General features: G+C 66.4%; 56 protein-coding genes and 3 pseudogenes (2 of these 59 cut by a window edge). 36 read left to right on the top strand and 23 right to left on the bottom strand.

Annotated features, from left to right (window positions below; translation table 11 throughout):
* Positions 1-1809, top strand: partial view of a thioredoxin domain-containing protein gene (locus MAAFP003_RS21790; protein WP_096289790.1) — the 3' portion only. Its footprint begins 216 nt before the window's first position; only the last 1809 of its 2025 coding nucleotides appear in the window; its start codon lies beyond the left edge, outside the window; the stop codon is at positions 1807-1809.
* A 4-nt stretch (positions 1810-1813) separates the two neighbouring features.
* Here MAAFP003_RS21790 and trhA read toward each other — a convergent pair whose 3' ends face one another.
* Entirely contained in the window at positions 1814-2551 is a 738-nt protein-coding gene (gene trhA / locus MAAFP003_RS21785; RefSeq protein WP_096289789.1) for a PAQR family membrane homeostasis protein TrhA, read from the bottom strand.
* Between the two features lie 108 nt (positions 2552-2659).
* Here trhA and MAAFP003_RS21780 point away from each other — a divergent pair, with 108 nt between their 5' ends.
* From MAAFP003_RS21780 to MAAFP003_RS21765, 4 genes are all read left to right on the top strand, one after another.
* Entirely contained in the window at positions 2660-3448 is a 789-nt protein-coding gene (locus MAAFP003_RS21780; protein ID WP_096289788.1) for a (2Z,6E)-farnesyl diphosphate synthase, read from the top strand.
* A gap of 39 nt (positions 3449-3487) precedes the next feature.
* Complete coding sequence (locus MAAFP003_RS21775; RefSeq protein ID WP_096289787.1) at positions 3488-4858, top strand: hypothetical protein; 1371 nt, start codon at positions 3488-3490, stop codon at positions 4856-4858.
* A gap of 165 nt (positions 4859-5023) precedes the next feature.
* Positions 5024-6112, top strand: coding sequence for a methyltransferase (locus MAAFP003_RS21770; RefSeq protein WP_096289786.1), 1089 nt, complete (start codon positions 5024-5026; stop codon positions 6110-6112).
* Between the two features lie 155 nt (positions 6113-6267).
* Complete coding sequence (locus MAAFP003_RS21765) at positions 6268-6660, top strand: hypothetical protein (RefSeq protein ID WP_096289785.1); 393 nt, start codon at positions 6268-6270, stop codon at positions 6658-6660.
* A 26-nt stretch (positions 6661-6686) separates the two neighbouring features.
* Here the strand turns inward: MAAFP003_RS21765 and coaA are convergent, their stop codons facing one another.
* Positions 6687-7625: a type I pantothenate kinase gene (coaA, locus tag MAAFP003_RS21760; RefSeq protein WP_036471193.1), complete on the bottom strand. Its 939-nt coding sequence runs from the start codon at positions 7623-7625 to the stop codon at positions 6687-6689.
* A gap of 129 nt (positions 7626-7754) precedes the next feature.
* Between coaA and MAAFP003_RS21755 the strand changes: the two genes are divergently transcribed.
* Entirely contained in the window at positions 7755-9224 is a 1470-nt protein-coding gene (locus tag MAAFP003_RS21755; protein WP_096289784.1) for a glycine hydroxymethyltransferase, read from the top strand.
* Positions 9225-9295: 71 nt separating this feature from the next.
* A complete protein-coding gene (locus MAAFP003_RS21750) occupies positions 9296-10123 on the top strand; it encodes an acyl-ACP desaturase (RefSeq protein WP_096291330.1) in 828 nt (275 codons plus the stop codon).
* A gap of 39 nt (positions 10124-10162) precedes the next feature.
* Here the strand turns inward: MAAFP003_RS21750 and MAAFP003_RS29270 are convergent, their stop codons facing one another.
* The gene (locus MAAFP003_RS29270) at positions 10163-10321 is read right to left on the bottom strand and encodes a hypothetical protein (protein WP_165796467.1); all 159 of its coding nucleotides are present in this window, start codon (positions 10319-10321) and stop codon (positions 10163-10165) included.
* Positions 10322-10366: 45 nt separating this feature from the next.
* Between MAAFP003_RS29270 and MAAFP003_RS21745 the strand changes: the two genes are divergently transcribed.
* The 3 genes from MAAFP003_RS21745 to MAAFP003_RS21735 all read left to right on the top strand — a co-directional run bounded on the left by MAAFP003_RS21745 (position 10367) and on the right by MAAFP003_RS21735 (position 14203).
* A complete protein-coding gene (locus tag MAAFP003_RS21745) occupies positions 10367-11668 on the top strand; it encodes an RNA 5'-3' helicase PhoH2 (protein ID WP_096289783.1) in 1302 nt (433 codons plus the stop codon).
* Positions 11669-11761: 93 nt separating this feature from the next.
* Complete coding sequence (locus MAAFP003_RS21740; RefSeq protein WP_096289782.1) at positions 11762-12637, top strand: polysaccharide deacetylase family protein; 876 nt, start codon at positions 11762-11764, stop codon at positions 12635-12637.
* A 114-nt stretch (positions 12638-12751) separates the two neighbouring features.
* Complete coding sequence (locus MAAFP003_RS21735; RefSeq protein WP_096291329.1) at positions 12752-14203, top strand: adenylate/guanylate cyclase domain-containing protein; 1452 nt, start codon at positions 12752-12754, stop codon at positions 14201-14203.
* 7 nt (positions 14204-14210) lie between these two features.
* On the opposite strand, the gene MAAFP003_RS21730 is transcribed toward MAAFP003_RS21735, so the two are convergent.
* Genes MAAFP003_RS21730 through glpX form a run of 3 tightly spaced genes read right to left on the bottom strand, consistent with a single transcriptional unit; the run spans position 14211 to position 17802 of the window.
* Positions 14211-15257 carry a hypothetical protein gene (locus tag MAAFP003_RS21730; protein WP_096289781.1) on the bottom strand — a complete coding sequence of 349 codons (1047 nt, stop codon included), beginning with the start codon at positions 15255-15257 and terminating at the stop codon, positions 14211-14213.
* Positions 15258-15275: 18 nt separating this feature from the next.
* On the bottom strand, positions 15276-16679 hold the full coding sequence (locus MAAFP003_RS21725) for a class II fumarate hydratase (RefSeq protein ID WP_096289780.1): 1404 nt from the start codon (positions 16677-16679) through the stop codon (positions 15276-15278).
* Positions 16680-16716: 37 nt separating this feature from the next.
* Positions 16717-17802 (bottom strand): class II fructose-bisphosphatase, encoded by a 1086-nt coding sequence (glpX, locus tag MAAFP003_RS21720; RefSeq protein ID WP_103175421.1) that lies wholly within the window; start codon positions 17800-17802, stop codon positions 16717-16719.
* Positions 17803-17882: 80 nt separating this feature from the next.
* Between glpX and MAAFP003_RS21715 the strand changes: the two genes are divergently transcribed.
* Both MAAFP003_RS21715 and MAAFP003_RS21710 read left to right on the top strand, forming a co-directional pair.
* On the top strand, positions 17883-18563 hold the full coding sequence (locus MAAFP003_RS21715; protein ID WP_423790932.1) for a DUF4245 domain-containing protein: 681 nt from the start codon (positions 17883-17885) through the stop codon (positions 18561-18563).
* A gap of 11 nt (positions 18564-18574) precedes the next feature.
* On the top strand, positions 18575-19372 hold the full coding sequence (locus MAAFP003_RS21710) for a dienelactone hydrolase family protein (RefSeq protein ID WP_096289779.1): 798 nt from the start codon (positions 18575-18577) through the stop codon (positions 19370-19372).
* Here the strand turns inward: MAAFP003_RS21710 and MAAFP003_RS21705 are convergent.
* The 6 genes and pseudogenes from MAAFP003_RS21705 to MAAFP003_RS21680 all read right to left on the bottom strand — a co-directional run.
* Positions 19349-20504: pseudogene (locus MAAFP003_RS21705) on the bottom strand (AI-2E family transporter); the annotation flags it as partial. The gene MAAFP003_RS21710 and the pseudogene MAAFP003_RS21705 sit on opposite strands and share 24 nt — an antisense overlap.
* Before the next feature lie 383 nt (positions 20505-20887).
* Positions 20888-21280 (bottom strand): annotated as a pseudogene (locus MAAFP003_RS21700) (DUF222 domain-containing protein); the annotation flags it as partial.
* Positions 21281-21430: 150 nt separating this feature from the next.
* Entirely contained in the window at positions 21431-22537 is a 1107-nt protein-coding gene (locus tag MAAFP003_RS21695; protein WP_096289777.1) for a 3-beta-hydroxysteroid dehydrogenase, read from the bottom strand.
* A 61-nt stretch (positions 22538-22598) separates the two neighbouring features.
* A complete protein-coding gene (locus MAAFP003_RS21690; RefSeq protein ID WP_096289776.1) occupies positions 22599-22859 on the bottom strand; it encodes an exodeoxyribonuclease VII small subunit in 261 nt (86 codons plus the stop codon).
* On the bottom strand, positions 22849-24108 hold the full coding sequence (gene xseA / locus MAAFP003_RS21685) for an exodeoxyribonuclease VII large subunit (RefSeq protein WP_096289775.1): 1260 nt from the start codon (positions 24106-24108) through the stop codon (positions 22849-22851). Before xseA ends, MAAFP003_RS21690 begins: the two co-directional genes overlap by 11 nt.
* A complete protein-coding gene (locus MAAFP003_RS21680; RefSeq protein WP_096289774.1) occupies positions 24105-24713 on the bottom strand; it encodes a lipid droplet-associated protein in 609 nt (202 codons plus the stop codon). Before MAAFP003_RS21680 ends, xseA begins: the two co-directional genes overlap by 4 nt.
* Positions 24714-24802: 89 nt before the next feature.
* Here MAAFP003_RS21680 and MAAFP003_RS21675 point away from each other — a divergent pair, with 89 nt between their 5' ends.
* A complete protein-coding gene (locus MAAFP003_RS21675; RefSeq protein ID WP_096289773.1) occupies positions 24803-25801 on the top strand; it encodes a 4-hydroxy-3-methylbut-2-enyl diphosphate reductase in 999 nt (332 codons plus the stop codon).
* 23 nt (positions 25802-25824) lie between these two features.
* Here the strand turns inward: MAAFP003_RS21675 and MAAFP003_RS21670 are convergent, their stop codons facing one another.
* Positions 25825-27012 carry a DUF6542 domain-containing protein gene (locus tag MAAFP003_RS21670; protein ID WP_096289772.1) on the bottom strand — a complete coding sequence of 396 codons (1188 nt, stop codon included), beginning with the start codon at positions 27010-27012 and terminating at the stop codon, positions 25825-25827.
* 227 nt (positions 27013-27239) lie between these two features.
* On the opposite strand from MAAFP003_RS21670, the gene ychF reads away from it, so the two are divergent.
* The 4 genes from ychF (at position 27240) to MAAFP003_RS21650 (ending at position 30269) form a co-directional block, all read left to right on the top strand.
* Entirely contained in the window at positions 27240-28313 is a 1074-nt protein-coding gene (gene ychF, locus MAAFP003_RS21665) for a redox-regulated ATPase YchF (protein WP_096289771.1), read from the top strand.
* A gap of 134 nt (positions 28314-28447) precedes the next feature.
* Positions 28448-28813: a nuclear transport factor 2 family protein gene (locus tag MAAFP003_RS21660; protein ID WP_096289770.1), complete on the top strand. Its 366-nt coding sequence runs from the start codon at positions 28448-28450 to the stop codon at positions 28811-28813.
* Between the two features lie 53 nt (positions 28814-28866).
* Positions 28867-29691, top strand: coding sequence for a MerR family transcriptional regulator (locus MAAFP003_RS21655; RefSeq protein ID WP_096289769.1), 825 nt, complete (start codon positions 28867-28869; stop codon positions 29689-29691).
* Between the two features lie 179 nt (positions 29692-29870).
* On the top strand, positions 29871-30269 hold the full coding sequence (locus MAAFP003_RS21650) for a VOC family protein (RefSeq protein WP_096289768.1): 399 nt from the start codon (positions 29871-29873) through the stop codon (positions 30267-30269).
* A gap of 38 nt (positions 30270-30307) precedes the next feature.
* On the opposite strand, the gene arr is transcribed toward MAAFP003_RS21650, so the two are convergent.
* A complete protein-coding gene (arr, locus tag MAAFP003_RS21645) occupies positions 30308-30718 on the bottom strand; it encodes an NAD(+)--rifampin ADP-ribosyltransferase (protein WP_096289767.1) in 411 nt (136 codons plus the stop codon).
* 133 nt (positions 30719-30851) lie between these two features.
* Between arr and MAAFP003_RS30150 the strand changes: the two are divergent.
* From MAAFP003_RS30150 to MAAFP003_RS30145, 6 genes and pseudogenes are all read left to right on the top strand, one after another.
* Positions 30852-31142: pseudogene (locus tag MAAFP003_RS30150) on the top strand (hypothetical protein); the annotation flags it as partial.
* A 108-nt stretch (positions 31143-31250) separates the two neighbouring features.
* The gene (locus tag MAAFP003_RS29260; protein WP_165796466.1) at positions 31251-31397 is read left to right on the top strand and encodes a hypothetical protein; all 147 of its coding nucleotides are present in this window, start codon (positions 31251-31253) and stop codon (positions 31395-31397) included.
* 93 nt (positions 31398-31490) lie between these two features.
* Positions 31491-31853, top strand: a complete 363-nt coding sequence (locus MAAFP003_RS21635; RefSeq protein ID WP_096289765.1) for an Mtp family mycobacterial-type pilin — start codon at positions 31491-31493, stop codon at positions 31851-31853.
* Positions 31854-31874: 21 nt separating this feature from the next.
* Positions 31875-32426, top strand: a complete 552-nt coding sequence (locus tag MAAFP003_RS21630) for a VOC family protein (protein ID WP_096291327.1) — start codon at positions 31875-31877, stop codon at positions 32424-32426.
* A 13-nt stretch (positions 32427-32439) separates the two neighbouring features.
* Complete coding sequence (locus tag MAAFP003_RS21625) at positions 32440-32958, top strand: nitroreductase/quinone reductase family protein (RefSeq protein WP_096289764.1); 519 nt, start codon at positions 32440-32442, stop codon at positions 32956-32958.
* A gap of 536 nt (positions 32959-33494) precedes the next feature.
* Positions 33495-33803, top strand: coding sequence for a hypothetical protein (locus MAAFP003_RS30145; protein ID WP_423790931.1), 309 nt, complete (start codon positions 33495-33497; stop codon positions 33801-33803).
* A gap of 358 nt (positions 33804-34161) precedes the next feature.
* On the opposite strand, the gene MAAFP003_RS21615 is transcribed toward MAAFP003_RS30145, so the two are convergent.
* Positions 34162-34842 carry a guanylate cyclase gene (locus tag MAAFP003_RS21615; RefSeq protein WP_096289762.1) on the bottom strand — a complete coding sequence of 227 codons (681 nt, stop codon included), beginning with the start codon at positions 34840-34842 and terminating at the stop codon, positions 34162-34164.
* A 160-nt stretch (positions 34843-35002) separates the two neighbouring features.
* Here MAAFP003_RS21615 and MAAFP003_RS21610 point away from each other — a divergent pair, with 160 nt between their 5' ends.
* A complete protein-coding gene (locus tag MAAFP003_RS21610) occupies positions 35003-35188 on the top strand; it encodes a hypothetical protein (RefSeq protein WP_096289761.1) in 186 nt (61 codons plus the stop codon).
* Here MAAFP003_RS21610 and MAAFP003_RS21605 read toward each other — a convergent pair.
* Positions 35155-35973, bottom strand: a complete 819-nt coding sequence (locus tag MAAFP003_RS21605) for an adenylate/guanylate cyclase domain-containing protein (protein ID WP_096289760.1) — start codon at positions 35971-35973, stop codon at positions 35155-35157. The two genes, MAAFP003_RS21610 and MAAFP003_RS21605, sit on opposite strands and share 34 nt — an antisense overlap.
* A gap of 124 nt (positions 35974-36097) precedes the next feature.
* Between MAAFP003_RS21605 and MAAFP003_RS21600 the strand changes: the two genes are divergently transcribed.
* Together MAAFP003_RS21600 and gnd are read left to right on the top strand one after the other, a co-directional pair.
* On the top strand, positions 36098-37507 hold the full coding sequence (locus tag MAAFP003_RS21600) for a glucose-6-phosphate dehydrogenase (RefSeq protein WP_096289759.1): 1410 nt from the start codon (positions 36098-36100) through the stop codon (positions 37505-37507).
* 11 nt (positions 37508-37518) lie between these two features.
* Entirely contained in the window at positions 37519-38547 is a 1029-nt protein-coding gene (gene gnd, locus MAAFP003_RS21595) for a phosphogluconate dehydrogenase (NAD(+)-dependent, decarboxylating) (RefSeq protein ID WP_096289758.1), read from the top strand.
* Positions 38548-38571: 24 nt separating this feature from the next.
* Here the strand turns inward: gnd and MAAFP003_RS21590 are convergent, their stop codons facing one another.
* Entirely contained in the window at positions 38572-39441 is an 870-nt protein-coding gene (locus MAAFP003_RS21590) for an alpha/beta fold hydrolase (RefSeq protein ID WP_096289757.1), read from the bottom strand.
* A gap of 99 nt (positions 39442-39540) precedes the next feature.
* Between MAAFP003_RS21590 and MAAFP003_RS21585 the strand changes: the two genes are divergently transcribed.
* From MAAFP003_RS21585 to MAAFP003_RS21565, 5 genes are all read left to right on the top strand, one after another.
* Positions 39541-40044, top strand: coding sequence for a VOC family protein (locus tag MAAFP003_RS21585; protein WP_096289756.1), 504 nt, complete (start codon positions 39541-39543; stop codon positions 40042-40044).
* A 170-nt stretch (positions 40045-40214) separates the two neighbouring features.
* On the top strand, positions 40215-40649 hold the full coding sequence (locus tag MAAFP003_RS21580; RefSeq protein ID WP_096291326.1) for an Hsp20/alpha crystallin family protein: 435 nt from the start codon (positions 40215-40217) through the stop codon (positions 40647-40649).
* Between the two features lie 90 nt (positions 40650-40739).
* Positions 40740-41534, top strand: coding sequence for a sigma 54 modulation/S30EA ribosomal C-terminal domain-containing protein (locus MAAFP003_RS21575; RefSeq protein ID WP_096289755.1), 795 nt, complete (start codon positions 40740-40742; stop codon positions 41532-41534).
* Between the two features lie 176 nt (positions 41535-41710).
* Entirely contained in the window at positions 41711-42613 is a 903-nt protein-coding gene (locus tag MAAFP003_RS21570) for an alpha/beta fold hydrolase (RefSeq protein ID WP_096289754.1), read from the top strand.
* A 4-nt stretch (positions 42614-42617) separates the two neighbouring features.
* Entirely contained in the window at positions 42618-43871 is a 1254-nt protein-coding gene (locus MAAFP003_RS21565; RefSeq protein ID WP_096289753.1) for a WS/DGAT/MGAT family O-acyltransferase, read from the top strand.
* 3 nt (positions 43872-43874) lie between these two features.
* Here the strand turns inward: MAAFP003_RS21565 and MAAFP003_RS21560 are convergent, their stop codons facing one another.
* Both MAAFP003_RS21560 and MAAFP003_RS21555 read right to left on the bottom strand, forming a co-directional pair.
* Entirely contained in the window at positions 43875-44480 is a 606-nt protein-coding gene (locus MAAFP003_RS21560; RefSeq protein WP_096289752.1) for a MarR family transcriptional regulator, read from the bottom strand.
* The gene (locus tag MAAFP003_RS21555) at positions 44477-46087 is read right to left on the bottom strand and encodes a pyruvate, phosphate dikinase (RefSeq protein ID WP_096291325.1); all 1611 of its coding nucleotides are present in this window, start codon (positions 46085-46087) and stop codon (positions 44477-44479) included. Before MAAFP003_RS21555 ends, MAAFP003_RS21560 begins: the two co-directional genes overlap by 4 nt.
* Positions 46088-46257: 170 nt before the next feature.
* On the opposite strand from MAAFP003_RS21555, the gene MAAFP003_RS21550 reads away from it, so the two are divergent.
* Entirely contained in the window at positions 46258-46770 is a 513-nt protein-coding gene (locus MAAFP003_RS21550; protein WP_096289751.1) for a DoxX family protein, read from the top strand.
* On the opposite strand, the gene MAAFP003_RS21545 is transcribed toward MAAFP003_RS21550, so the two are convergent.
* The 3 genes from MAAFP003_RS21545 to MAAFP003_RS21535 all read right to left on the bottom strand — a co-directional run bounded on the left by MAAFP003_RS21545 (position 46767) and on the right by MAAFP003_RS21535 (position 50766).
* Positions 46767-47744 carry a GGDEF domain-containing protein gene (locus MAAFP003_RS21545; protein ID WP_096291324.1) on the bottom strand — a complete coding sequence of 326 codons (978 nt, stop codon included), beginning with the start codon at positions 47742-47744 and terminating at the stop codon, positions 46767-46769. The two genes, MAAFP003_RS21550 and MAAFP003_RS21545, sit on opposite strands and share 4 nt — an antisense overlap.
* Before the next feature lie 160 nt (positions 47745-47904).
* On the bottom strand, positions 47905-49269 hold the full coding sequence (locus MAAFP003_RS21540) for a flavin monoamine oxidase family protein (protein ID WP_096289750.1): 1365 nt from the start codon (positions 49267-49269) through the stop codon (positions 47905-47907).
* An 81-nt stretch (positions 49270-49350) separates the two neighbouring features.
* Positions 49351-50766 (bottom strand): short-chain fatty acyl-CoA regulator family protein, encoded by a 1416-nt coding sequence (locus MAAFP003_RS21535; protein ID WP_096289749.1) that lies wholly within the window; start codon positions 50764-50766, stop codon positions 49351-49353.
* 119 nt (positions 50767-50885) lie between these two features.
* Between MAAFP003_RS21535 and prpD the strand changes: the two genes are divergently transcribed.
* From prpD to MAAFP003_RS21520, 3 genes are read left to right on the top strand one after another with little or no spacing between them, the layout of a single operon-like run.
* Positions 50886-52391, top strand: a complete 1506-nt coding sequence (gene prpD / locus MAAFP003_RS21530; protein ID WP_207768589.1) for a 2-methylcitrate dehydratase PrpD — start codon at positions 50886-50888, stop codon at positions 52389-52391.
* Entirely contained in the window at positions 52388-53296 is a 909-nt protein-coding gene (gene prpB / locus MAAFP003_RS21525; RefSeq protein ID WP_096289747.1) for a methylisocitrate lyase, read from the top strand. Before prpD ends, prpB begins: the two co-directional genes overlap by 4 nt.
* Entirely contained in the window at positions 53293-54420 is a 1128-nt protein-coding gene (locus tag MAAFP003_RS21520) for a bifunctional 2-methylcitrate synthase/citrate synthase (protein WP_096289746.1), read from the top strand. Before prpB ends, MAAFP003_RS21520 begins: the two co-directional genes overlap by 4 nt.
* A 4-nt stretch (positions 54421-54424) precedes the next feature.
* On the opposite strand, the gene MAAFP003_RS21515 is transcribed toward MAAFP003_RS21520, so the two are convergent.
* A complete protein-coding gene (locus MAAFP003_RS21515; RefSeq protein ID WP_096291323.1) occupies positions 54425-54646 on the bottom strand; it encodes a hypothetical protein in 222 nt (73 codons plus the stop codon).
* Between the two features lie 115 nt (positions 54647-54761).
* Between MAAFP003_RS21515 and MAAFP003_RS21510 the strand changes: the two genes are divergently transcribed.
* Positions 54762-55482 carry the start of a DUF3556 domain-containing protein gene (locus MAAFP003_RS21510; RefSeq protein WP_096289745.1) on the top strand. It continues 1067 nt past the right edge of the window, so 721 of the gene's 1788 nt are visible here — the first part of the coding sequence; its start codon is at positions 54762-54764; its stop codon lies beyond the right edge, outside the window.

Here is a 55482-nt window from a genome sequence, read left to right as displayed (position 1 = left end):
GTGGCGGCGGCGATGAACGCGGACTTCGTCTGCGTCAAGGTCGACCGCGAGGAACGCCCGGACATCGATGCGGTCTACATGAACGCGACCGTCGCGCTCACCGGGCACGGCGGTTGGCCGATGACGTGTTTTTTGACCCCGGACGGGCGGCCCTTCTTCTGCGGCACCTACTACCCGAAAGACGGTTTTCTGCAACTTCTTTCGGCTGTCACCGAAACCTGGCGGCAACGCCGCGGCGAGGTCGAGGAGGCATCCGACCACATCGCCGGTGAGTTGCGCAAGGTGTCCGGGGCCCTGGTGGGGCTGCCCTCTGCAGGCCCGGACGTCGACCCGGCACTGTGTGATCACGCGGTCGCGGCGGTGCTGGGCGAGCAGGACACGGCGCACGGCGGGTTCGGGGGCGCGCCGAAGTTCCCGCCGTCGGCGGTTCTGGAGGCACTGCTGCGCAATTACGAGCGCACCGGGTCGTCGTCGGCGCTGGAGGCCGTCGAACGCACCGGCAATGCGATGGCGCGCGGCGGCATCTACGACCAATTGGCCGGGGGATTTGCCCGCTACAGCGTCGACAACGCTTGGGTAGTACCGCATTTCGAGAAGATGTTGTACGACAACGCGCTGCTGTTGCGCGCCTACGCGCACTGGGCCCGGCGCACCGGCGATCCGTTGGCCCGCCGGGTCACCGCGCAGACCGCGCGATTCATGCTCGACGAATTGGCCGACGGCGACATGTTCGCCTCGTCGCTGGACGCCGACGCCGACGGCCTCGAGGGATCCACCTACGTCTGGACGCCGCAGCAGTTGACCGAGGTGCTCGGTCCCGACGACGGCCCTTGGGCCGCTGAGGTTTTCGCGGTCACCGAGTCCGGGACTTTCGAACACGGCACGTCGGTGCTGCAGTTGCCCGGCGATCCCAACGATCCGCAGCGCGCCGAACGTGTGCGGGCCGCGCTGCTGGCCGCCCGGCACACCCGAGCCCAACCCGGTCGCGATGACAAGGTCGTGACGTCGTGGAATGGCCTGGCGATCACCGCGCTGGCCGAGGCCAGCGTGGCCCTGGCAGACCCCGAGTTGGCCCGGGCGGCGCGGCGGTGCGCGACGGCGTTGCTCGACCTGCATGTGGTCGGCGGCCGGCTGCGGCGGGCCAGCCTCGGCGGGGCGGTCGGCGAGAGCGCGGCCATCTTGGAAGACCACGCGATGCTGGCCACCGGGCTGCTGGCGCTGTATCAGCTGACCGTCGAGGACGTGTGGCTGACGGCGGCGTGCGAGTTGCTCGACACCGCGTGCGAGCATTTCGCCGATCCGCAGCGACCCGGCCGCTGGTATGACACGGCCGACGATGCCGAGCAGCTGATGCTGCGCCCGGCCGACCCGCTGGACGGGGCAACCCCGTCGGGCGCGTCGACGATCACCGAGGCGCTGCTGACCGCGGCGCATCTGGTCGGCAGTGTCGACGCACCGCGCTACCTGCGAGCGGCGACCGAGGCGCTGGCCGCGCACTCGGTACTGCTGGCCAAGGCCCCGCGGTCGGCCGGGAATTGGATTTCGGTGGCCGAGGCCGCGGTCCGGGGCCCGCTGCAGATCGCGATCGCGTGCCACTCGCCGCGGTCACCCCTGCTGATCGACGCCCGCCGGCTCGCACCCGGCGGGGCGATCGTGATGGGCGGAAAGATGGACTCGTCGGCGCTGTTGGTCGGCCGGGACCGGGTGCGCGGCGCCGACGCCGCCTACGTGTGCCGCGGCCGGCTCTGCGATCTGCCGGTGACCCGGTCGGCCGACCTGGCCGCGGCACTGGCCTCGCCCGCGCGGTAGCGCCTCAGAACACCACGAACCACATCGCGATGTAGTGGCAGATCGCCGCTACCGCGGTGCAGGCGTGGAAGAACTCGTGGTATCCGAACGTCGACGGCCACGGGTCGGGCCAGCGCAGCGCGTAGAGGATGCCGCCGATGCTGTACAAGGCGCCGCCGACGAACAGCAGCACCATCGCGGCCACCCCGGCGTTGTGCAGGATCTCGCCGGTGTACCAGACCGCCACCCAGCCCAGCAGGATGTAGAGCGGCACCCCGACCCAGCGCGGCGCCGACGGCCACAGCATTTTCAGCAGGATCCCGGCCGCCGCGCCGCCCCACACAATCCAGAGCACCACGTGCCCGTCGTGTGGCGACAGCGCCAGCAACGCGAACGGCGTATAGCTACCGGCGATGAACACGAAGATCATCGAATGGTCGGCCCGCTTCATCCACTTGGTGGCGGTGGCCGACTTCCAGTGCACGCGGTGATACGTCGCGCTGACGGTGAACATGATGATGGTTGCGAAGGTGTAGAGCAGCGTCGCCAGCCCGGCCCGGGTGGACCCCACCGCCCAGGACACCGCGACCAGCGATGCGCCCGCGAAGACGGCGGTGCCGGCGGAATACACGTGGATCCAGCCGCGGAAGCGCGGCTTGGTCAGCACCCGGGTGACGCCGTCGACGAGCTGCTGCGCGGCGTTGGCCGCGTGTCCCTGCGATTCGGGCTGCGGCGGGGCGGCCGTGCGGGTCTCGGTCCTCATATCGGTCAACGTTAGCGTTCGCGGCCGGAAGGCGATCTGTGACTTGCGCCGAGATCGCCGGAAATTCCGCTCCGGAATCGGCTGCCGCTCACAGTAGGGTGGATCCTCGTGGAGATCATTCCGCCGCGGCTCAAAGAGCCGTTGTATCGGGTGTACGAGCTGCGGCTGAAGCAGGAACTGGCCGGCTCGAAATCCGAGCTACCGCGGCACATCGCCGTGCTGTGCGACGGCAACCGGCGATGGGCGCGCGACGCGGGATACGACGACGTCAGCTTCGGCTACCGGATGGGCGCGGCCAAGATCGCCGAGATGCTGCGATGGTGCCAGGAAGCCGGCGTCGAGATGACCACGGTCTACCTGCTCTCCACCGAAAACCTGCAACGCGATCCCGATGAGCTGGCCGGGCTGATCGAAGTCATCACCGATGTCGTCGAGGAGATCTGCGCGCCGGCCAACCGGTGGAGCGTGCGCACGGTCGGCGACCTGGAACTGCTCGGTGACGAGCCGGCCCGCCGGTTGCGCGACGCGGTCGAATCCACGCCCAGCGTCGCGCCGTTTCACGTCAATGTCGCGGTCGGCTACGGCGGGCGCCAGGAGATCGTCGGCGCGGTGCGCGCGTTGTTGAGCAAGAAACTCGCCAATGGCGCCACGGCTGAGGAGCTCGTCGAGGCGGTGACGGTCGACGCCATCTCCGAGAACCTCTACACCTCCGGGCAGCCCGACCCCGATCTGGTGATCCGCACCTCGGGCGAGCAACGGCTGTCCGGATTTCTGCTCTGGCAGAGCGCCTATTCGGAGATGTGGTTCTGTGAAACGCACTGGCCGGCGTTTCGTCGGGTCGACTTCCTGCGTGCGCTGCGCGATTACAGTCTGCGCAATCGCCGGTACGGCAAGTAGGGCTTAAGCCGCAGGTCGCCGGCATGCCACACTGGGGAGATGGCTGCGCTGTCGGCGGTGGTGTTCACGCTGAGCGCCTGGCTGGGCCTGTATCTGGCGGCCCGTGATCCGCGCAAACCGGTCCTGGTGTTGGCGGCGATCGGGCTGTGCGGGTTTGCGCTTGTGGTGGCGCTGGACGCGGTGCGGACCGCCAGCCCCGCGTCGGCGCAGCTGCTCAGCCGCGTCGAGATCTACCTGGCGACCGTGCCCGGCGTGGCGTGGTTCGCGGTGCTCGTCGAGCTGTCCCGGCCCAGCGACGGCTGGCGGGCTCGTACCCGCGAGCTGCTGCTGGTGGCCGGGGTCGCCGCGCTGACCCTGTGCGGGGCGATGCTGGCCGGAAGCGTGGACGGCCCGCTGCGGCCGGGGCACTGGCTGATGTTCGCGGTGATCTCGGTGTCCACCCTGGGCGCGATGGTTGTCGCGCTGCGCCGACCGCGACGGCCGCGGCCGGCCGTGGGGCTCGCCATCACCGCGACCCTGTTCTTCGCGCTGGGCAACGCCATCCTGATCATTCCGCTGGGCCTGGTGCCCAGCTGGGTTGCGCTGGCGTCGACGAGCTGCGACGTCCTCGGGCTCGGGATCGCCGTCGCCCTGTGGGATGCGTTCGACGAGGGCCAGGCGTTGCGCGCCGACATGCTGCGATCGTTCGCCGGTTCGGTGGCGGTGGCGGCGCTGTTCGGCGGCCAGGCGCTGATCGGGCTGGCGGTGACCCGCGACGACCCCGCCGCGCAGACCGCGCTGACCGTGCTGCTGTTCACCAGCGTGGCGGTGGCGATCACCGTGCAAGTGCTCGCCGATCCGCTGGCCGGGGTGCTCGACCGGCTGGCGTTCTCGAAATCGCCCGCGCTGCGGGCGGATCGGGCCGCGCTGCGGCATACCGGGGCGGCGTTGCCACTGCGCCAGGAGCATCCGCTCGCGGACGTCGACGACGTCACGTTCGTCAGGCTCACCCGCCGCGCCCTGGGGCACTACGGCGATCTGAGCAAGCTGGTCGCGAGTCCGCTGACGGCGCTGCCGGTGATCGACGAGCGGCTGGCTGCCCGCGGCGCACCCGACCATCCCGTCGAGCGCGCCAACGAGCTCAAAGCCGTGCTCGCCGACGGCATTTCGCGGTTGAAGCCGCGTGACGGCGGCGATTTCGGAACCACCGAAGAGTGGCGGTACTACAACTCGCTGTATTTCCCGTACGTCGTCGGGGTGCGCGCCTACGCGCAGAACGCCACCGCCTCGGGCCTGGATCCGACCGCGCGACAGGCCTGGCAATGGTTCGTCACCGAGGTCCCGCAGCGTTCGCTGCACAACTGGCAAAACGCCGCGGCCCGGCTCATCGCCGCCGATCTGCGCGGGCGTGTCGCCGTCCCAAGCGATTAGCTCGACACCTCGTTTCTGCCCAATCTGTACAGCCTTCTTCGTTTCCCGGATGACAACGCCGGTTGTTATGGCGACGTGCGCCATCTTCGGGTGAACTGGCAACGAATACGGGTAGGTGCGGCCGGATGGCCGCGCCCACACCATTTGAGTCTGCAAGGGGGACTTATGTTTTCGCCAACACTTCCGCCCGCCCAATTCGCGCGGGGCCTTGAATTCGCCCGCCATCACGTCGGTCAGCTCTACCAGCGCATGGTCCCGCCGCAGGCCGCGATGATGGAAATGATCACGAATGCCTGGGCCGCGCAAGCGATTACCGCTGCGGCCGATCTCGGCATCGCCGATGCGCTGGCCAAGAGGCCGTTGAACGTCGACGAGTTGGCCGATGCGGTCGATGCGGATGCCGACACCGTCAGTCGTCTGCTGCGGGCGCTGATCTCACGTGGCATATTCCGCCGTCGCCGCGACGGACGTTACGACCTCACCCCGCTGGCGGACACGCTGCGCACCGACAGTGACGGGTCGCTGCGCGCATTCGCGCGCTTCGTGGGATCACCACAGGAACGCGAGCATTGGAGCCGCCTCACGGACTCGATTCGCACCGGCCGGGCTGTCATCCCGGAACTGCGCGGCAAGCCCGCCTTCGAATACATCGTGGGGGAGCCCGAACTCGACGCGATCTTCAACGACGCCATGACCGACCTCTCCGAACTTGAAATCCCGCCGGTCGTCGCGGGCTACGACTTCAGCCGTTGCGGGACGATCGTCGACGTCGCAGGTGGACATGGCCGGCTGCTCGCCGCGATCCTGAACGCCACACCACAAGCCCGGGGCATCCTGTTCGACCAACCACACGTTGTTTCGGGTGCCCCGGCATTGCTCGAGGAGCACGGTGTCGCGGATCGCGTCAAGCTGGTCGAAGGCTCTTTCTTCGAATCGGTCGCCGACGGTGGCGACGCCTACCTGCTCAAGCACATCATCCACGACTGGCCCGACGACGAGGCCGTGCGGATTCTCCGCAACATCCGCAACGCCGCCGGGGTGGGAAAGCAGGTCTTGATCCTGGAATTCGTGATGCCGCGGCACGGCCGTGAATTCCCAGGCAACTGGCTGGATTTGGAGATGCACATCGCGGCGGGCGCTCGCGAGCGCACCGCGGCCCAATACGGCCGGCTGCTGAGCCGCGCCGGTTTCCGGCTGACGCGGGTGGTCGAAACAGCCTCATCGCTGAGCATCGTCGAAGCGGTCGCCGTGTAAAGCCACATTCGCCGCCGAGCACGGGAATACCTGGCGGTAATCCCTGGTCATTTCTTCCGTGGCAGGAGTTGGCAGTGCCACGCGTCGATATGGCAGTGCTCCGGCGGGACGCTCGAACCAGTTCGACACAAACCGTCATCGCAAGGAGTAAGCCAATGTCCGCTATCACCGGTATGCCGACCAGACCCCTGTACGACGCGACCGACTCGCTGTTGCGCTTCGCGATGCGTGCAGATGCCACTTTGACGGGACTGTGCGGTCTCGCCATCGCCTTGATCGCAGACCTGAGCTCCAACCTGGAATACGGCATCGGCGCCCTGTTCCTGCTGTACGGCCTGGTGGTGTACGGCCTGACGGGCCTGCCCGACCTGCGCGGAGCCGGCGTCGGCGTCGTCGTCGCGAACATCGTGGTCGCGCTCGGCTGCGCCGTGGCCGTCGAAGCGGTGCCGATGACCGCGACCGGGGTAGCCGCGACGCTGGCCATCGGCGTCTACGCCGCGGCCTTTGCCTGGCTGCAATACCTGGGGGTGCGTCGATTGCCCGCGTAGGCGCCGTTTCCGGACTCTCGGTGGCGTCAGAGCTTGCGCAGCCGTAACCGGTTGATGGAGTGGTCGGCGTCCTTGCGCAGCACCAGGGTGGCGCGGGGACGGGTAGGCAGAATGTTCTCGACCAGATTGGGCCGGTTGATCGAGCGCCAGATCTCGCGGGCGGCGGCGACCGCCTTGGTGTCGTTGAGGGCCGAGTAGTGATGGAAGTGCGATGCCGGATCGGCGAAGGCCGTGCTGCGCATCGCCAAGAACCGGGAGACGTACCACTGTTCGATGTCTTCGATCCGGGCGTCCACGTAGAGCGAGAAGTCGAACAGGTCCGACACCATCAGGGTCGGACCGGTTTGCAAGACGTTGAGGCCCTCCAGGATCAGGATGTCCGGATGGCGGACCACGTGTTTGGCTCCCGCGATGATGTCGTAGCGCAGGTGTGAGTACACCGGCGCACACGCGTAGTCGGAGCCCGATTTGACCGAGGTGACGAACCGCATCAGCGCCCGGCGGTTGTAGCTCTCCGGAAAGCCCTTGCGGTGCATCAGGTTTCGCCGGTCCAGCTCGGCATTCGGGTAGAGGAAGCCATCGGTGGTCACCAGGTCGACGCGCGGGTGGTGATCCCATCGCGCCAGCAACGCCTGCAGCACGCGCGCGGTCGTGGACTTCCCGACCGCCACACTGCCGGCCACGCCGATGATGAACGGCACCGGCCGGTCGGGGTTCTGCTGCGGTTCACCGAGGAATTCCGCAGTGGCAGCGAACAATCGCTGCCGCGCCGCGACCTGAAGGTGGATGAGCCGGGCCAGTGGCAGATACACCTCTTCGACCTCGAGGAGGTCGATCTGCTCGCCGAGACCACGCAGACCGACAAGCTCCTCTTCAGTGAGGGCCAGCGGCGTCGACATACGCAACGCGCGCCACTGCTTTCGGTCGAACTCCACATATGGGCTCGGCTCGCTCAGCCGGGGCATAGTGCCAGTGTGGCAGGGACGATCCCGCGCCAGACGGCTGGGCTGGTAAACGGCATGGATCGCGGACCGGACGGGTGCTGGGCCAACCGCTGACCACGCCGGCGTTGCCGGCCGACTAGTCTCGTTCGCATGTCAGCCGACTCGACCCACACCGCCATCTCCACCACGTCACCGGGCGCCGAATACGCCGACACCGCGACCGCCGCCTACCGAGCCGCACTGCAGGTGGTCGAGTCCGTCGAACCCCGCATCGCCGCGGCGACGCGCAAAGAGCTCGCTGACCAACGTGATTCGCTGAAGCTGATCGCCAGCGAGAACTACGCGTCGCCCGCGGTGCTGCTGACGATGGGGACCTGGCTGTCGGACAAGTACGCCGAGGGCACCATCGGGCACCGGTTCTACGCGGGTTGTCAGAACGTCGACACCGTGGAAAGCGTCGCCGCCGAGCACGCCCGTGAGCTGTTCGGTGCGCCCCATGCCTACGTGCAGCCGCACTCGGGCATCGACGCCAACCTCGTTGCCTACTGGGCGATCCTGGCTACCCGGGTCGAGGCGCCGGGTCTGGCCGAGCTCGGCGCCAAGCACGTCAACGACTTGTCGGAGGCGGACTGGGAGCAGCTGCGCGCCAAATTGGGCAATCAGCGGCTGCTGGGCATGTCGCTGGATGCCGGCGGCCATCTCACGCACGGCTTCCGGCCCAACATCTCCGGCAAGATGTTTCACCAGCGCAGTTACGGCACCGATCCCGACACCGGGTTCATCGACTACGGCGCCGTCGCGGCCGCTGCGCGTGAGTTCAAGCCGCTGATCCTGGTGGCGGGCTACTCGGCCTACCCGCGCCGGATCAATTTCGCGACGATGCGGGAGATCGCCGACGAGGTCGGCGCCACCCTGATGGTGGACATGGCGCATTTCGCCGGCCTGGTCGCGGGCAAGGTGTTCACCGGCGACGAGGATCCGGTGCCGCACGCCCATGTCACGACGACGACGACCCACAAGTCATTGCGCGGTCCCCGCGGCGGCCTCATCCTCTGCCAACCCGAATACGCCGACGCCGTCGACAAGGGCTGCCCGATGGTGCTGGGTGGGCCGCTGTCGCACGTGATGGCGGCCAAGGCCGTCGCGCTGGCTGAGGCGCGGCAGCCCGCGTTCCAGGCCTACGCGCAGCGGGTCGCCGACAACGCCCAGGCGCTGGCCGACGGCTTCCTCAAGCGCGATGCCCGGCTGGTCACCGGGGGCACCGACAACCACATCGTGCTGCTCGACGTCACCTCGTTCGGCCTGACCGGGCGTCAAGCCGAGTCGGCCCTGCTCGACGCCGGCGTGGTGACCAACCGCAACGCCATTCCGGCCGACCCGAACGGCGCCTGGTACACCAGCGGGATCCGGCTCGGCAGCCCGGCGCTGACCACCCGCGGCTTCGGTCCGGACGAATTCGACCGGGTGGCCGAGCTGATGATCGAGGTGCTGGCCAACACGGCACCGCAAGGCAGTTCCAAGGCCAAATACTCGGTGGCCGACGGCACCGCCGAACGGGTCAACGCGGCCGCCGCCGAATTGCTGGCCGCCAATCCGCTGTACCCGGGTCTTACGGTCTAGATTCTGCAAGTCGGCCGCGACACGGCGCGGCCCGCTTTATTTAACCTGTGTCGATCGGTTACAGTAACCGCATGGCACAGAAACCTGTCGCTAATGCGCTGACCCAGGAACTCGAGCCGGTCGTCGAGGCCGAAATGGACCGCCACCTGTCCACCGACGACATCTGGTTCGCCCACGACTACGTACCGTTCGACCGGGGCGAGAACTTCGCCTTCCTCGGCGGACGCGACTGGGACCCGTCCAGCATGACACTGCCCCGGGAATTCACCGACGCCTGCGAGATCCTGCTGCTGCTCAAGGATGACCTGGCCGCTCACCACCGCGAGCTGGTCGAGCACTTCATTCTCGAGGACTGGTGGGGCCGCTGGCTGGGCCGTTGGACCGCCGAAGAGCACCTGCACGCCATCGCGCTGCGCGAATACCTGGTGGTGACCCGTGAGGTCGATCCCACCGCCAACGAAGAGGCGCGCGTCGAGTACCTGATGCAGGGTTACCGTGCCGACCACTACACCCAGGTGGAGACCCTGGTGTACATGGCGTTGACCGAGCGCACCCACGCCGTCTACTGCCGTAATCTGGCCGCCAAACTCGAGGAGCCGATTCTGGCCGGGCTGGTCGACCGGATCTACCGCGACGAGGTGCGCCACGAGCTGTTCTTCTCCAACCTGGTCGCGCACTGCCTGAGGTACACCCGCGACGAGACGATCGACGCGATCGCCAAGCGCGCGGCCGAACTGCAGGTCGTGGGTGCCGACATCCGCGCCTACCAGGACAAGGTGCGCAACGTCGAGGCCGCCGGAATTTTCGGGCCCGCCGATCTGCGCCAGGCGATCGCCGACCGCATCACCGACTGGGGCGTCGCTGACGAGCCCAGACTGCGGCAGTTCGTCGCCGGCTAAGCCGGCCGTCGCGAGCGTCCACGCGGCTCGCGGTCCTCATCACATCTCGGCCTCGGCGCGCCTGCGCTGCTGCGAAGCGGCGACGAGAGTAGCGTCATTCTCGATGGTCAGCGTCTTGCTCAGCTGCCAGGGCGGCACCTCCGTCACCACAACGGGAAGGACCGGCCCCGGTCCTGGTGTCGCAGTTCCCGCCGACATGCCTGTGCGGGTCCGCGCGGGCTTATCCCGCTCGAGGAGCGCTACGTGACCGAAATCCGGACCTACGTGATCGACACTTCCGTGCTGCTGTCCGACCCGTGGGCATGTAGTCGGTTCGCCGAACACGAGGTGGTGGTCCCGCTGGTGGTGATCAGCGAACTGGAGGCTAAACGCCACCACCATGAGTTGGGATGGTTTGCTCGACAGTCGCTGCGATTGTTCGACGATCTGCGCTTGGAGCACGGACGGCTCGATCAGCCCATTCCGGTTGGGACACAAGGCGGTACGCTGCACGTCGAGCTCAACCACACCGATCCGAGCGTGCTGCCGGCCGGTTTCCGGACCGAGAGCAACGACTCCCGGATCCTGAGCTGCGCGGCCAACCTCGCCGCCGAAGGCAAGCGGGTGACGCTGGTCAGCAAGGACATTCCACTGCGCGTCAAGGCCGCCGCGGTGGGCCTGGCCGCCGACGAGTACCACGCGCAAGACGTGGTGGCCTCGGGCTGGTCGGGAATGCAGGAGATCGAGACCGCGGCCGAGGACATCGACGCGCTCTTCGCCGACGGCGAGATCGATCTGGTCGAAGCGCGAGACCTCCCGTGCCACACCGGAATTCGACTGCTGGGCGGCAGCTCGCACGCGCTGGGCCGAGTGACGGCGGCCAAACGTGTGCAGCTGGTCCGCGGTGACCGCGAGGTGTTCGGGCTGCGCGGGCGCTCTGCCGAGCAGCGCGTCGCGCTCGACCTGCTGCTCGACGAGTCGGTGGGCATCGTGTCGCTGGGCGGCAAGGCCGGAACCGGCAAGTCGGCGTTGGCCCTGTGTGCCGGTCTCGAGGCGGTCCTGGAACGGCGAACCCAGCGCAAAGTCGTGGTGTTCCGTCCGCTGTACGCCGTGGGCGGTCAGGAGCTGGGCTACCTGCCCGGCAGCGAGAGCGAGAAGATGGGCCCCTGGGCGCAGGCGGTCTTCGACACCCTGGAAGGCCTGGCCAGCCCGGCCGTCCTCGAGGAGGTGCTGTCGCGCGGCATGCTCGAGGTGCTGCCGCTGACCCACATTCGCGGGCGCTCGCTGCACGACTCGTTCGTGATCGTCGACGAGGCGCAATCGCTGGAACGCAACGTCTTGCTGACCGTGCTGTCCAGGCTGGGCACCGGGTCGCGCGTGGTGCTCACCCACGACATCGCCCAGCGCGACAACCTGCGGGTGGGCCGCCATGACGGTGTCGCGGCCGTGATCGAGAAGCTCAAGGGTCACCCGCTGTTCGCGCACATCACCCTGCTGCGCAGCGAGCGCTCGCCGATCGCCGCGCTGGTCACCGAGATGCTCGAGGAGATCGCCGGGCCGCACTGAGGCGGACTTTTCCTACTCGAGTGTGCATCCAGGGCGCACTGGACGCACACTCGACGCCCAGGTCGCACACGCGAGGGCGAGTAAGCTGCCAGGGTGCCGAAACGACCCGACAGCCAGGCCTGGCGCTATTGGCGGACCGTGTTGGGTGTCGTGGCCGCCGGTGCGGTGCTGGTGATCGGCGGCCTGACCGGTCACGTGACGCGCGCCGACAATCTGAGCTGCTCGGTGGTCAAGTGTGTCGCGCTGACGTTCGACGACGGGCCGAGCCCGTTCGACGATCGCCTGCTGCAAGTCCTGAAGGACGCCGACGCCAAGGCCACCTTCTTCGAGATCGGCAACAAGGTGGCCGCCAACCCGGCCGGTGCCAAGCGCGTCGCCGACGCCGGCATGGAAATCGGCAGCCACACCTGGGAACACCCCAACATGACGACCATCCCGCCCGAAGACGTCGCCGCGCAGTTCGCCAAGGCCAACGACGCGATCAACGCCGCGACCGGGCGCACCCCGACGCTGTACCGTCCGGCCGGCGGGCTGTCCACGCCCGACGTGCGCCAGACCGCCGCCCGCTATGGGCTTGCCGAAATCCTCTGGGATGTCATCCCTTTCGATTGGGCAAACGATTCGAACACCGCCGCGACACGGTACATGCTGATGACCTACATCAAGCCCGGCTCGGTGGTGCTGTTCCACGACACCTACTCGAGCACCGTTGACCTGGTGTACCAGTTCATTCCGGTGCTCAAGGCCAACGGCTATCACCTGGTGACGGTCAGCGAACTGTTAGGGCCGCGAGCGCCCGGCAGCAGCTACGGCAGCCGGGAGAACGGGCCGCCGGCCAACGAGCTGCACGACATCCCGCCCGCCGACATTCCGACGCTGCCCAACACCGCGTCACCCAAGCCGATGCCGAACTTCCCGATCACCGACATCCCGGGCCAGAACTCGGGTGGGCCGAATAACGGTGCGTGAGCTCCGCGCGGCTACCTTTAGGGGGTGAGCACAGCGGACGGGCGGCAGGCGCGAGAATCGCGCGATCCCGCGGCGATATCCGAGGCGCCGCAGCGTAAGTCGGCCCGCAGACTGTTGACCGAATACGGGGTCGACCTTGCCCTGTCGTACATCATCGCCGTCATCGACGTCGCCGCCATCCTGATTCCACTGCGGGGACACACGTCCGCGGCCACCAGCGTCGTCTTCACGCAGAAAGACACCGCGATCGTGGTGGCGCTGGTGGTCCTGGGCATCGTCGGCGTCGCGGTGGCCGGAGTGTTCAGCCTCCTTCCCACAGTGCGCTGGTATGCCGCCGGCCAGGAACCCACCACCGCGCAACGGGAAGTCGCGATGCGGCTGGCCGGACGGCAGACGGTCATCCTGGTGGCGGCTTGGGGTGTGGCCGGCGGCGTCTTCGTATTGCTCAATCTCGGTGGTGGCCCAGCCCTGTTGCTTCCGATGGCGCTCGGGGTGGTGCTCGGTGGTCCCGCCGCCGCGGGCACCGGGATGTTGCTCGCGCAACGGACCTTGCGCCCCATCATGGGTGCGGCGACCCAGGGGCTCGAGCCCCGGTTGGCGGTGCCCGGCGTGTTCGCACGACTGGTCATGCTCTGGTTTCTGGTCAGCGCACTTCCGATCGGCGTCATCGCAACCCTGGTGGTGCTGCGCACCTACGGTTGGCTGATTCAGAAGTCCGCCTCGCTGTACGTGCCGATCCTGGTGGTGTCACTGGCCGCGCTGCTGCTCGGGCTGCCCACGATGATCCTGACGTCGCGATCGATTTCGGACCCGATCGGCGAAGTCGTCGACGCGATGGCTCAGGTCGAGCGCGGTAACATCGACACCACCGTCGGCGCGTACGAACGATCCCAAATCGGGCGCCTACAAACGGGATTCAACCGCATGGTGGCCGGACTTGCCGAGCGTGACCGGCTACGTGACCTGTTCGGCCGTCACGTCGGGGCCGACGTCGCTCAGCGCGCGATCGAGGAGGGTGCGTCGCTGTCGGGCGATGTGGCCGAGGCGGCGGTGCTGTTCATCGATCTGGTGGGTTCGACTCAGCTCGCGGAAAGCCGTCCGCCCCAAGAGGTTGCCGACGTGCTCAACGACTTTTTCCGCATCGTGGTCGACGCCGTCGACGAGCACGGCGGCCTGATCAACAAATTCGCGGGCGACGCCGCGCTGGCGGTCTTCGGGGTACCGCTGCACACCGGCGAGCCGTCATCGGCGGCACTGGCCACGGCGCGCACGCTGGGGACCCAACTGCGGCGCCTCCCCGTGGATTTCGGTATCGGGGTGTCGGCGGGCCGGGTGTTCGCCGGCAACATCGGCGCCGAAAACCGTTATGAATACACGGTAATCGGAGATGCGGTCAACGAAGCCGCACGCCTGGCGGATCTGGCCAAGACTTCGGATCGGCGCATCCTGTGCTCAGCGGCGGCCATCGACCGGGCCGACGAGGCCGAACGGGGTCACTGGGTCCAGTGCTATTCCACCGTGTTGCGCGGCCGCTCCGAGGCCACCCATGTGTCGGCGCCCGCCTGAAACCGCCTTACTTGGAGACCTTCAGCGATCCGATCACCTGGCTGAGCAGTCCGGCCGAGGCGGAATCGCCGATCGGCGTTGCGCCCAGGAAGATGGTGACCGGCTTGGTGTCGACCGCGATGATGACCACGGAATCGCCCTTCACCTTGCGGGCGGGGTCGGCGATCGTGACATCGGCGTCCACCCGGGCCGCCTTGATCCCCTCCACCGTGATCGACGACTTCTTGATCGGCCCCAGCGTCGGTGAGGCGTTCGAATAGCCGGGGCCTTCGGCCACGCAATTCATCAACTTCGCGGCCTGCGTGCTGACGTCCATGCTGGGAACGAAGTTGGTGATCGCGACCTCGGCCTGCATCACCCACTGGCTGGCGCCGGGCACCTCCTGCGCTAGCCCCACTGCGCCAATGAGATTCGGAGTCTGGTCATCCGAGAACGGCATCCATCCGGGTGCCGCGGTGGCCGGAAACGACAACTTGCCCGCCTTGATCGGCGCGCCGCCAGCGGGCTTATCGCCACCGGACACATTGGGCGTGCAATCGCTCGCGGTCTGACCCGAACCACCCGGCTGCTGCGACGTCGGCGCGGCGGTCGTCGTCGACGGATTGGCTTTGGGCCCCTTGGGCTCGTTGTTCAGGCTGACGACCAGGATCACCACCAGCGCGATGACGCCCAGCACCGCGATGCCGGCGACGATCAGCCACGGCATGTTGGACCGAGGCCCGTTCGGCGGCGGTCCCGGTGGGTAGGAGCCGGGCGGCCAGCCGGGGGGATACTGCGGTGCCCCGGTCTGACCGTAGGGCTGACCCTGATACGAAGGATCCATCCCGCCTTGCGGATTGGTGAACGGACCGGTCGGCGGGTAGGGATACGCACCGCTCTGCGGCCCCGAGTAGGGGCCGCCGGGCGGGTAGGGCGCAGGGCCGCCGGGCGGGTAGGGCGCAGGGCCGCCTTGCGGTGGACCACCCCAATATGGGCCCTGCCCATACGGATTCGCGCCGTACGGATCCTGCCCGTACGGATCCTGCCCGTACGGACCGCCTGGAGGAACCGTCATTGCAGAACCACCCCCACTTTATTTCGCCGGTTTGACCTTGGCCATCGCCAGCACGTCTAGCCGGCGGTCCAGTTCCTCGATCGACAACTTGTCGCCGATCAGGCCGCGGTCGATCACGGTCTGACGGATCGTCTTGCGCTCCTTGAGCGCTTGCTTGGCTACGGCGGCGGCTTCCTCGTAGCCGATGGCCGAGTTCAAGGGGGTCACGATCGACGGCGACGACTCCGCCAACTCGCGCAGGTGCCCTTCGTTGGCCTTCAGGCCGACGATGCAGCGCTCGGCGAACAACTTCGACACGTTGCTCAGCAGCTTGAACGACTCCAAGATGTTGCGGGCCATCATCGGGATGTAGACGTTGAGTTCGAACGCGCCCGACAAACCGCCGACCGCGACGGCGGCGTCGTTGCCGATCACCTGGGCGGCCACCTGCGTAACCGCCTCTGGCAGAACCGGATTGACCTTGCCCGGCATGATCGAGCTACCCGGCTGCAGATCCGGCAGCTGAATCTCGCCCAAACCGGTCAGTGGCCCGGAGCCCATCCAGCGGATGTCGTTGGCGATCTTGGTCAGTGACACGGCGATGGTGCGCAGCGCACCGGACGCCTCCACCAGTCCGTCGCGCGCCGCCTGAGCCTCGAAAGAGTTTGTCGCCGTGCGCAATTCGGCCAGGCCTGTCGACGCGACCAGCGCCTCGACCACCTTGGCGCCGAAGCCGTCGGGAGCGTTGAGCCCGGTGCCCACCGCGGCCCCGCCGATGGCCAGCTCGCCGAGGCGCGGCAGCGTGGCGCGCACCCGCTCGATCCCCGCCTCGATCTGTCGGGCGTAGCCGCTGAATTCCTGGCCGAGCGTGACCGGGACGGCGTCCATCAAGTGGGTGCGGCCCGACTTGACCACGGTGTGCCACTCGCGTGCCTTGGTCGCCAGCGCGTCGTGCAGTATTTCCAGCGCCGGGATCAGGTGGCGCACGGCGGCTTCGGTCGCCGCGATATGGGTGGCGGTCGGGAAGGTGTCGTTGGACGACTGCGACATGTTGACGTCGTCGTTGGGGTGCACCGTGACGCCGTTGGCGGCCGCGATGGACGCGATCACTTCATTGGTGTTCATGTTGGAGCTGGTGCCCGAGCCGGTCTGGAAGACGTCGATCGGGAACTGGTCGTCGTGTTTGCCGTCGGCGATCTCGGCCGCCGCGGCGATGATCGCGTCGGCCTTCTCCGGCGCCAGCAGCCCCAGGTCGGAGTTGACCTGTGCGCAGGCGCCCTTCAGCAGGCCCAACGCGCGGATCTGAGTGCGCTCGAGGCCCCGGCCCGAAATCGGAAAGTTCTCCACAGCGCGCTGGGTTTGCGCTCGCCACAACGCTTTTGCGGGTACACGTACCTCGCCCATGGTGTCGTGCTCGATGCGATATTCGGCGCTTTCGGCCATGAATTAGTTCCTCTTCGTTGGGGTGTGCTAATCGCGGTTACGGCAGGGGGTAGGCAGCGGTACTGTCGCCGGTGAAGTCGATCGCGGAGTATTCGTTGAGCTTCGAAAGCCGGTGGTAGGCCTCGATCATGCGAACGGTTCCCGATTTGGACCGCATCACGATCGATTGGGTGGTGCAACCGCCCGGGTAGTACCGGACGCCCTTGAGCAGATCGCCGTCGGTAACCCCGGTGGCGCAGAAGAAGACGTTCTCGCCGGACACCAGATCCTCGGTGGTCAGGATCTGGTCCAAGTCGTAGCCGGCGTCGAGCGCCTTGCGGCGTTCGGCGTCGTCGCGCGGCGCCAGTTGCGCCTGGATTGCCCCGCCCATGCAGCGGATCGCCGCGGCGGCGATGATCCCCTCCGGGGTGCCGCCGATGCCGGCCAGCATGTCGGTTCCCGATTGGGGCCGACACGCCGAGATGGCCCCGGCGACGTCGCCATCGGTGATCAGCCGGATGCGGGCACCGGTGGAGCGGGCGTCTTCGATGAGCTGACTGTGCCGCGGCCGGTCCAGGATGCACACGGTCATGTCCCGCACCGAAAGATCCTTGACCTTGGCGACCGCGCGGATGTTGTCGGCGATCGGCGCGGTGATGTCCAGCACGTGGGCGGCTTCGGGCCCGACGGCGATCTTGTTCATGTAGAACACCGCCGACGGGTCGAACATCGCTCCGCGATCGGCCACCGCCAGCACCGAGATGGCGTTGGGCATGCCCTTGCTCATCAGCGTGGTGCCATCCACCGGGTCCACGGCGAAGTCGCAGTCTGGGCCGTCGCCGTTGCCGACCTCTTCGCCGTTGTAGAGCATCGGCGCCTCGTCTTTTTCGCCTTCTCCGATGACGACGACCCCGCGCATGGACACCGAGTTGACCAGTTCACGGATCGCGTCGACGGCCGCACCGTCGCCGCCCTCCTTGTCGCCACGGCCGACCCAGCGGCCGGCGGCCATCGCGCCGGCCTCGGTGACCCGGACCAGTTCCAGGGCCAGGTTGCGGTCTGGGGCCTCGCGACGTGCCCGTACCTGCGGGTCGGAGCCCGCGGACGCGGTCGAAGACGAACCGGATCCGGCCGATGCTGTCATGGTTGCTGATTCTCCCAGAAGCTGATCGGTCCGCTGGATCTGGGCTGTGGCTGCCAACGGCGGGCTGGGATACTGGTGGGGTGACCGACGAGCAGCCCTCCAGTATCCCGGCCGAGCAGGCCGGTGAGCCGGTGCCGGCCGCCAGGCCCGCCAAACCCCGGTTGCTGCAGGACGGCCGCGACATGTTCTGGTCGCTGGTGCCGCTGGTGATCGGATGCATCCTGCTGGCGGGCATGGTCGGGATGTGTTCGTTCCAGCCGACCGGGCCGAACAAGGGCGCGATTCCGTCGTACGACGCGGCGTCTGCCCTGCGTGCCGACGCTCAGACGCTGGGCTTTCCGATCCGGATGCCGCGGCTGCCCGAGGGCTGGCAGCCCAACTCCGGCGGCCGCGGCGGCATCGAGAACGGGCGGATGGCCAATGGTCAGCGCCTGGCCGCGGCCACCTCGACGGTGGGATACATCGGACCCACCGGAATGTATCTGAGCCTGACGCAGAGCAACGCCGACGAGGACAAGCTGGTCGGCTCGATCCATCCGTCGGCGTATCCGACCGGCACGGTCGACGTCGGGGGAACGAACTGGATTGTCTATCGCGGTTCCGGTGACAGCGGTGCCGACGCCGAGCCGGTCTGGACCACCAGGCTGACCAGCCCGGGCGGAACCGCCCAGATCGCGATCACGGGTGCCGGAAACACCGATCAGTTCCGTACGCTGGCGGCGGCGACGCAGTCGCAGTCGCCCCTGCCGACCAGCCGATAGGAGCGACGCGCGTGAACGCACCCGAAGCGGATTTGTCCGGGTGGGTGGTGGCACCGTTCACCGGTGGCGGCTACACCCATGACGTCTACCGCAAGGGCGCCGGGCCCGGAGTGGTGTTGATTCCCGAGATCCCCGGGATCCATCCCGGGGTGCTGGGCCTGGGCAATCACTTGGTGGACAACGGATTCACCGTCGCCATCCCGTCGCTGTTCGGCGTGCCGGGCAGGGCCAAGACGACCGGGTCCATCGTGGAGGTCATCGCGCGGACTTGTGTGGCAAAGGAATTCGCGGCCTTTGCGACGAACAAGGAGCGGCCGGTGTCGCAGTTTCTGCGTGCGCTGGCCCGTGATCTCAAGGCGTCGACCGCAAGTAAAGGCGTCGGCGTGATCGGCGAATGTTTCACCGGCGGCTTCGCGCTGGCCGCCGCCGTCGACGACAGCGTGCTGGCGCCGGTGCTCAGCCAACCGTCGGTGCCGTTTCCACTCGGCCGGACGCGGCGCAGCGATCCGGGCCTCAGTGAGTCGGAGCTGGCGGTCGTCGCCCGTCGTGCGGCCGATGAAGGTCTGTGCGCCATGGGCCTGCGTTTCAGCGAGGATCCGGTGGTGCCCGCCGAACGGTTCGCGGCGCTCAAGCAGCGGCTCGGCGACGCGTTCGAGGTGATTGAGATCGACTCGAGTCCCGGCAACGCACACGGCTTCGCAAAGTCGGCGCATTCGGTGCTGACGTCCGAGGTTCGCGAAGTCGACGGCCATCCGGCGTACGAGGCCCGCAAGCGGGTCGTCGAATTCCTCACTGAGCGGCTGACTTAACTCCCGGCTTGTTGCCAGTGCGGCGTGGCAGCCAGCCGCGGCGCGCGGGTGGGTCGTCGTCCGGGTTTACCAGCTCGACGTCCTGATAGACCGCCAGGTAGACGTCAAGAGTCGTCACGATCAGGATCATCAGCACCGGGCCGATGACGATGCCCCAGGGTCCGAACATGGCGATACCGGCGAACACCGATAGCAGGAACAGCGCCGAATTCAGCCGGGCGTCGCGCGGTACCAGGACGGGGCGCAAAACGTTGTCGATGTTGGTGACCACCAGCAGATGCCACAAGATCACGAATGCACCACCGAATATGTTGCCGTAGAACAGCATTCCGATGCCGAATGGCATCGTCACGATGCCGCCACCCAACGGAATGATCGACAGGGCGGTGAGCAGAATCGCGAAAATGAAGAAACCGTGGTGGAATCCGGCGATGTAGATCGACCCGGCGCCCGCGACACCTTGACACAGTGCGATAACGAACTGACCGAACACGGTGCCGCGCACCATCGCACCGGTCTTCTTCAGATACAGATCGGTGACTTCCTCCCCCAGCGGGTTGAGCTGACCGAGCAACGTGCGCAAGCTCTCTCGATGCACCAGCAGTGCGAGAAAAAGGTAGAGAAAGATGATCCCGTTCGTGATGGCACCGAAGGCGCTCCCCGCAGCACCCTGTAAGGCGTGCAGCAGTCCTTGACCGATGTTCTGCGCGCCGGTGACCATCGCCTTTCGCAGCATCTCCGCATTAATCGTGATGTGCAGGAACGGAACTCGAGCCGCCAGGTCGTTGACGATGTGCAGGACTTTGTCACCGAGCCCGCTGAGGTCGGTGGTCTTGACCCACCCGGAAATGCTGTCGATCATCCGGGAGACCTGGACGACGGCCAGCACGATGAACAGACCAACCGGCACGATCACCATCGCGAGCGCCGACAACAACGTGAAGGTTGCCGACAGGCCGGTGCCGAAGCGCTTGTTGAACCAATTGAACAGTGGCGTGAACAAATACGCGCCGACGGCGGCGACCACGATCAACACGAAATAGTCGCGCAGGAAGTACGCGCCGAACAGCAGCGCGATCAATGTGACTACCGCCAGCGCACGCTTTTGAGTGAGCGTGAATTCGGTGTTCATAGCCAACCCGCCGCCCTCCACGTCGCCGTTGAGCTGAACCTTAGCCTTGCCCGATAGCGGTCGCGTCGTATGGCCGTCTACCGAGATCGGTTAGCTGCTCAGGCTAGTGCGCATGTCGGCGCGGCGCTAACGAGTCGTTTGTTGCCCCTGTGTGTTTGAGCTTCAGCATCGGGCCGGGTTAGTTGGTTGGTGGTGGTTGGGGTTGGAAGGGTTGGTACCACCACCAGTGGGCGCGTTCGCCGGTGGGTCCGGGGCACGGACCAGGAACCTACCGCTGGACCGAAGCCCTGAACACCTTCGCCATCCAATTCCCCGACCGACTCCCCCTATGACCCCAAAGATAAACGGCTACAACAACTTACACAGTTATCTTGACACGCCCGCTGGCGGACCGTGGCGACCTCGGCCAGCCCCGCATAGTGCTCATCAGATCCCTGACCGGCGCCGGCGGCGATGACGCCGACCTGATCCAGCGACAGCCGACCCTCAGCCATCCCGGCCGCACACCGCGGGAACTCCTCGAGCCGGCCCGCGATCGTGGTGATCGTGTGGGCATTCGCCGAGGACAGGGCCAGCTTCCAGCCCAGCAACGCCGCCACCGAGCGCGCACCGGTCGCCCCGCACAGCTCGTCGCGCTCGATCTCGGCAGCGATCTCCACGATGCGCCCATCAATGGCATTGCGCTGACCCGCTAACTCCGCCAACTCCTCGAACAACACCCCCAGACGATCCGGCGGACGCGATTCAACGACGCTCGGCGAGGCGGTCAACGACATAACGACATCATCGCGACCACCACCGACAAATCCCGGCCGCTCAGATCCCGCGCCGCACCCGCCTCGCGTCCTTATCCACAGTCACGGGTTTGTCCACAGACTCTGCCGACTATCGGCCGCCGCGGTTGGTTCGCTGGCAGGAGCGGCGCGCTATCGCTTGGTGCCGGCTTTGGCCGCCTCGGCCTGCCTCTTCATCTGGCCGAACATCTCGACGTAATAGGGCAGGCACTCGTCCAACGCCTTCTCGGTGGTGAACAGCGGCTGGTAGCCCAGGTCGCGAGACGCCTTGGCAACCGAGAAGAAGTTGTCCAGGTACAGCCGCTCGACGGCCAACGGCTCCAGGAGTGGCGCGGGAATTCCGAACCGGAAGTGCATCCGCTGCCAGCCGGTCATCGCCGCGCGGACGACGGGGCCGTTGACCCGAATTCGCGGCCAAGGCTGCCCGCACGCTTCCACGACCGGCCGGGCGAACTCAAACATGTTGATCGGGTCGTCGTCGTTGATGAAGTACGCCTGACCGGGCGCGGTGCCGCCGGGTACCAGATGCTGAGCGGCCAGAATGAAGCCGTGAATCAGGTTGTGCACGTAGGAGTTATCCAGCCGGGCCGACTTGCGACCGATCAGCACCTTGACGTGGCCGGCGATCACGCTCTCAAACAGCTTGCGGAACATCGTCTGGTCGCCGCGGCCCCAGATGCCACTGGGTCGGATCGCGCAGGTGAGCATGCCGTCAACGCCGTTCTGGGACAACACGAATCGCTCCGCGACGACCTTGGTCTCGGTGTACAGGTCGTTGAATCGCGTGGTGTAGGGCAGGGTTTCGTCGCCGCCGACGATGGGCTGGCCGCCCATCACGACGCTGTTGGACGACGTGTAGACGAACCGCTGCACGCCCGCGGCACGCCCCGCTTCCACCAAGTTCTGGGTGCCGCCGACGTTGATCGCAAAGCTGCGCTGACGGTACTCGTCGGTCACCGACGCGCCGCCCATCAGCTCGATGATCGCCGCAGTGTGGAATACCGTGTCGATGCCGTCGACGGCCTGCGCGCAGACGTCCTTGTCGGTGATGTCGCCCTGCAGCACTTCCAGGTGCGAATGCGGAGGAAGTGGCGACGGCGCGCGGTCGAAGGAACGCACCGAGTATCCGCGGTCGAGCAAGGTGGTCACCAGGTTGGCGCCGACAAACCCGGAGCCGCCGGTGACCAGGACGCGGCCGAGTTCGGTTGTCAGTGAAGGATCACCCATGCCGGACAGGATAACTGAAACACGTTACAGTTTTGCACAATTCAGCCAAGTCGCTTTGCATAGACGGTTCCATCTACGTCTCGTCGCTCTGCCCGGACGCCAGCGCATCCTCCACTCGCTTGCGAGCGCCAGCTAAGTGTTCTTCGCATCGTTTAGCCAGCTGCTCGCCTCTTTCCCACAGCTTTAGCGACGCATCGAGGTCAAGCCCGCCCTGCTCGAGAAGGCGCACGACTTCGATCAGCTCGTCGCGGCAAGATTCATAGCCGAGTTGACTAATGGGCGTAACCAATTCGGCCTCCGCCTGGTCCACACCGTCGCCTTTGTCATTGACCATCGGTCAGTCCCTCACTCACCGCCGCTACGGCGCCGTCGGAAACGCGCACCCGCAACCGGGTACCGGCCGGCGCCTCGTCGACCGAGCGCAGCACGTGCATGGCGTCGGGGGAGCCGTCCACCGGAACGGCCTGCACCACCGCGTACCCGCGGGCCAGAGTCGCTGCCGGGCCCAGCGTGGCCAGCCGGGCGGACAGGTGGCCGACGCGATCGGATTCGGCGGCGACCAACCGGGTGATGTCGCGGCGTACCGCCGAGCGGGCGCGGTGGATCTCCTCGGTGCGAGCGGTCAACGCCGCCAGCGGCTCGGCCAGCACCGGGCGGCTGCGCAACTGAGCCAGCGCCCGCTGTTCGCGCGACACCCAATTGCGCAGTGCCTGGGCGCTGCGCCGGCGCAGGTCGGCAATCCCGCGCTGCTCCGCGGCGGTGTCCGGGACCACCCGCTTGGCCGCGTCGGTCGGGGTGGCCGCACGCAGATCGGCGACCAGGTCGCAGAGCGGGTTGTCGGGCTCATGGCCGACGGCGCTGATCACCGGCGTACGGCAGGCCGCGATCGCGCGGCACAGAGTCTCGTCGGAGAACGGCAGCAGGTCCTCGACGCTGCCGCCGCCGCGGGCCAGCACGATCACGTCGACTTCGGCGTGCCGATCGAGCTCGAGCAGCGCCTCGACGATCTGCGCGACCGCGTTGGGCCCCTGCACGGTGGTGTTGCGCACCGCGAAACGCACTGCGGGCCAGCGCGCTGCGGCCACCGTCGTCACGTCGCGCTCAGCGGCACTGGCTCGGCCGGTTATCAACCCGATCATGTTCGGCAGGAAAGGGATTGGGCGTTTGAGTCTCGGGTCGAACAGGCCCTCGGCGTCCAGTAGCCGGCGCAACCGTTCGATGCGGGCCAGTAGCTCGCCGACGCCGACGGCACGAATCTCGTTCAGCCGCAACGAGAATGTGCCACGCCCCGTGTAGAACGAGGGCTTTCCGCAGACCACCACCTGGGTGCCCTCGGCCAACTTCACCGGTGCGTTGAGGACCAGGTCCCGCGGACACGTCACGGTCAGCGACATGTCGGCGGCCGGGTCACGCAGCACCATGAACACGGTCTTGGAATCGGCCCGAATGTTGATCTGGGCCAATTGTCCTTCAACCCACACGGTTCCGAGCTTGTCGATCCAGCCCGCAACCCGGATCGCGACGGCGCGAACCGGGAACGGGTTCTCGGCCGAGTTCGCCTCCGAATTCGCCGGCCGGGTCACTTCGCGGACGCGCGGGTGATCCTGTTGGCCAGCAACGTCTGAAACGGTGCCCGGGCCTTGGTGGCCTGCTCGTAGGCCAGCAGGGCTTCGAGGTCGTCCACGCTCAACGACTGCACCCGGGCCCGCAGCTGGGCCAGTGTCAGCGCCTGATAGTCGAGTTCGGCCGCCACCGACGGCGCCGGAACTTCTGTGGCGGCCGTTGACTTCTTCGCCTGCCCGGTGGGCTTGACCAGCGCGCTGGCGTCTTCGTGCGCCTCGGCCACCGAGTACAGCGCGAAGCGCCCCTCGGCCCGGCGATCGCCGCCGGCGCCGTCGGGCAATTCGGCGAAACTTCCGCCCGAGTTGTCCAAGGCGACGTCGGTGTCCTCGTCGAACGTTGCCCATTCCGGGTTTTCGTCTTTGGGAGGAAATATGGATTCCAGAGTGGAATCACCCTTGATCACCAGCTCCGCGAGATTCTGCTGAAAACGCATCACGATGTGAGCGACCTCACTGGCCAACGTCATCGGGTACATCAGGATGGTCTTCGGCAGTCTGATGGTCTCTTCGACGGCGACTGTCGCCGCGCCGACCAGTAGCCGAACTCCGTACGGTGCAGAAGCCATGAGTCCAAGATTGCCTTAAGCAACGGCTAACTCCAAGCCCAGCGCCGCGCGCTGGCGACCCCGTGTCGGCGGAACGTACCCTGGAGCACATGCCTCCGACTGTCGACATGGGGATTCCCGGTGCGTCCAGCTCGGTAGCCGCCGATCCGGCCCGGAAGCGCGTGCTGTTGGCCGAGCCCCGTGGCTACTGCGCGGGTGTGGATCGGGCCGTCGAAACGGTCGAGCGTGCGTTGCAGAAGCACGGTGCCCCGGTCTATGTCCGCCACGAGATCGTGCACAACCGCCACGTCGTCGACACCCTGGAGAAGGCCGGCGCGGTGTTCGTCGAGGAGACCGATGAGGTCCCCGAGGGCGCCATCGTGGTGTTCTCCGCCCACGGGGTGGCGCCGACCGTGCACGCCGCGGCCGCCGCACGCAACCTGCACACCATCGACGCCACCTGCCCCTTGGTTACCAAGGTGCACAATGAGGCCCGGCGCTTCGCCCGCAACGACTACGACATTCTGCTGATCGGCCATGAGGGCCACGAGGAAGTCATCGGCACCGCCGGCGAGGCGCCCGACCATGTGCAGCTGGTCGACGGGGTGGCGTCGGTCGACAACGTGACGATCCGCGACGAGAACAAGGTGGTGTGGCTGTCGCAGACCACGCTGTCGGTGGACGAGACCATGGAGATCGTCGAGCGGTTGCGGCAACGCTTTCCGAAGCTGCAGGATCCGCCCAGCGACGACATTTGCTACGCGACCCAGAACCGTCAGGTCGCGGTCAAGGCGATGGCGCCGGAATGCGAGCTGGTGATCGTCGTCGGGTCCCGCAATTCGTCGAACTCGGTGCGGCTGGTGGAAGTGGCGCTCGGCGGCGGAGCGACGGCCGCTTACCTGGTCGACTGGGCCGACGACATCGACCCGGCCTGGCTGGCGGGCGTCACGACGGTGGGGGTCACGTCCGGAGCGTCGGTTCCCGAGGTGCTGGTGCGCGGCGTGCTGGAGCGCCTCGCCGAATCCGGCTTTGACATGGTGCAACCGGTGACGACGGCGCAGGAGACGCTGGTCTTCGCACTACCCCGCGAGATCCGCTCGATGCTCTGACTTTCCCGCTCACGGGACGGGCCTTAGGCGTCGTACTCCCAGGATTCGGCCGGGGGACGCTCCTGGGGACGACCATTCGCCCGTGACCGACTGCGGCGATCCCCGCGCCGTTCGTCCGACGGACCCGACCCGCGGTAACGGACCTGCGAGATCGGGTGGTGTGACGGGTTTGAGCCATTCGTCCCGCTCGCCGCGGCGTGACGGCGCCGGGGCTCCGAGGCGGGTTGATAGGACTCGTACGGCTCGTAGGACGGGTAGCGGCGCAACGGCTCCGACGGTTCGTACCTGTCGTAGTCCTCGTAGCGACCGCCGCGCGGAGCCGGGCGCTCGTAGGGATTGCGGCGGCTGCGCGGGTCCCGACGGCCTTCCCGTTGCGCTTCGCCGCGCTGGTCAAGATCGTCCGGTCGCGGACGGCGCCGCGCGGACCGGCGCGGCGAGTCGGCGGGGTCGTAGTCGCGCGGCGGGGTCTGGCGCCGCCGGCGGGGTCGCTCGGCTGCCGGGTCGTACTCTTCCTCCGCCGACGGGCGGGCATGCCGGGACCGGCTTCGGGCCGAACTTGCCGCGGACCGGCCGCTGCGCTCCGTGCGGCCGCTTCTGGCCGAGGTTTTCGTGGAGCGGCGCTCCGCATCGACGGGTTCTTCTTCGTCGGCCTCGTCGTCCGACGACGCGACGCCCAGCAGCGAGTTCAGTTTCGCGCTGATGGCCCGCAGGAAGGGCGACTTCTCGGCGACGGTCGCGGTCGCGGTGTCTTCAGTCGCGTCGCCCGCGGCCGGCCGCCGCGACATCCCCAGGTACCAGCGGATCAGTCCGATCAGCAAGACGCCACCGGCGGCGCCCAGCATCAAGGGGAAACGCTCGATGAGCGGATAGCCGCAGTTGATCAGCAGGTCTTTGAGGCTGCCGATTTTGCCGCCGTGGAACAGCCAGTAGGCGCCCGGTACCGCGCAGAAAAGGATCAGCGGCGGCTGGATGACCGCGGTGAACAAGCCTTCCTGGCGCACGGCCAGCACGGCCAGCACACAGCCCGCTATATAGAGGCACGCGAAGATGCCGGTCAGCTCCTTGTGACCGAATCCGGAGTCGATGCCATACCCGATGGCAGTCGCGGTAACGGCGATGAGCAGGGCTATCCACGACGGCACTCCCGGAATGCCCGGGTAGATCGAGCGATGGGCAGCTTCTACTGCCGAGGTTCCCCGCTGCGCTGACACATGTAGACCGTACCGGCAATGAGCGAAAACGCCCGTAAATACCTTGTTAGGGATGCCGGGCGTGCCACGGGCGTCGCGCACGCTGGACCCAATTGGCCGGCGGACGTCGAGTGTGGGCTGTAAGCACGGGAAACGCCGTGGATTCCTACATAAGCCCCACACTCACCGGCTCGAAACACGGCAGCTAGTCGAGTGAGCGCGGCGCGGAGCCCTAAACTTGGTTCCCCGTGAGCCTGAGCCTGGGAATCGTGGGCCTGCCCAATGTGGGCAAGTCGACACTGTTTAATGCCCTGACCCGCAACAACGTGGTCGCGGCCAACTACCCTTTCGCGACGATCGAACCGAACGAGGGCGTGGTGGCGCTGCCCGATCCGCGCCTGGACAAGCTGGCCGAGATGTTCGATTCCGAGAAGATCGTGCCGGCGCCCGTGACGTTCGTCGACATCGCGGGAATCGTGAAGGGTGCGTCCGAGGGTGCCGGGCTCGGGAACAAGTTCCTGGCCAACATTCGCGAATGCGACGCGATTTGCCAGGTGGTGCGGGTGTTCGCCGACGACGATGTCGTGCACGTCGACGGCAAGGTCGATCCGAGCTCCGACATCGAGGTGATCGAGACCGAGCTGATCCTCGCCGACATGCAGACCTTGGAGAAGGCCGTTCCGCGGCTGGAGAAGGAAGCCCGAAGCAACAAGGAGCGCAAGCCCGTGCACGAGGCGGCCGTCGCCGCCGAGGCCGTGCTGGACTCGGGCAAGACGCTGTTTGCGGCCGGTGTTGACGTGTCAGCGCTGCGTGAGCTGAACCTGATGACCACCAAGCCATTTCTGTACGTGTTCAACGCCGACGAGTCGGTGCTCACCGACGAGGACCGCAAGGCCGAGTTGCGCGCGATGGTCGCACCTGCCGACGCGGTGTTCCTCGACGCGAAGATCGAGGCCGAGCTCCAGGAGCTCGACGACGAGTCGGCCGCTGAGCTGCTGGAGTCCATCGGGCAGACCGAGCGCGGACTAGATGCGTTGGCGCGAGCCGGGTTTCACACTCTGAAGCTGCAGACCTACCTGACGGCCGGTCCAAAAGAGGCGCGAGCGTGGGTGATTCATCAGGGCGATACCGCGCCTAAGGCGGCCGGGGTGATCCACACCGATTTCGAGAAGGGCTTCATCAAGGCCGAAATCGTGTCCTACGACGACCTGATCGAGGCCGGGTCGATGGCGGCGGCCAAGGCGGCCGGCAAGGTCCGGATGGAGGGCAAGGACTACGTGATGGCCGACGGCGACGTGGTCGAATTCCGGTTCAACGTCTAGATCGCGGGTCTCACGACCTCCTGCATCCCCGATGAAGGTGCGGCCGTTCGATCAACGGCTTGACCCTCCCGTAACGGGAGGGCCCACGCTGGTGTTGTACGGCAATTCGACGTCACAATGCCAAGGAGGAAGCAATGACCACACAACTCGCACTGGACCCCGTGATCACGGCGCACATCGCGGCGATCAACAGCTTCGACGTGGACGCCATCATGGAGACATTCGCCGAAGATGCACTCGTCAACGACTTCTCGCGGGAGTTCTGGGGCCGTGACCACATCCGCGCGTTCATCGCCAAGGAGTTTGTCGGCGACCGCGTCACGGTGGAACCCGTCGGGATCGTCGACAACGCCGGGATGTTGTGCGTTCGGTGCCGCTACGACGGTGACTATGACAAGACCGGATTACCCGATCCGTTGATCATGACCAACTACTTCCGGCTGCGCGACGGCAAGATTGTCAGCCTCTTCGTCATCAAGAACACAGAACCACAGTATTGACCTGACCAGGGGGCCGCTTCCTGCCGGGGAGCGGCCCCTGACCCGGAGCCGCAATGAGTACCACGATTTCCGTTGGGCAGTTCGCGACGATGACCCATCTCAGTGTCAAGACGCTGCACCATTACCACCACGTCGGACTACTCGAGCCGGTACACGTCGATAGCGAGACCGGCTACCGCTACTACTCCCTTGATCAACTGCCGACCGCTCAACTGATCCGACGACTACGGGACTTACGGATGCCGGTCGCCGACGTCCGAGACGTTCTGGTCGCTCAGGACGCCGGCGAACGCGAATCCTTGATCGCAACCCATATCGATCGTCTCGAAGCCGAGCTGGCACAGACGAAGGCCGCGGTCACTTCGCTTCGTGCTCTGCTGAACAACGCGGCGAGTCCGCTGCCGGTGTACCGGCGCACCGAGTCGACTATCCCGGCGATCGCCATCACCGCCGTTGTCGATCCCATCGACATCGAAAAGTGGTGGCGCGCAGCCCTATCCGATGTTCGCCGGGCTGTGCGGACTGGTCGGTTCGATCAAACCGGGCCTGCCGGCGGGATGTACGACGAGAGCCTGTTTCGACATGAACCAGGCCAGGCGACCGTGTTTGTCCCCGTCGCCGCACCGCGACGACTGGGGCTCGTCGAACCCATCGTCGTGCCCGCCGCTGAGGTTGCCGTGACGGTTCATCACGGTGCAATCGCCGACATCGACCTCGCCTACGCCGAGCTTGGCAGCTACATAGCCGGCCAGGGCCTCGCCGTCGGACCGCGCATCCGGGAGTATTACCACTGCGATCATTCGCACACGCCGGACCAGACCAAATGGAGAACCGAAGTCGCGTGGCCCATCACCGATGTCCTCTCGCCCAGAGCATGAACTCTCCCGCTGAGAGCCTCGTCGCAACGTTGTGACGTTGTTCGGCAGCGGCATTCGGTCGAATTCCGGTTCAACGTCTAGCCGAGTTCCGGTTCCAAGACTTGTCGGGGGGCGCACCTAGCATCGGCTCGCCGAGCCCATCCGCCGACTATTCAGTGCGCCCCCGAGGAGAGGTCCCGATGAGACTGGTTTCGATCCGCGTCATCACTGCCGATGTCAAACGGCTGGTCGCCTTCTACGAGGTGGTCACCGGCGTCACCGCCGTCTGGGGTAACGAACTCTTCGCGGAGATTCCGACACCCGTCGCGGCGCTGGCCATTGGCAGCGACAAGACCGTTCCCCTGTTTGGGCAGGGATCTGCTGAGCCGGCGGCCAACCGAAGCGCAATCGTCGAGTTCATCGTGGACGACGTCGACGCCGAATACGAGCGACTTCGCGAGCAGCTCTCCGACGTGGTCACCGAGCCGACGACGATGCCATGGGGAAACCGCGCGCTGTTGTTCAGGGACCCCGACGGCAATCTCGTGAACCTGTTCACCCCGGTGACTGACGCGGCACGCGCCAAGTTCGGGGTGTGACGCCGACCGCAGACGTGGTGGTGTTCCGCTTCACCATCTCAATTGATGATCTCGCCGCGCTCGTCCGCCCGGATCGCGGCCAATCGGTCGTGCCATGCCTGCAGTGCTTCGGGAGACAGCCGTGTCCAATCGTCGACTACTGCGATAACCCGAAGCGGTTCGCGGGTGCGATAGGAGCGGGTTGGATTGCCGGGGAACTTTTTGTCGGTGACGTTCGGATCGTTCTCGAACTCACCGGTCGGTTCGACGAGATACACCCGCGGCGTGCCGTCGCCGGCCGCGAGCTCGGCTGCCAGCCCGGCACCGTCGCGCAGGGCGGTGAAATAGACGTGGTTCATGATGATTTCCGGCCGGTAGTTGGAACGAAAGCCCGCGGTGAGCAGGTCTCCAACCCTGAGTTCAGCCTTTGTTCCGTGATAAAACGGGCCTGAGTCCAGCACCGCATCCATCGCCTCAGGCTAAGGGATCTAACGAAGGTGAGCCCTTTTGAGGCCCATCGACTCTAGAGCGGTGCGCGTTGAGCGGCTACCTGTTGAAGGTACCCAGTTCAGACGTCACTGCTTCCAGAAGAGGAGGGCCGAGATGGTCGAGCCCGCCATTCGCACGGCCGCTGAACGCGAGAATGTCGCATCCGAGCGAGAACGAATTGCCTTTGAGCGTGAGGGCATTGCCGCGGAACGCGAACACCTGGCGTTTGAGCGCGAGCAGGTGGCGCAGACCCGAGAGCTGCTGGCCCTGAGCAGAGAGAAACTGACTGAGGGTGTGGAACGCTTGGCGGCCTTTTTGGAGGCACGTGATCGCGTGGCTGATCGTCGGCAGGCGGTGGCCGATGAGCGCGAACGGATCGCAAACGAGCGTGAGGCGCTCGCGGATGAACGAGAGCGTCTTGCAGACGAACGAGAGGTCTCCGCGGGCCTTCGCGAACTGTCCCAAGAGGGCGGTGTTCGCGGTGTTCGCAACCACACGAAAAGGGCGGAGCAAATGGCTGAACGCCAGCGTGCCGCCGCGCTGCGCGAGGAAGCCGAAGTGGAGCGCGAGCGGGCCGCCAGCGAGCGCGAGCTGGCGAAGTTGGCGGTGGAAAGAGAACTCCAGCGGTCCGCCGAAGCTCGGGTCGAATCCGACGAGTGAAGAGTGCGCTGTCGGTACCCACGCCGATCGGCTAGTCCCGTGGAATGGGGGCGAACACTAGCGGTGCGGCCGCGGGCCGACCATCCTTAGGAGATGTCGACGGACAAGCATGCGAGACCGTGGATTCGGCTGCTGGCGGGTGGCGCTCTGACCTTGTCGGCTTTCGGATTGGCGGACGGCGGCGCCCAAGCGGCCCCCGCGCCCGCGCCCAGCAACCACTGGTGCCCTGGTCAACAATGGGATCCGGCCTGGGGCACCAACTATCACTGGGACTGGAATCAGTGCCACGATTGGCAAGGTCCGGCGCCGGCCGGTTGGGGACCCTGGGGTCCCCCGCCGCCGTGGGCGCCGCCCGCTCCGCCGCCACCGGCGTGGGCGCCTCAGGCCCACCTGATGTGGAACCCGACCACCGGTGTGTGGGGCTTCTTCAACAACGGAATATGGACGCCGGTCTAGCGGATTTGTTGGGGAGCCATGATGCGGTGGCGAGGGGTCCATCATGTCGAGTTCGCGGTACTGGACTATGACGACTCGATCGCGTTCTACGACGCATTGTTCGGCTGGCTTGGCTACAGCAGCTTCTCGACGCTGAACATGGAGTACCAGTCGACCTACTACATGACGCGTAATACCAACCCGCACAGCTACATTGGTATCCAGCCGGCCCGTACCGGCGCAAAGCTGACGCACGGCGAGCAAGCGGTCGGTATCAACCACATTGCGTTGTGGGCCCGCAGCAGGAAAGAGGTCGACCGTTTTCACCGTGACTTCTTGCGCACGCGCGATGTGCACGTCACCGACGAACCCAAGGAATACCCGCAGTACTGGCCGGGCTACTACGCGGTGTTCTTCGACGATCCGATCAACGGTATCCATTGGGAACTGGCCTGGCTGCCGAAAGTCCCTACGCCTGGCCAAGTTTGGTCGTTCTATCGCGCGATTCGTTGCTTCGCCAAGAGCCGGGCGGATCTGGCGAGAACGGTGCCCGCAGTGTTGTGGCAGGCGAGACGAACGCTGCCGGGCCGATGAGTAGAGTCGCCCCATGGCGCTGCGCTATGTCGACCCGAGTGTGGAGTACGACCGCTGGTATCGAGTGTTGGAACGCTTCGGGCGCTCGCGAGCCGGTGGCTTCATGGCGCGACATCTGTTCTGGCACATCGACCCGTGGCTGTATCGCGCAACCCGTGGCCGTTACCCGGCCATCCTGGGCGGGATCTCCGCAGCGCCGTTGATCAGCACGGGCGCCAAGTCGGGTCAGCCGCGTGAGCACCAACTCGCGTACTTTCACGACGGGTCTGACGCGATCGTGGTCGCCTCGTATCTGGGGGAACCACGGAATCCGGCGTGGTTTTACAACCTGAAGGCGCATCCCGGATGCCGGTTCGGCGACCAGGACTTCGTCGCGGTGGAGGTCACCGATCCCGACGACTACGAGCGCCTGTATGCGCTTGCCGAGCATGTCTGCGTCAACTACGCCGATTACCGCATCAAGGCCGCCGCTCTCGGGCGACGGATTCCGGTCTTCCGCCTCAAGCCCGTCGAGGCGGCAGCGCTAGGGTGAGCTGCGCTCCGCGATGGCGGCACCGAGACACCCGACGAGCTGGAGCGCCGGGCCTCGACTCTGGACGAGCGGCAAAGTGGGCTGGCCGGGCGTGAGCAAAAGCGGCTGCAGCGCGTCGATGAAAGCGAAAAGGGCCGGGACCGCGAGTAAACATGTTTCGCGAAATATGCATTCTCGTGACTTATTTGCTGTAGATGCGGTGTAGGCCATTATTTAATTGACACGTGACGCGCGCCACAAATTTTGGCTTGCTAACTAGCTTGTTGCTAGTGTCCCTCCGCATGATTGTTCTTGCATCGTTGATGTCGCTGATCAATCAGGTATCAGGGACGCCCTATATTGTGGGTGGAGATTCTCCTGCGGGTACCGATTGTTCGGGGCTGGTCTCGTGGGTTGTCAATGCCGCAACCGACAGACCGGTTTACGGAAACCGATTTAACACTGGAAATGAAGAAGCCGCGCTATTGGCACGGGGTTTTCAATATGGAACGGCGCCCAACGCGTTGGTCGTCGGCTGGAACGGTGGCCACACGGCTGTGACCCTGCCGGACGGCACGCCGGTGTCCAGCGGCGAGCGGGGCGGGGTGCACGTTGGTGGGGCCGGCGCTTACCAGCCCGGATTCACCCATCACATGTTCCTGCCGATGCCTGCGGACGGTGACGGCGCTCCCGTGGGGCTGCCCGGTCTGCCGCCTGGACCGCCGGACGCGCCGCCTCCGCCGGACGCGCCGCCTGCGCCGCCCGGCGCGCCGCCCGTATTGGTTGGCGCTGTTGCGCCCGATATGCCGCCTCCGCCGGCTCCGGAATTGCCTCCTCCCGGCGATCCCGGAATTCCAAGTCGATAAAGGATTGCATCGTGCGTGCGTTATCTATTTGCAGAATCAGCTTGCGAACGTGGATCTCGCTGATCGCATTAGGCGCATGGCATAAGCGGGCCATCAGTGAAGTAATCGATAACATCCCATCGCTGTGGGCTGCGTCACATCTGGCTCGGGGTCGGAGTAAATGCGATTAGCGCATATCAATGCAAAGTCCGCCTAGAAGTCGATTAAGACATCTAGGCGGACTTTGCTATTGCGGCGGAGAGTGGCGGCGGCCACGTCGACAGCGAGCACTCCAAGCAGGTGAGTTGCCGCGGGCCCGGAAGCCCACGCCCATCAGTCAGACGGCAGGCTGGTCGGAGATGGGGGAGATGGCGGTCGGCTAGCCGAGAGCCACTTCGATTTCTTCGCCCAGCGCGAATCCCGGCGCCAGCGGCAGTGTGTCGCCACTCCAGAACGAGCCCGGGTCAAAGTAATTCGAGTACTTCTGGGTGTTGAGCAATCCCATCTCCTCGTACGTGATCGCCACCGTCTCGGCGCAGTACGCCGTTTCCAGGCCCATGCGCTGACGTTCCTTGCGTCGCTGCGTCGACTCCTGAACCTTTTTGTCTACGAAGGGGATCCCCTTCATCCAGTCGTAGGCGGTCGGTAGCCGGCCCCGAAACCACCGGCCGGTCAGGCGCGCGGTGGTCGGAAACGCGGTGCCGTCCATCCGCGCGATCACGCGCAGCAGCTTGTCCTCTTGTTCGCGGGTGGGGTGCGGCGTCAGCTGGCGCAGCCAGCACCGTTGGTGGTAGCGCTCACTCCACTGCAGGACGGCCTGGTGCAGATCGTTGAGCTGCACACCGCGGTGGTTCGTCGCGGTCCACAGGTCGACGAGCTTGTCACCCAGTTCGGCATGCCAGATCAGCGGCGGCAGGTCGTCGATGGCCACGGTCATGCCGACGTGGTTCACCGGACTGTTCGTCAGGGTCTGAATGGCACGATCGGGTCTCGAACCGCCGCGGAACAACCAGAGGTCGCCGGTCCGGGTCTCGTTCAGCGCTTGCTGCAGCGTCAGCATGTAAGTCCGCTCATCGCTTGGGGTTTCGCTTACTTCTTCGGAAATGCTTCACGCGCGAGCTTGCGCGCCGTGGCTGCCGCGGGATATCCCGGGTCGCCGCTGCGGTGACGACGGCGACCTTGTCGCGAAGGGTGTCCATAGCGGTAATAGCGTGTCAAGTATGCGCAGCATTTGGAAGTGGATCGGCCTGGCCGGCGTCGCCGGTGTCGTTGCCGGGGGTGCGCTGGTGGTGCGCGATCAACGCAAACGCCGCGCCTACACCCCCGACGAGATTCGCTCCCGGCTGCATCAGCGGCTGGCCGAGTCCGATACTCAGGGTGAGGGCTCCACGGCGAACAATCGGTAACTGCCCGAAAATCCCTTCAGCTCGACGTCGCGGCCCTCGTCGAAGCAGATGTCGTCACAGTCGCGCAGCGCGTCTCGCACCGACTGGCTCACCAGGATCTCGCCCCCGACGGCTTGCGCCGCGACCCGTGCCGACATCGCGACGTTGCGTCCGAACAGGTCGTCGCCGCGGCGCACCGAGCGGCCCATGTGAATACCGATTCGCACGCGAATCTCCTGGTGCCGCTTGCGTTTTGCGTCCCGGCGCAGCTCTTGTTGAAGTTCGATGCCACAACGCACCGCCTGTTCGGCGCGGGCGAAGGCGATCATGAAGCCGTCGCCCTGGCTCTTGACCACATGACCGCAGTGGCGCTTCACCAACCCGGAGACGAGCTTGTCGTGCGAGCTGATCAGCTTGACCCAGGCGCGGTCGCCGATCCGCTCGTTGAGAGCGGTGGATTCCTCGATGTCGGAGAACAGAATCACCACCCGCCCGTCGGGAGTGACCCGGGCGAGATCGGGCCGCTCGACCTCGGCCCAGTCGGCGAGGTCTTCGATGTTGCTGCGTACCGCCGCGCCAAAGCCCTCCTTGCGCATCACGTTGGCGGTGTTCCACATCGTCTTGACGGCCTCGCGACCACCGGATATCAGCCAATTACGGGCGTCGGCACGTTGCCTTAACTCCTCGGCTTCCTCCCGGCTACGCACCAGCAACCTGAACATCACACCAAGTGCGCAGGCTTCGATCACGGCAACTCCGGCTAGGACGTAGACCGCGATGTGCAGTGCATCACCCACGTCACGCATCCTTGCAAAGCGTGCGATGGCTTCCGGTTGTCGGCCCTATCAGCAGTGTCTAGGGTTGAGTGCGATCACCCCCGGGTAGTGAATCTCAAGTGAACCGATCCGGTGACTTTTGGGAGGTTCGATCTTGGCCGACGACGGTGGTGATTCGTCCAACCTGCTGGTGATCTTTGGAATTACCGGCGATCTGGCCCGCAAGATGACCTTTCGGGCGCTGTATCGGCTTGAGCGTCGCAACCTGCTGGACTGCCCCATCCTGGGGGTGGCGAGCGACGACATCAGTGTCGAGGAACTCGTCGAGCGAGCGCGCGGGGCGATCAACGACGCCGGGGAGAAGATCGACGACGAAGTGTTCGATCGACTGGCGAATCGCTTGGACTACATCCACGGCGACGTCACCGAGCGCGATCTCTACCACCGGCTCGCCGAGATGATCGGTTCGGACTACCGCCCGCTGTACTACCTCGAGATGCCGCCCGCGTTGTTCGCGCCGATCGTCGAGAACCTCGCCCGGGAGGGACTGGTCGCGCGCGCGCGCGTCGCGGTGGAAAAGCCGTTCGGCCACGACCTCGAGTCGGCGCGCGAACTCAACGAGCGTCTGCACGCGGTGCTGGAGGAAGAGCAGATCCTGCGGGTGGACCACTTCTTGGGCAAGCAGCCCGTGGTGGAACTCGAATGTCTGCGGTTCGCCAATCAGGCGCTGGCCGCGCTGTGGGACCGCGAGAGCGTCTCGGAGATTCAGATCACGATGGCCGAGAACTTCGGCGTCGAGGACCGGGGCAGGTTCTACGACGCGGTCGGCACGCTGCGCGACGTGGTGCAGAACCATCTGCTGCAGGTCCTCGCGATGGTGGCGATGGAGCCGCCGGTCGGCGGTAGTGCCGACGACCTCAACGACAAGAAGTCCGAGGTGTTCCGCGCGATGCCGGCGCTGGATCCCGACCACTGCATCCGCGGTCAGTATCAGGGCTATACCGATGTCCCTGGGGTGGCGAAGGATTCGCAGACCGAGACCTTCGTCGCGCTGCGGACCGAGATCGACAACTGGCGCTGGTCCGGAGTGCCGATCTTCCTGCGGGCCGGCAAGTCACTGCCGGAGAAGGTCACCGAGGTGCGGCTGTTTCTGCGCCGCGTCCCGCAGCTGGCCTTCCTCCCGCACCGCCGCGCGGCCGAGCCCAACCAGATCGTGCTGCGCATCGACCCCGCACCCGGCATGCGCATGCAGCTGTCCGCCCAAGTTCACGACGAATGGCACGACGTCCACCTGGACTCGCTGTTCGCCACCGACCTGGGTGAAGCCGAGGGACCCTACGAATTGCTGCTGCACGCCGCGCTGACCGGCGATCGCACGCTGTTCGCGCGGGAAGACAGCATTGAACAGACGTGGCGCATCGTCCAGCCACTGCTCGACAAACCGGGCGAGATTCACCCCTACGAGCCCGGGTCCTGGGGACCCGAGGCCGCGCAGTCGCTCGTCCGCGGTCACCGCCATTGGCAAGACCCGTGGTTCCCTCCAAAAACGCAGTCGGGACAGTAAGGAGACCAGAAATGCAGCTCGGAATGATCGGCCTGGGCCGGATGGGCGCCAACATCATCCGTCGTGTCGTCGACGGCGGCCACGAGGGCGTCGTCTACGACTACGACAAGGAAGTCGTCAAGACGCTGGCCAACGAGAAGGGGATGACCGCGGCGTTCTCGGTCGCGGAGCTGGCCGAGAAGATGACCGCCCCCCGCGTCGTCTGGGTCATGGTGCCCGCGGGCAACATCACCACGTCGGTGATCGAGGAGCTGGCCGACACTCTCGAGTCCGGAGATATCGTGATCGACGGCGGTAACTCCTACTACCGCGATGACCTTAAGCACTCAAAGCTGTTGGCCGAGAAAGGGATTCACCTCATCGATTGCGGCACCAGCGGAGGAGTCTGGGGCCGGGAGCGTGGTTACTGTCTGATGATCGGCGGTGACGACTACGCCTTCGAGCACGCCGAGCCGCTCTTCAAGACCATCGCGCCCGGTGTCGACGCGGCGCCACGCACGCCGGGCCGCGACGGCGAGGTCGCCCAACCGGAGAAGGGCTACCTGCACTGTGGTCCCTCCGGCGCCGGGCACTTCGTCAAGATGGTGCACAACGGCATCGAGTACGGGATGATGGCCTCGCTCGCCGAGGGGCTCAACATTCTCCGCAATGCGGATATCGGCACGCGTGTCGAAAAGGGCGATGCCGAAACCGCGCCGCTGTCCAATCCCGAGTGCTACCAGTACGACTTCGACATCGCCGACATCGCCGAGGTGTGGCGCCGGGGCAGCGTCGTCGGCTCCTGGCTGTTGGATCTGACCGCGATCGCGCTGCACGAATCGCCCACGCTGTCGGAATTCTCCGGACGGGTCTCCGATTCCGGGGAGGGCCGCTGGACCGCGATCGCGGCTATCGACGAGGGGGTGCCCGCGCCGGTGCTCACCACCGCGTTGCAGTCCCGCTTCGCGTCACGCAGCCTCGACGACTTCGCCAACAAGGCGCTGTCGGCGATGCGCAAGCAGTTCGGCGGGCACGCGGAGAAACCGGGAGTGGGCGGCTGACGCGGCGACCGCGACGGCGGCTGACTAGTCCGTCAGCCGCTTGACGAACTCCACCACTACGTCGCTGAAGGCGTCATTGTCGTCGCCGGCCGCGGTGTGCCCGGCGTCGGACAACTCGACGAAATCCGCACGCGGAACCGTCGCCAGGAAATGCTGCACGCCTTCGGGGCTGACGACGTCGGAGAGCTTGCCCCGAATCAACAGGACCGGAATCTCGAGATCGGCCGCGGCCTGCTCGAAGTGCTCGGTGCGCAGCTCCGGGTCGTCCCCGGGCGCGGTCATGAACGCCGGATCCCAATGCCAGTACCAGCGTCCGTCGCGCAGCCGCAGGTTCTTCTTCAGGCCTTCGGGGCTGCGCGGCTTTTCCCGATACGGCAGATAGGCGGAGACCGCGTCGGCCGCCTCCTCGAGGGATCCGAAACCGTGCAGGTTGGTCAGCATGAAATCTCGAATGCGCGCGCTGCCGGTCTTCTCGTACCGCGGCACCACGTCGACCAGCACCAATCCGGTCACCTTCGCCGGTCCCGCGCTGTCGGCGACCAGGATGCCGGTCAGTCCACCCATGCTGGCGCCGATCAGCACCACCGGGCGGCCGATGGCGTCGAGGACGCGCAAGACGTCGGCCATCAGCGTTTCGATCGCGTAGTCCGCGCCGGGCGCCCGGTCGCTGTCGCCGTGTCCGCGGCTGTCCAGCGCCACGACGTGGTAGCCCTCGTCGGCCAGATACTGGCCGGTGTTCTTCCACGAGAACCGGTTCTGGCCGCCGCCGTGCAGCATCAGGATGGACGGTCGGCCCACGAGCGCGGGGTCCCGGTTCCATTCGTCGGCAACGAGGCCGATATCGCCTGCACCTGCGAATTTGACCGTCTGGGGACTGCTGCTCACGGTGCTCATCGATCTGACGTTACATAGTCCGCCGATGATTTCTGCCGATTGGTGGGGTCTATCCATGCGGCGACCGAAGCCGGTAGCCCGACAAAGGAGGAGACACCCATGCCATCGATCACGCCCTCGCTGTGGTTCGACCACAACATGGAGGAGGCGGCGACGTTCTACATCTCGGTGTTCCCGAACTCTCGAATCGAGGAATTCAACCGGAGCACCGACGCTGGCCCCGGCGAGCCCGGCTCGGTGCTGTCGGGCACTTTTGTGCTGGACGGCACCCGGTTCATCGGGATCAACGGCGGACCGCACTTCACCTTCAGCGAGGCGGTGTCCTTCACGATCGAGTGCAAGGACCAGAACGAGGTCGACTACTACTGGGAACGGTTGACCGACGGCGGCGAGGAATCGCAGTGCGGTTGGTGCAAGGACCGCTTCGGCCTCAGTTGGCAGGTCGTCCCGAATCGGCTTTACGAGTTGGTGAGCCATCCCGATCCGGCCCGTGCGACGGCCGCGACCCAGGCGATGTATGGCATGCGCAAGATCATCGTCGCCGATCTCGAGCGCGCGGCGGCCGAGGCATCCGGTCAAGCGTCCGAGCCTCACTCTCGTTAACCGCAAATTCCGTTGTCGTTTCAATAGATTCGATCGATGGGTTTGCCGCCGACGAGTCAACACAGTCACGAGATTGCCCGACGTATGGGGACTTCCGTCCCTACCGCTCGCCACACCGACGAGGGATGGTGGAAGAAATTCAACGGCAGACCAAAGCCCAAGGAGGAATCATGACCAATCTGCCCGCACATCCCGAGCAACCCCATTCGTGGCTGCCGGACTGGTCCGAGTTCTGGTCGGATCTGCGCAACGGTGTGCCGTCGGCCTTGCGTCGTGGCAACCTGATCCGGCTCGAGGATGAGACACAAGATGGTCATTACCTACTGCGTGCCGAACTTCCCGGCATTGATCCGGTCAAGGACGTCGACATCACGGTGCGCGACGGGCAGTTGACCATCAAGGCGCAGCGCAGCGAGAAAAATCAGTCCAACGGCCGCTCGGAGTTCTCCTACGGCTCTTTCATGCGGTCGATAACCCTGCCGGCCGGCGCGGACGAAGACGACATCAAGGCCAGCTACGACAAGGGCATCTTGACGGTGGACGTGGCCCTGCCCGAACAGACTGCGGCTACCGAGAAGCACATCGCGGTACAACCTGCAGGCTGACCCCGGTGGTCCGAGCGTCAGCCGCACGTCTTGGCGCGCGGTGACCTTTGACCCTAGAAGGCCTGAAACCGGCGGCGTAGCAAGGAGATTATGCGCCACGGGACAGACCCAGCCCGGACGGATTTCGTCGTGACAACGCACGGCGAGCTGCCCGGTGCGGCGGAGTACGCGCGCGACAAGATCGACAAGGTCGCGCGGCTCATCCCCAGGCCGGTGCTGCATGCCCGCGTCAGGCTGACCAAGCATGGCGATCCGGCCGTGGAGCGAGCCGTCGTCGCCCAAGCCAATCTGGACGTCGACGGCCGGCTCATTCGCGCCCAAGCTCACGGCGTCACCGCGCGCGAAGCCGTCGATCGGCTCGAGGCGAGACTTCGGCGCCGGCTGGAACGTGCCGCTCAACACTGGGAGGCGCAACGGGGGTTGGTCAGCGATCCGCACGAGTGGCGTCACGAATCCGAGCCCACCCATCGACGGAGCTATTTCCCCCGGCCGGCGGCCGAGGTCCGCATCATTCGGCGAAAGTCGTTCGCGATGGCACCCGGTACGGTGGACGAGGCGGTCCTCGAAATGGACTTGCTGGACTACGACTTTCACCTTTTCACCGAGAAAGGCACCGGTGCCGTCGCGGTGCTCTATCGCGGTGGAACGACCGGTTACCGCCTAGCGCTGGTGGCACCGGGACTGGCGGACCAGCTGAGCCCGTTCGAACGACCCGTGACGATCAGTTCCCAGCCGGCGCCGTGTCTTACCGAAGCGCAGGCAGCCGAGCGCCTCGGCCTGCTGGACCTGCCGTTTCTGTTCTTCATCGACGCGGCGCCAGGCCGCGCCTGCGTCTTGTACCGCCGCTATGACGGTCATTACGGGTTGATCAGTCCGGCAGGCTAGCGTCCGGGATGTCGCCTGGTCCGAAGATATTGCGACAGTGCGGATTTGGACGATATCCAGTAGCGGTTGGTGCACTCTGATTCGTGCACGATACTTTGGTCGGTGCGGGTTATTGCCCGTCAGGTGTGCGGTCGGAATTGTGCCGAACAGGGAGTGAAGATGGCGGACTACCCGAGATGACCGAGCCGCGGTGGATCGACGTGCCCGGGCCGCCCGCGGACCTCAAGGCGCTCACCTGGGGCCCAGCCGACGCCCCGATCGCCTTGTGTCTGCACGGCTTCCCCGACACGGCCTACGGTTGGCGCAAGATGGCCCCGCTGCTTGCCGCGGCCGGCTGGCGGGTTGTCGCGCCGTTCATGCGGGGATACGCGCCGTCGTCCATACCCGACGACGGCAGCTATCACGTGGGCGCGATCATGGACGACGCGCTGCGGGTGCGCGAGGCCGCCGGGGGCACCGACCGCGACGTGGTGATCGGACACGACTGGGGCGCACTTGCCGCCACCGGCTTGGCCGCGATGCCGAACAGCCCGTTCACCAAGGCCGTGATCATGTCGGTGCCGGTCTCGGCCGCCTTCCGCGGCCAGGTGAGCGAGCGCGCCCGGCTGGCCCGCCTGCTGCCCGGTCAGCTGAGGCGTAGCTGGTACATGTTTTATTTCCAATTGCCTTTCCTGCCTGAGCGTTCCGCGTCCTGGGTGCTGCCGCGGCTGTGGCGGCGGTGGTCGCCGGGCTATCGCGGCGCCGAAGAGGACCTGCGTCACGTCGATGCCGCGATCGGAACACCGGAAAGCTGGCGGGCGGCGCTGGGGACCTACCGTGCCACGCTGCGCAACACCCGGCCGCCGCAGCGGTACGCCGAACTGAACCAGCTGTGGACCAAGGCGCCGATCCTGCCGTCGCTGTACCTGCATGGCCGCGACGACGGTTGTATGACTGCGGCGTTCGCGCACTGGACCGAAAAGGTGCTGCCCGCCGGCAGCGACGTCGCGATCATCGACCATGCCGGGCATTTTCTGCAGCTGGAACAGCCCGAGAAGATCGCCGAGCGGGTGCTGGCGTTCATCGGCTCACCCGGCTGACGCGATGGCTGCGCGCCGAATGGCGGCCGTTGATGCGCAGTTCTACTGGATGTCGGCCAAGGTCCCCAGCGACGAGTTCCTGCTCTATGCATTCGACGGCGCACCCGCCGACCCGGGTGGTGCTCTCGAAGAGGTTCGGCGCCGGGCTCAGGCGTGCCCCGAGCTGACGTTGCGGGTCGAGGATGGGTGCGCGCTGACCTATCCACGGTGGGTTCCCACCGCGGTGACGCCCGAGCAGGTGGTGTGCCACCACCTCGCGGATCGCAGTTGGCAGGCCTGCCTGTCGGCGGTTGCCGGGTTCGCCGACAGCCAGCTGGACCTTCGCCGGATGCCCTGGCGGGTCCACGTGTTCACGCCGGTGCTCGGCGTTGCGGGTGTCGAAGGCCCGGGCACGGTGGCGGTCCTGCAGATACCCCATGCGCTGGCCGACGGTGTTCGCGGAGCGGCGCTGGCCGCCTGGCTGTTCGGTCGGGCGGTGCCGGTGCCCGAGGTGCGACGGCCCTCGCCGGGGATTTTCGCGTGGCGAGCCGCCCGGGCGGCGTGGAGCCACCGCGGGCTGGTCCGCGATACGCGGGCGGGTCTGCTGGCACCGGGGGCCGGGACTCGCCCGGCGCTTGCCACCAATACCCGCCCCGACGGCGTCCGTTCGATGCGCACGCTGGTGCGCCATCGCTCGCAGCTGCGCGGGCCCAGCGTCACCGTCGCGGTGCTCGCCGCGGTCTCGACCGCGCTGTCGCGGTTGCTTCCCGACGCGACCGATATGTTGGGCGCGGAGGTTCCGATGGCCAAAACCGGTGTGCTGCAGGCGAATAATCATTTCGGGAACGTCGTCGTCGGTCTCTATCCGCAGCTGGAGCTGGATGCGCGGCTGGATCGGATCGCCACCGATCTGGCCAACGGCCGGCGCCGATTCGAACATCCGGCGACACGGGCGGGCGACCGGGCTTTCGCGACGGTACCCGCCCCGCTGTTGCGTTGGGGCATCTCACGATTCGACGCCGACGCCCGATCCGCACAGGTGCTGGGCAACACCGTGGTGTCCAGTGTCAACCGCGGGCCCGCCGATCTGCGGTTCGGGGATGCGCGGGTGGTGCTGACGGCCGGCTATCCGGGACTGTCGCCGTCGATGGGTCTGACGCACGGAGTGCACGGCATCGGCGAGACCGTAGCGATCAGCGTCCACGCGGCGGAGTCGGTCTTTCGATTCGGAGATGCCGACGTCGACGCCTATCTGGAGTTGCTGGACGCCGCGCTGTAGAGGCTACTGTGCGTCACCGGATCTCGCCGCTTGCTCGCGCGTCAGCCCGGCCGCGCCGATCAGCTCCTCGTGCCATTCGAACCACACGGTGTGGTAGGAGTCGATCAGGGGGCGGGTCAGCCAGGTGCTGTTGCCCGACTTGACTTTGTCCAGTGCCGCAACCAGTTTCACCGAATAGGCGGTCAGCCGGGGCAGCTGGGCCGCGACCGCTTCGATGATCGGCAGCACCCGGGCGTGTACGCCGTCCAAGCGGGCCAACACCGCCGCGTCGTACTCGGCGTCGTCGTGCGCGTTGGGTTTTCCGGCGGGGCCGCCCTTGAGCTGCCAGTCGGTGACGAGGGCTTTGAAATCGGCGTTCACGCTTCGGAAGTCGTCATAGGCGGCGGTCATCGCCGCCCCGTCGATGCCTTCGCGCTCCCGCGCGAGCAGAATGTCCAGCCGGTCGCGGCCGCTGGGGCTGATTCGCAACGTCGCATCACCGACCAGGAAACCCGAGTCGGTCAGCTGTTCGACGGCATCGTCGACGTCCTGGTTCAGCGTGGCGCTCAGGTCGGCCGGGCTGACCCGGCCCTTGAGTCGGACCGCTTGCAGCACGGCCAGTTCGGTCATCCGGTGGCCTGGCTCGACGATCGCAGCGCGGCCAGCATGACGATCAGCGGGGAGTCTGAAAGCACGTCGGTCTGGCCGCTGTCCAGGGCGGCGCGCACCGTGGCGTCGGCGGTGTCCGCCAGCCTGGGATGGTCGCCGCCGGCGTGCGCGCGCAGCGGACTGATCCGTCGCGCCAGGTCGGCGAGTTCGCGCAGTTCGGGCGTATCGTTCTCCGACCACGACGTCGGGGCCAGATCGCCCTCGCGCACTTCGCCTTCGTAGCCGTCGACGGTGATCTGCTTGCCGGCCAGCGTCGCCGCCACGCCGTTGCCGCAGCCCACCACCGCCACCCGGCCGAGTTCGCGGCTGACTACTGCCGCATGGCTGGCGGCCCCGCCGATCTCGGTGACGATGCCGTGGGCGGCCAGCATGCCCATCACGTCTTCGGGCCGGGTGTGGTCGCGCACCAGGATCACCTGCTCACCTCGGTCGGCGGCTTCCAGCGCCTCGTCGACCCGGGTGTAGGCCTTGCCCGACACCACGCCCGGACAGGCGGGCAGGCCTTTGGCCAAAAGTGGTGCGGCCAAACGTATTTCGGGTTGCAGCGCGGGCAGCAGCAGGGCCTCTACATGGGCCGGGGTGACCCGGCGCAATGTCTCGGTGGCGTCGATGAGCCCCTCGTGATGCAGCTGCAGCGCCAGTCGCACCGCGGCCTGCGCCGAGCGCTCGGCCGCCCGGGTCTGCAGCAGCCAGAGTTTGCCCTCTTCGACGGTGAACTCGATCTCCTGCACGTCGGACCCGAGCCGCTCCAGGGTGCGGGCGACGTCCATCAGCTGCTGGTAGACCGCCGGCTGCTCGTCGCGCAGCGCGGTGATCGGTTCGACGTCGACCAGCCCCGAGACGACATCGTCGCCCTGGCCGCCGGGCAGCCACTCGCCGAACGGCTCGTTGGCGCCGGTGATCGGGTTGCGTGAGAAGCATGCTCCGGCACCGGAATTGGCGCCGAGATTGCCGAACACCATGGCCTGCACCACCACCGCGGTGCCGCCGCGATCGTCGAGGCCGTAATGGTCGCGGTAGGCAACCGCGCGCGGCGAATTCCACGACGCGAACACCGCCTCGATGCCGGCACGCAACTGCGCGTACGGGTCGGTCGGAACGGATTGCGATGCTGCGCCGACGATGCGCTGATACATGTCGGTGAATCGCAGCCGGGTGTCGTGGGCGAACTTCTCGGTCCCCGACGCCGCCAGCGCCCGCACCACGTCGTCGTTGAGGCCGACGTTCAGGATCGTGTCCATCATGCCGGGCATCGACAGGGTGGCGCCCGAGCGCACACTGACCAGCAGCGGGCGCGGGCCCCGGCCGAACGTGCGGGAGGTTACGGTCTCCAGCCACTTCATCCGGCGCAGCACGTCGTCCCAGATCGCGTCCAGGGTCGTCGCGGGCTCGGCCAGATACCGCAGGCCCACCTCGGTGGTGATGCAGAACGCGGGAGGCACCGGCAGGCCGTGCCGCTGCATGACCTCGATGCCGTGGCCCTTGTTGCCCAGGATCTCCCGCGGATGGTCCGCGTCGCCGTTCAGCAACACCACGGTGTGGTCGGTGGAGGTGGCCGCATGCCCGATGCTCTCGGGAGTGCTGTTGCCTCGTGCGATACGCGCCGTGGTGCACCCCCTCCTGGCTCGGCTGGTTTCGGCATACGCGGGAACGCCCGCTATGTTCCCACACGGATCGACCGCCACAGCCGCTCACCGCTGCTGTTATCCGATCCGGCCGATGATCTAGGTTTGCACGTATGACTCCCTATGACGTCGGATTACTGATCCTGCGGCTGGTCCTGGGCGTGACACTGGCCGCGCACGGCTACAACAAGTTCTTCGGCGGCGGCCGCATCCCGGGCACCGCGCGCTGGTTCGAGAGCATCGGCATGAAGCCGGGCAAATTTCACGCCACGGTGGCCGCCACCACGGAAATCGCCGCCGGGCTGGGGCTGGCGGCCGGGCTGCTCACGCCGATTCCGGCGGCCGGCTTTGTTGCGCTGATGCTGGTCGCGGCCTGGACCGTCCATCGCCACAATGGCTTCTTCATCGTCAAGGAGGGCTGGGAGTACAACCTGGTGCTGGCGCTCAGCGCGGTCGCAGTGGCCGCGCTGGGCCCCGGCCGGCTCAGCCTGGATTGGCTGATCTTCGGGATCAACAACCCGCTGATCGGCTGGAACGGCCTGCTGATCTCGGTCGGGCTCGGGCTGGCGGGCGGCCTCGGCCTGCTGCTGATCTTCTACCGCCCGCCGGCCAAGCAAGCCGGTTAGATCCCGAGCGCGCCCGGAAGCTTCTTGCGCTTGGCGTCGTAGAGCGCGGCGTCGGCGGCTGCGTAGAGCGCGGTGATGTCGGCGCCCACACCACTGTGCGACGCGGTGCCGATGCTGGTGCCCGGGGTGTGCAGGCGGACGTCGGCGAGAAATCGGTCGGAACTGCCCGGCGTCAGGTTCGCGTCCTCGGCGATACACACCGCGAATTCGTCGCCGCCCAGCCTGGCCAGAACGGCATTGGCGGGCGCCAGTTTTCGCCAGCACTGCGCGCGGCTGACCAGATGCTCGTCGCCGGCCAGGTGCCCGTGGGTGTCATTGATCGTCTTGAAGTTGTCGATGTCGAACACCATGACGGTGACGGTGATGGCCGCCGAACGGGACCGGTCCAGCAGGTCGGCGGTGGCGATCTTCCAACCCGCCCGGTTGAGCAGGCGCGTGAGGGGATCGGTGCACGCCGCGGCGACCAGGGCTCGCATCAGCAACCCGAACGACTCGGCGGCACCGGCGATCGCGATCACGAAGATGAAATAGTCGATCACCAGCTTGCGCACTGGCGCAACCGCGAGAGCCAGGACGCACGCCCCGGTCAGCACGGCGACCAGCATGGTCCCGCGGCGCGGCGAGTGGAAGGCGCGCAGGTACATCGCCAGGAAGATCGGCGCGATCAGGCAGACGAACTCGGCGAGGATCGCGACGTGGAAGGCCATCACGATCGGGGTGGCCACGATCGCTACCGCGGTGGCCGGCGCGGGTCGGCCGGGACGCACGCCCAACCAGACCAATGCGGCGACGCCGAGGACGATCGCGATGATGCCCCCGGTCGGGTTGGCGTAGGTCAGGCCCTTGCGGAGGGGAAAGAGGGTGAACGCCACGCCATAGGCGTAAAGAAAAGTCGTGCCGCCCAAGAAGATTCGCAGCAGCCGGACTTGCTCGCCGGCGTAGAAGCCGCTGCCGGCACTGGTATGTAGCCGCAGCCGATATCGCCGAGTGGATCGACGACCGAAAGGGCCTGGGACGTTAACGCCCATCCCGTCAACTCTCCTGGTCAGGCCCCCGTGATGCCGATGATCGGCCCATTGTGGCACTGCTCTTTTCAGCAGGCACGCCGGGGATGACCAGGCGGGTGTGCGGCCCCTAGGCGACCGCGGCGGTTTCGGCGGCCGCCACTTCGGCCGCGGCACGTTCGCCGGACCGGATCGCGCCGTCGATCCAGCCGCACATGATCGCCGAGCTTTCGGTTCCGGCCCAGTGGATCCGGCCGCAGGGCTCGCGCAGGGTGTAGCCGTACTCGGTCAACACGCCGGTGGGGGTGTGGCCGATCATCCCGCCTCCGGAGTAGCGGTCCAGGGTCCAGTTCTGTTCGTGAAATTCCCGCGGCGTCTTGGCTTTGTCGCCGAACCGGTCGACCAGTTCACCGATGACCACCGCTTTGCGCTCGGCCTCGTCGAGCATGGTGAGCCGGCGCGCCGCCGGCCCCTCGGTGATGACGCACATGATGCCCGGGTTTCCGGCGTCCGTGCAGGCGTCGATGGTCAAGGAGGCCGGCGAGCCCGGCGCGGCGGACTGGCCGGACAGTCCGTCGGCGCGCCAGAAGGGTTCGTCGTAGCAGACCGACGTCTTGATCACCGCGCCGCTTGTCACACGCTGGTGCAGAAATGCGCGGTCCACCGGCAACAGCGGCTCGTAGTCGATCGAGGTGGCGATCGCCAGCGGGATCGCGACGATGACCCGTCGCGCTCGCACCGCCAGATCGGCCGCGCTGACCGTCACGCCGTCGTCGTCCTGGCTGATCTGACGGACCGGCTGTGAAAGGTGTAGCGCCTCACCGAGTTCGGCGACCATCGGGCGATGCAGGGCGCCCATGCCGCCGACCGGGCGGGCATCCTGGGACCCACCCTTGCCCGAAATCGCGAAGGTGAGACCGCCGGCCGAAGCCGTCTGCAGCAGCCCCCACAGCAACGACGTCTCGGATGCTGCCGAGGTGTACAGGCCGGCGAAGGCCATGTCCAGCATCTGGGCGGCCTCGGAGGACATGGAATTCTTTTCGATCCATTGCCCAATGCTGATCCGGTCCCACTCGTGGGCCTTCTTCGCCTCCCATGGGGCTTCGCGCGGAAGAGCTTTGCCCATCTTCTCGATGCTGGCCAGTGCGAGCCCGAGGTTGGCGACCGCCCACGGGCTCACGGTCCACGGGATGGTGCCGCCGTAGCGGTGCTTTTTGCCACCGACGATCATCATCGCGTCGCCGTCGTTGTGCTGCTTGTATTCCCGCACCCCGAACTCATTCATCAACGCGTAGATCCGGTCCTGTCCGGGCCCGATCCACGCCCCGCCGCGGTCGACCCACACGCCGTCGTCACGGGTGACGGTGAAGGTGCGGCCGCCGACGCGGTCACGGGCCTCCAGCAAGGCCACCGAGTGCCCGGCTTGCTTCAGCCGCAGCGCTGCGGTCAAACCCGCGAAACCCGCTCCGACCACGCAATAATCGACGTCCGCCATGACCGCTCCTCGGTTGCCCTACCCCCGCTGAGCAGCAAACTACACCGGCCGGGCTGCGCCAGCGGCCGGTTCGCGCGGAATTCATGTCCCGGGCGCCGGCGGATAGGGCAGATCGGTGCTGGAGTGTGGGTCGACGTGCACCGGGTGCCCGAGGTACGGGAACGCCCGTTGCGGGCAGGAGGGCCGGTCACAGATCTTGCAGCCCGCGCCGATCGGCACGATCGCCCCGGCGCCGGTGAGATCGATACCGACGGAGTAGATCAGTTTCTCGGCGTGGGCCACGTCGCAACCGAGCCCGATCGCGAAAGTCTTATCCGGGCCGAGATAGCTGCTGGGTTCCGTCGACGTGGTCCTGGCGAGCCAGAAATAGGTGCGCCCATCGGGCATTTGTGCGATCTGAGTCATGAACTGGCCGGGACGCGAAAAGGCGTGGTGAACCACCCACAGCGGGCAGTTGCCGCCCACGCGTGAGAAGTGAAAAGCCGTGGCGGACTGACGTTTTGAGATGTTTCCCGCACTGTCTGTCCGGACGAAGATGAACGGGACACCCCGAGCGCTCGGTCGTTGCAGCGTGGACAGCCGGTGACAGACGGTTTCGAAGCCAACCTCGAAACGTCTTGCCAGCTGGTCGATGTCGTAACGCATGGCTTCGGCGGCCTCGAGCAATCGCTGGTAGGGCAATAAGAGTGCGCCCGCGAAGTAGTTGGCCAGCCCGATGCGCGCCACCCCTCGCGCATCGTCGCTGAGCTGGTCGTCGCCGTCGATGAGCTGTGCGATCAGCTCGGCCTGGGTGAGCAATGCAATTTGGGTTGCCAACTGGAAGGCGCGTTGGCCCGGATGCAGCCACCGGGCCAGATACAAGGTCTTCGACTCGGCGCGAAACAGGCGTTTCGAGTTGGGATTCAAGACCTGGCCATCGTCGATGATCACGGTCACGCCGAGCCGGTCGCGAACGAACTCCGCCAGCTGGCTGTCGAGTCCGCCTGTGTGCAAACCGTTTTGGTTGAACAGGCGCTCGGCCGCGACGTCGAGATCCCCGATGTAGTTCTTGCGGTCGTAGAAGAAGTCCCGGACTTCTTCGAAGGGCATCGGCTGTGAGGGTGCCGCGGATGTCTCGGCGCTGGCCCGGCTGTGCAGCGCTTCCAGGTCGGCCGTGGCGTCGTGCAGGCGCCGCTGCAGATTGACCAGCGTCTGGCCGACCTCCGGCATGCGCGCGACGAGCTCCTCGATTTGGCCGGCCGTCGCGGGTCCTTCGGCGAAGATCTCGCGCAGATCCGCGACCAGCCGGGCATCGGACTCGGGTGCGAAGTACTGATTCGGCAAGTCGAATCGCTCGGTAAGCGTCAGCAGCACCGGTACCGTGATCGGGCGCTGGTCGTTTTCCAGCTGGTTGACGTAACTGGTCGACAATCCGAGGGCGCGCGCCAGCGCTACTTGAGTCAGCCCCTGCTCCTCGCGCAGCCGGCGTAGCCGCGCACCCGCGAACGTCTTCGCCACCTACAACAGGGTACGCCCACCGCCTTTCACAAAATTCGCAAAATCGCCGGGGTCGGGACGCAAAATTACGCTCTTTTAGGGGATTTACCGCGTTTCTTCGGCTGCGTACTGTGCGATTTATGCGCATCCACGACGTGCGAACCCGGCGTAGCGCCGACGACTTCCCCCGCCGCGAGCACCTGGCTTTCAAGATTGCCGAGGTCGCGGCGGACCCGGTCGCCGTGCCCGCGGAGACCGCGGAGATGGTCATCAACCGCATCATCGACAACGCTGCCGTCAGCGCCGCCTCGGTGATCCGCCGGCCGGTGGCCACCGCTCGGGCCCAGGCGCTGGCGCATCCGGTCCAGCGCGGGGCGCGCGTGTTCGGCGTGACGGGCGCTTATTCGACCGAGTGGGCGGCCTGGGCCAACGCCGTCGCAGTGCGCGAGCTGGACTTCCATGACACGTTCTTGGCCGCGGACTACTCTCATCCCGGCGACAACATTGCGCCGCTCGTTGCCGTCGCTCAGCAGCTCGATGTGCGGGGCGCCGACCTGATCCGCGGTTTGGCCACCGCCTACGAGATCCAGATCGACCTGGTCAAGGGAATCTGCTTGCACGAACACAAGATCGACCACGTCGCGCATCTGGGTCCGTCGGTGGCCGCGGGGATCGGGACGATGCTGCGGCTGGACACCGAGACCATCTATCAGGCGGTCGGGCAAGCGCTGCACCTGACCACGGCCACCCGGCAATCCCGCAAGGGCCTGATCTCCAGCTGGAAAGCCTTCGCGCCGGCGTTCGCGGCGAAGGTGGCCATCGAGGCCGTCGACCGCGCGATGCGTGGGGAAGGCGCCCCGGCGCCCATCTGGGAAGGCGAGGACGGGGTGATCGCCTGGCTGCTGGGCGGTCCCGACCACACCTATCAGGTGCCGCTGCCGGAACCGGGTCAAGCCAAGCGCGCGATTTTGGACAGCTACACCAAGGAGCATTCCGCGGAGTACCAGAGCCAGGCGCCGATCGACCTGGCCCGCCGGCTGCGTGACCGAGTCGGCGATCTCGAGCAGGTCGCGACGATCGTGCTGCACACCAGCCACCACACCCACTACGTGATCGGCACCGGCTCGGGTGACCCGCAGAAGTTCGATCCGGACGCCTCCCGGGAGACGCTGGATCACTCGCTGCCCTACATCTTCGCGGTCGCACTGCAGGACGGCAGCTGGCACCACGAGCGTTCATACGCTCCCGAGCGAGCCCACCGGCCCGACACCGTCGAGCTGTGGCACAAGATCTCCACCGTCGAGGATCCGCAGTGGACTCGTCGGTACCACTCGAACGACCCGGCCGACAAGGCTTTTGGGGCGCGCGCGGAGGTGACGCTGAAGAGCGGAGAGGTGATCTGCGATGAATTGGCGGTGGCCGATGCCCATCCGCTGGGGGCCCGGCCGGTCGCGCGCGAGCAGTACGGCCGCAAGGTCACCGAGCTCGCCGACGATGTCGTGGAACCCGCTGAGCAGCAACGGTTCTTGTCTGCCGTCGACTCCCTCGCCGATCTGAAGGGCGGCGCGCTGGGGGCGCTGAACGTGGTGGTCGATTCGCGGGTGCTGGACAAGGCGCCGGTGATTCCGTCGGGGATCTTCCGATGATCGACTCCTCGTCCAGTGCCGCCGACAAGCGCGTGGCAATGCGCGCGAGCCTGGAAAGTGGCCGGCTGCAGCGGCTTCCGGGTGCCTTCTCGCCGCTGGTGGCCAAGGCGGTCGCCGAGGCGGGCTTCGAAGGTGTGTACGTGTCGGGTGCCGCGCTGGCGGCCGATCTCGGGTTGCCGGACATCGGCCTGACGACGCTGACCGAGGTGGCGGGCCGGGGCTCGCAGATCGCCGCCGCCGTCAACCTGCCGACGCTGATCGACGCGGACACCGGATTCGGCGCGCCGCTGAACGCCGCGCGCACGGTGACGGTCCTGGAGGACGCCGGACTGGCCGCATGCCACCTCGAGGATCAGGTCAACCCGAAGCGTTGCGGCCATCTGGACGGCAAGGCCGTCGTCGCGGCCCAGGACATGGTAAAACGCTTGCGCGCAGCGGTATCCGCGCGGCGCGACCCCAACTTCGTCATCTGCGCTCGCACCGATGCTGTTGGCATTGAGGGTCTGCCCGCCGCGATCGACCGTGCGCGTGCTTACGCCGACGCCGGCGCGGACATGATCTTCACCGAAGCGCTGACCGAGGTGGCGCAGTTCGAGGCCTTCCGTGCCGCGGTCGACGTTCCGTTGCTGGCCAACATGACCGAATTCGGCAAGTCGCCGCTGCTGAGCGCACGCCAACTGGCCGACCTCGGCTACAACGTCGTCATCTACCCGGTCACCACGTTGCGGCTGGCGATGTTCGCCGTCGAAGCGGGCCTGCGTGAAATTGGTTCTTCGGGAACGCAATTCGATCTGCTGGATCGCATGCAACACCGCAGCCGGCTGTACTCGCTGCTGAGTTACGAGGACTACAACGAATTCGACACCGATACTTACAATTTCAGCTTTGAAGGGAACCAGCCATGACCGCGCCGACCGCTGACATCAAGAAGGGCCTCGCCGGTGTGGTGGTGGACACCACCGCCATCTCGAAAGTGGTGCCGGAGACCAATTCGCTGACTTATCGCGGATATCCGGTCCAGGATTTGGCCGCGCACTGCAGTTTCGAGCAAGTCGCATTCCTGCTCTGGCGCGGCGAGCTGCCCACCGACGCGGAGCTGGCGCTGTTCAGCCAGCGCGAACGCGCCAGCCGCCGGCTCGACCGCTCGCTGCTGTCGCTGCTGACCAAGCTGCCCGACAATTGTCATCCGATGGATGTGGTACGCACCGCCATCAGCTTTTTGGGTGCCGAGGACCCCGAGGAGGACGACGACTCTGCGAACCGGGCCAAGGCGCTGCGCATGCTCGCGGTGTTGCCGACCATCGTCGCGGTGGATATGCGGCGCCGGCGCGGGTTGGCGCCGATCCCGCCGCACAGCGCGCTGGGCTACACCGAGAACTTCCTGCAGATGTGTTTCGGCGAGGTGCCCGAGCCGGCGGTCGTGCAGGCCTTCGAGCAGTCGATGATCCTCTACGCCGAACACGGCTTCAACGCCTCGACGTTTGCCGCGCGGGTGGTGACGTCGACGCAGTCGGACATCTACAGCGCGGTCACCGGGGCCATCGGTGCGCTCAAGGGTGCGCTGCACGGTGGTGCCAACGAGGCGGTGATGCACGACATGATCGAGATCGGCGAGCCGGGCAACGCGCGAGAGTGGTTGCGCGGCAAGCTCGCCCGCAAGGAGAAGGTCATGGGCTTCGGGCACCGGGTCTACAAGAACGGTGACTCCCGGGTGCCGACGATGAAGGAGGCGTTGAACCGCGTCGCCGCGACGCGCCCGCACTCTGGTGGACAGCGCTGGCTGGACATTTACAACGTCCTGGAAGCCGAGATGTTCGGCGCCACTGCCATCTTGCCCAATCTCGACTTCCCGACCGGCCCGGCGTACTACCTGATGGGATTCGATATCGCCTGCTTCACGCCGATCTTCGTGATGAGCAGGATCACCGGGTGGACGGCTCACATCATGGAGCAGGCCGCGTCGAACTCCTTGATCCGCCCGTTGAGTGCGTACTCGGGACGCGAGCAGCGGGCACTGGCCCATAGGTGAGCGCCTAGTCCGTCGGCCCGCCGTATTGCCAGACCAGGCTGTGGTCGCCGGTCATGGTCGGGTTGCACCACATCGTCCGGCCGTTGGCGTCCTGCGTGGTGGAGTGCAACACCGTGCACGAATCTCCCGCTGCGGGGACCTGACCGCAAGCGATGCCGACGCCGAGTGCTGCGGCCAGCACGCTCGCCAGCGCCGCGGCCGGTATAAGGAACCGAAGTCTGCTCATGACGGACATCTCCTAAGCAGGTGCCAAGCCATCACGCTAACCGCCGGAGAACCCGGGGGCAAAGGATGTCATCCGCGATCCGCAACACGGTCGGCAGGTTCTAGGGTGTGAAACCATGGGATTTCTCCAACCCGAACTGCCGCAGGTCGACATCGACGAGTGGAGCAAGCTGTCCCGCAGCGAAAAGATCCGCCCGATGGCCCGACATTGGGCCGAGGTCGGGTTCGGCACGCCGGTCGTTCTGCATCTGTTCTACGTCGGCAAGATCTTGCTTTACATCCTGTTCGCGTGGTTGTTGGCCGTGCCGACCACTCGCGGGTTGGCGTTCACCGACGTCATGTCGTGGTACGCCGAGCCGATCGTGTTCGAGAAGGTCGTGCTGTACACGATGCTCTTCGAGGTGATCGGGCTGGGCTGTGGCTTCGGGCCGCTGAACAACCGGTTCAACCCGCCGCTGGGCTCGATCCTGTATTGGCTGCGGCCCGACACCATCCGGTTGCCGCCGTGGCCCCAGCGCATCCCCGGGACCAAGGGCACCGCCCGTACGCTGGTCGACAACGCGCTGTACGGCCTGTTCTTGCTGGTGACCTTCCTGACGTTGTTCGCCGACGGCACCGGCCCGATACCGGAGCTGGGCACCCAGATCGGGGTGATTCGCCCGTGGCGGATCGTGCTGATCCTGGTGCTTCTCGGGATCCTGGGACTGCGCGACAAGGTGATCTTTTTGGCCGCCCGCGGTGAGGTATACGCGACGCTGTCGGTGACGTTCCTGTTCGGCGGTGTCGACATGATCGTCGCCGCCAAGCTGGTGTTCATGGTGATCTGGATCGGCGCCG

It is taken from the genome of Mycobacterium ahvazicum, from assembly GCF_900176255.2.
GTDB classification, from domain to species: Bacteria; Actinomycetota; Actinomycetes; order Mycobacteriales; family Mycobacteriaceae; genus Mycobacterium; species Mycobacterium ahvazicum.
This window is presented reverse-complemented; position numbering and strand designations above follow the sequence as displayed.

Coding starts and splice junctions, on each gene's coding strand:
- trhA (WP_096289789.1), bottom strand. CDS start 2,551: ATGAGGACCGAGACCCGCACGGCCGCCCCGCCGCAGCCCGAATCGCAG.
- MAAFP003_RS21775 (WP_096289787.1), top strand. CDS start 3,488: ATGGCTGCGCTGTCGGCGGTGGTGTTCACGCTGAGCGCCTGGCTGGGC.
- MAAFP003_RS21770 (WP_096289786.1), top strand. CDS start 5,024: ATGTTTTCGCCAACACTTCCGCCCGCCCAATTCGCGCGGGGCCTTGAA.
- MAAFP003_RS21765 (WP_096289785.1), top strand. CDS start 6,268: ATGTCCGCTATCACCGGTATGCCGACCAGACCCCTGTACGACGCGACC.
- coaA (WP_036471193.1), bottom strand. CDS start 7,625: ATGCCCCGGCTGAGCGAGCCGAGCCCATATGTGGAGTTCGACCGAAAG.
- MAAFP003_RS21755 (WP_096289784.1), top strand. CDS start 7,755: ATGTCAGCCGACTCGACCCACACCGCCATCTCCACCACGTCACCGGGC.
- MAAFP003_RS21750 (WP_096291330.1), top strand. CDS start 9,296: ATGGCACAGAAACCTGTCGCTAATGCGCTGACCCAGGAACTCGAGCCG.
- MAAFP003_RS29270 (WP_165796467.1), bottom strand. CDS start 10,321: ATGTCGGCGGGAACTGCGACACCAGGACCGGGGCCGGTCCTTCCCGTT.
- MAAFP003_RS21730 (WP_096289781.1), bottom strand. CDS start 15,257: ATGACGGTTCCTCCAGGCGGTCCGTACGGGCAGGATCCGTACGGGCAG.
- MAAFP003_RS21725 (WP_096289780.1), bottom strand. CDS start 16,679: ATGGCCGAAAGCGCCGAATATCGCATCGAGCACGACACCATGGGCGAG.
- glpX (WP_103175421.1), bottom strand. CDS start 17,802: ATGACAGCATCGGCCGGATCCGGTTCGTCTTCGACCGCGTCCGCGGGC.
- MAAFP003_RS21690 (WP_096289776.1), bottom strand. CDS start 22,859: ATGGTCAATGACAAAGGCGACGGTGTGGACCAGGCGGAGGCCGAATTG.
- MAAFP003_RS21680 (WP_096289774.1), bottom strand. CDS start 24,713: ATGGCTTCTGCACCGTACGGAGTTCGGCTACTGGTCGGCGCGGCGACA.
- MAAFP003_RS21675 (WP_096289773.1), top strand. CDS start 24,803: ATGCCTCCGACTGTCGACATGGGGATTCCCGGTGCGTCCAGCTCGGTA.
- MAAFP003_RS21660 (WP_096289770.1), top strand. CDS start 28,448: ATGACCACACAACTCGCACTGGACCCCGTGATCACGGCGCACATCGCG.
- MAAFP003_RS21655 (WP_096289769.1), top strand. CDS start 28,867: ATGAGTACCACGATTTCCGTTGGGCAGTTCGCGACGATGACCCATCTC.
- MAAFP003_RS21650 (WP_096289768.1), top strand. CDS start 29,871: ATGAGACTGGTTTCGATCCGCGTCATCACTGCCGATGTCAAACGGCTG.
- arr (WP_096289767.1), bottom strand. CDS start 30,718: ATGGATGCGGTGCTGGACTCAGGCCCGTTTTATCACGGAACAAAGGCT.
- MAAFP003_RS29260 (WP_165796466.1), top strand. CDS start 31,251: ATGGCTGAACGCCAGCGTGCCGCCGCGCTGCGCGAGGAAGCCGAAGTG.
- MAAFP003_RS21635 (WP_096289765.1), top strand. CDS start 31,491: ATGTCGACGGACAAGCATGCGAGACCGTGGATTCGGCTGCTGGCGGGT.
- MAAFP003_RS21630 (WP_096291327.1), top strand. CDS start 31,875: ATGCGGTGGCGAGGGGTCCATCATGTCGAGTTCGCGGTACTGGACTAT.
- MAAFP003_RS21625 (WP_096289764.1), top strand. CDS start 32,440: ATGGCGCTGCGCTATGTCGACCCGAGTGTGGAGTACGACCGCTGGTAT.
- MAAFP003_RS21615 (WP_096289762.1), bottom strand. CDS start 34,842: ATGCTGACGCTGCAGCAAGCGCTGAACGAGACCCGGACCGGCGACCTC.
- MAAFP003_RS21610 (WP_096289761.1), top strand. CDS start 35,003: ATGCGCAGCATTTGGAAGTGGATCGGCCTGGCCGGCGTCGCCGGTGTC.
- MAAFP003_RS21605 (WP_096289760.1), bottom strand. CDS start 35,973: ATGCGTGACGTGGGTGATGCACTGCACATCGCGGTCTACGTCCTAGCC.
- gnd (WP_096289758.1), top strand. CDS start 37,519: ATGCAGCTCGGAATGATCGGCCTGGGCCGGATGGGCGCCAACATCATC.
- MAAFP003_RS21590 (WP_096289757.1), bottom strand. CDS start 39,441: ATGAGCACCGTGAGCAGCAGTCCCCAGACGGTCAAATTCGCAGGTGCA.
- MAAFP003_RS21585 (WP_096289756.1), top strand. CDS start 39,541: ATGCCATCGATCACGCCCTCGCTGTGGTTCGACCACAACATGGAGGAG.
- MAAFP003_RS21580 (WP_096291326.1), top strand. CDS start 40,215: ATGACCAATCTGCCCGCACATCCCGAGCAACCCCATTCGTGGCTGCCG.
- MAAFP003_RS21575 (WP_096289755.1), top strand. CDS start 40,740: ATGCGCCACGGGACAGACCCAGCCCGGACGGATTTCGTCGTGACAACG.
- MAAFP003_RS21570 (WP_096289754.1), top strand. CDS start 41,711: ATGACCGAGCCGCGGTGGATCGACGTGCCCGGGCCGCCCGCGGACCTC.
- MAAFP003_RS21565 (WP_096289753.1), top strand. CDS start 42,618: ATGGCTGCGCGCCGAATGGCGGCCGTTGATGCGCAGTTCTACTGGATG.
- MAAFP003_RS21560 (WP_096289752.1), bottom strand. CDS start 44,480: ATGACCGAACTGGCCGTGCTGCAAGCGGTCCGACTCAAGGGCCGGGTC.
- MAAFP003_RS21550 (WP_096289751.1), top strand. CDS start 46,258: ATGACTCCCTATGACGTCGGATTACTGATCCTGCGGCTGGTCCTGGGC.
- MAAFP003_RS21540 (WP_096289750.1), bottom strand. CDS start 49,269: ATGGCGGACGTCGATTATTGCGTGGTCGGAGCGGGTTTCGCGGGTTTG.
- prpD (WP_207768589.1), top strand. CDS start 50,886: ATGCGCATCCACGACGTGCGAACCCGGCGTAGCGCCGACGACTTCCCC.
- prpB (WP_096289747.1), top strand. CDS start 52,388: ATGATCGACTCCTCGTCCAGTGCCGCCGACAAGCGCGTGGCAATGCGC.
- MAAFP003_RS21520 (WP_096289746.1), top strand. CDS start 53,293: ATGACCGCGCCGACCGCTGACATCAAGAAGGGCCTCGCCGGTGTGGTG.
- MAAFP003_RS21515 (WP_096291323.1), bottom strand. CDS start 54,646: ATGAGCAGACTTCGGTTCCTTATACCGGCCGCGGCGCTGGCGAGCGTG.